The organism is Nonomuraea indica, from assembly GCF_002850745.1.
In the GTDB taxonomy this organism is placed as follows: Bacteria; Actinomycetota; Actinomycetes; order Streptosporangiales; family Streptosporangiaceae; genus Nonomuraea; species Nonomuraea indica.
The window spans coordinates 782,104-837,213 of the sequence record NZ_KZ559466.1; the positions used below are offsets into that span (position 1 = coordinate 782,104).

54 protein-coding genes and 3 pseudogenes (2 of these 57 cut by a window edge) are annotated in these 55,110 nt (G+C 73.0%); 23 read left to right on the forward strand and 34 right to left on the reverse strand.

From position 1 onward, the window contains the following. A protein-coding gene (gene ppdK / locus CXR44_RS03660) for a pyruvate, phosphate dikinase (protein ID WP_101783523.1) crosses the window boundary here: on the reverse strand, positions 1–1,045 show its 5' portion. The gene continues 1,649 nt to the left of window position 1, outside the view; only the first 1,045 of its 2,694 coding nucleotides appear in the window; it begins with the start codon at positions 1,043–1,045; its stop codon lies beyond the left edge, outside the window. A 343-nt stretch (positions 1,046–1,388) separates the two neighbouring features. Here ppdK and CXR44_RS03665 point away from each other — a divergent pair, with 343 nt between their 5' ends. Beyond that, positions 1,389–1,868, forward strand: coding sequence for a hypothetical protein (locus CXR44_RS03665; protein WP_144069846.1), 480 nt, complete (start codon positions 1,389–1,391; stop codon positions 1,866–1,868). 165 nt (positions 1,869–2,033) lie between these two features. Further along, positions 2,034–2,933 carry a dienelactone hydrolase family protein gene (locus CXR44_RS03670; protein ID WP_101783366.1) on the forward strand — a complete coding sequence of 300 codons (900 nt, stop codon included), beginning with the start codon at positions 2,034–2,036 and terminating at the stop codon, positions 2,931–2,933. A 103-nt stretch (positions 2,934–3,036) separates the two neighbouring features. Here the strand turns inward: CXR44_RS03670 and CXR44_RS03675 are convergent, their stop codons facing one another. Together CXR44_RS03675 and CXR44_RS03680 are read right to left on the reverse strand one after the other, a co-directional pair. Further along, positions 3,037–4,422 carry a glycine--tRNA ligase gene (locus tag CXR44_RS03675; RefSeq protein WP_101783367.1) on the reverse strand — a complete coding sequence of 462 codons (1,386 nt, stop codon included), beginning with the start codon at positions 4,420–4,422 and terminating at the stop codon, positions 3,037–3,039. Between the two features lie 97 nt (positions 4,423–4,519). Further along, positions 4,520–4,807: an antibiotic biosynthesis monooxygenase family protein gene (locus CXR44_RS03680; RefSeq protein WP_101783368.1), complete on the reverse strand. Its 288-nt coding sequence runs from the start codon at positions 4,805–4,807 to the stop codon at positions 4,520–4,522. Positions 4,808–4,877: 70 nt separating this feature from the next. Between CXR44_RS03680 and CXR44_RS03685 the strand changes: the two genes are divergently transcribed. Genes CXR44_RS03685 through CXR44_RS03705 form a run of 5 tightly spaced genes read left to right on the forward strand, consistent with a single transcriptional unit; the run spans position 4,878 to position 8,395 of the window. Further along, positions 4,878–5,270 (forward strand): DUF6703 family protein, encoded by a 393-nt coding sequence (locus tag CXR44_RS03685; protein ID WP_245898801.1) that lies wholly within the window; start codon positions 4,878–4,880, stop codon positions 5,268–5,270. A 57-nt stretch (positions 5,271–5,327) separates the two neighbouring features. Beyond that, complete coding sequence (locus CXR44_RS03690) at positions 5,328–6,320, forward strand: metal ABC transporter substrate-binding protein (protein WP_101783369.1); 993 nt, start codon at positions 5,328–5,330, stop codon at positions 6,318–6,320. A gap of 16 nt (positions 6,321–6,336) precedes the next feature. After that, entirely contained in the window at positions 6,337–7,140 is an 804-nt protein-coding gene (locus CXR44_RS03695) for a metal ABC transporter ATP-binding protein (protein ID WP_101783370.1), read from the forward strand. Beyond that, positions 7,140–8,009: a metal ABC transporter permease gene (locus CXR44_RS03700; RefSeq protein WP_101783525.1), complete on the forward strand. Its 870-nt coding sequence runs from the start codon at positions 7,140–7,142 to the stop codon at positions 8,007–8,009. The genes CXR44_RS03695 and CXR44_RS03700 overlap by 1 nt, the downstream gene beginning before the upstream one ends. Next, positions 8,006–8,395 (forward strand): Fur family transcriptional regulator, encoded by a 390-nt coding sequence (locus tag CXR44_RS03705; RefSeq protein WP_101783371.1) that lies wholly within the window; start codon positions 8,006–8,008, stop codon positions 8,393–8,395. The genes CXR44_RS03700 and CXR44_RS03705 overlap by 4 nt, the downstream gene beginning before the upstream one ends. Here the strand turns inward: CXR44_RS03705 and CXR44_RS03710 are convergent. Next, the gene (locus tag CXR44_RS03710) at positions 8,335–9,237 is read right to left on the reverse strand and encodes a DMT family transporter (RefSeq protein ID WP_245898803.1); all 903 of its coding nucleotides are present in this window, start codon (positions 9,235–9,237) and stop codon (positions 8,335–8,337) included. The two genes, CXR44_RS03705 and CXR44_RS03710, sit on opposite strands and share 61 nt — an antisense overlap. Positions 9,238–9,330: 93 nt before the next feature. Between CXR44_RS03710 and CXR44_RS03715 the strand changes: the two genes are divergently transcribed. Beyond that, positions 9,331–9,879 carry a CGNR zinc finger domain-containing protein gene (locus tag CXR44_RS03715; RefSeq protein ID WP_101783373.1) on the forward strand — a complete coding sequence of 183 codons (549 nt, stop codon included), beginning with the start codon at positions 9,331–9,333 and terminating at the stop codon, positions 9,877–9,879. A 66-nt stretch (positions 9,880–9,945) separates the two neighbouring features. Here CXR44_RS03715 and CXR44_RS03720 read toward each other — a convergent pair whose 3' ends face one another. The 3 genes from CXR44_RS03720 to CXR44_RS03735 all read right to left on the reverse strand — a co-directional run bounded on the left by CXR44_RS03720 (position 9,946) and on the right by CXR44_RS03735 (position 12,265). Beyond that, positions 9,946–10,824, reverse strand: coding sequence for a haloalkane dehalogenase (locus CXR44_RS03720; RefSeq protein WP_101783374.1), 879 nt, complete (start codon positions 10,822–10,824; stop codon positions 9,946–9,948). Between the two features lie 11 nt (positions 10,825–10,835). Then, positions 10,836–11,258, reverse strand: coding sequence for a pyridoxamine 5'-phosphate oxidase family protein (locus CXR44_RS03725; protein ID WP_101783375.1), 423 nt, complete (start codon positions 11,256–11,258; stop codon positions 10,836–10,838). A gap of 107 nt (positions 11,259–11,365) precedes the next feature. Further along, positions 11,366–12,265, reverse strand: a complete 900-nt coding sequence (locus tag CXR44_RS03735; protein ID WP_101783377.1) for an NAD(P)H-binding protein — start codon at positions 12,263–12,265, stop codon at positions 11,366–11,368. A gap of 173 nt (positions 12,266–12,438) precedes the next feature. Here CXR44_RS03735 and CXR44_RS03740 point away from each other — a divergent pair, with 173 nt between their 5' ends. Next, positions 12,439–14,769, forward strand: a complete 2,331-nt coding sequence (locus CXR44_RS03740; RefSeq protein WP_101783378.1) for a M28 family peptidase — start codon at positions 12,439–12,441, stop codon at positions 14,767–14,769. 75 nt (positions 14,770–14,844) lie between these two features. Here CXR44_RS03740 and tsaA read toward each other — a convergent pair whose 3' ends face one another. From tsaA to recO, 3 genes are read right to left on the reverse strand one after another with little or no spacing between them, the layout of a single operon-like run. Further along, positions 14,845–15,255, reverse strand: coding sequence for a tRNA (N6-threonylcarbamoyladenosine(37)-N6)-methyltransferase TrmO (tsaA, locus tag CXR44_RS03745; protein ID WP_101783379.1), 411 nt, complete (start codon positions 15,253–15,255; stop codon positions 14,845–14,847). Between the two features lie 2 nt (positions 15,256–15,257). Continuing rightward, positions 15,258–16,085, reverse strand: coding sequence for an isoprenyl transferase (locus CXR44_RS03750; RefSeq protein WP_219601650.1), 828 nt, complete (start codon positions 16,083–16,085; stop codon positions 15,258–15,260). Then, positions 16,028–16,762 carry a DNA repair protein RecO gene (recO, locus tag CXR44_RS03755; protein ID WP_101783381.1) on the reverse strand — a complete coding sequence of 245 codons (735 nt, stop codon included), beginning with the start codon at positions 16,760–16,762 and terminating at the stop codon, positions 16,028–16,030. Before recO ends, CXR44_RS03750 begins: the two co-directional genes overlap by 58 nt. Before the next feature lie 139 nt (positions 16,763–16,901). On the opposite strand from recO, the gene CXR44_RS41560 reads away from it, so the two are divergent. The 3 genes from CXR44_RS41560 to CXR44_RS03770 all read left to right on the forward strand — a co-directional run bounded on the left by CXR44_RS41560 (position 16,902) and on the right by CXR44_RS03770 (position 20,851). Then, the gene (locus CXR44_RS41560) at positions 16,902–18,419 is read left to right on the forward strand and encodes a CDP-alcohol phosphatidyltransferase family protein (protein WP_101783382.1); all 1,518 of its coding nucleotides are present in this window, start codon (positions 16,902–16,904) and stop codon (positions 18,417–18,419) included. Continuing rightward, on the forward strand, positions 18,416–19,135 hold the full coding sequence (locus CXR44_RS41565; protein WP_101783383.1) for a DUF5941 domain-containing protein: 720 nt from the start codon (positions 18,416–18,418) through the stop codon (positions 19,133–19,135). The genes CXR44_RS41560 and CXR44_RS41565 overlap by 4 nt, the downstream gene beginning before the upstream one ends. 303 nt (positions 19,136–19,438) lie before the next feature. Continuing rightward, positions 19,439–20,851, forward strand: coding sequence for a glycoside hydrolase family 16 protein (locus CXR44_RS03770; protein ID WP_101783384.1), 1,413 nt, complete (start codon positions 19,439–19,441; stop codon positions 20,849–20,851). A gap of 30 nt (positions 20,852–20,881) precedes the next feature. Here CXR44_RS03770 and CXR44_RS41915 read toward each other — a convergent pair whose 3' ends face one another. Next, entirely contained in the window at positions 20,882–23,236 is a 2,355-nt protein-coding gene (locus tag CXR44_RS41915; protein ID WP_101783385.1) for a GH1 family beta-glucosidase, read from the reverse strand. 81 nt (positions 23,237–23,317) lie between these two features. On the opposite strand from CXR44_RS41915, the gene CXR44_RS03780 reads away from it, so the two are divergent. The 3 genes from CXR44_RS03780 (at position 23,318) to rocD (ending at position 25,994) form a co-directional block, all read left to right on the forward strand. Next, complete coding sequence (locus CXR44_RS03780; protein ID WP_101783386.1) at positions 23,318–23,803, forward strand: Lrp/AsnC family transcriptional regulator; 486 nt, start codon at positions 23,318–23,320, stop codon at positions 23,801–23,803. A 181-nt stretch (positions 23,804–23,984) separates the two neighbouring features. Further along, complete coding sequence (gene ddaH / locus CXR44_RS03785) at positions 23,985–24,782, forward strand: dimethylargininase (protein ID WP_101783526.1); 798 nt, start codon at positions 23,985–23,987, stop codon at positions 24,780–24,782. Beyond that, positions 24,783–25,994: an ornithine--oxo-acid transaminase gene (gene rocD, locus CXR44_RS03790; RefSeq protein ID WP_101783387.1), complete on the forward strand. Its 1,212-nt coding sequence runs from the start codon at positions 24,783–24,785 to the stop codon at positions 25,992–25,994. Positions 25,995–26,243: 249 nt separating this feature from the next. Here the strand turns inward: rocD and CXR44_RS03795 are convergent, their stop codons facing one another. The 3 genes from CXR44_RS03795 to CXR44_RS03805 form a co-directional block, all read right to left on the reverse strand. After that, positions 26,244–27,572 carry a CU044_5270 family protein gene (locus CXR44_RS03795; protein ID WP_101783388.1) on the reverse strand — a complete coding sequence of 443 codons (1,329 nt, stop codon included), beginning with the start codon at positions 27,570–27,572 and terminating at the stop codon, positions 26,244–26,246. Further along, complete coding sequence (locus CXR44_RS03800; RefSeq protein WP_101783389.1) at positions 27,565–28,176, reverse strand: RNA polymerase sigma factor; 612 nt, start codon at positions 28,174–28,176, stop codon at positions 27,565–27,567. The genes CXR44_RS03795 and CXR44_RS03800 overlap by 8 nt, the downstream gene beginning before the upstream one ends. A 96-nt stretch (positions 28,177–28,272) precedes the next feature. After that, entirely contained in the window at positions 28,273–29,820 is a 1,548-nt protein-coding gene (locus tag CXR44_RS03805) for an alkaline phosphatase D family protein (RefSeq protein ID WP_101783390.1), read from the reverse strand. A gap of 234 nt (positions 29,821–30,054) precedes the next feature. On the opposite strand from CXR44_RS03805, the gene CXR44_RS03810 reads away from it, so the two are divergent. Continuing rightward, a complete protein-coding gene (locus CXR44_RS03810; RefSeq protein ID WP_101783391.1) occupies positions 30,055–31,332 on the forward strand; it encodes a Glu/Leu/Phe/Val family dehydrogenase in 1,278 nt (425 codons plus the stop codon). Between the two features lie 209 nt (positions 31,333–31,541). Next, complete coding sequence (locus CXR44_RS03815; RefSeq protein ID WP_101783392.1) at positions 31,542–32,366, forward strand: trypsin-like serine peptidase; 825 nt, start codon at positions 31,542–31,544, stop codon at positions 32,364–32,366. On the opposite strand, the gene CXR44_RS03820 is transcribed toward CXR44_RS03815, so the two are convergent. Continuing rightward, positions 32,355–33,251 carry a Gfo/Idh/MocA family protein gene (locus CXR44_RS03820; RefSeq protein WP_101783393.1) on the reverse strand — a complete coding sequence of 299 codons (897 nt, stop codon included), beginning with the start codon at positions 33,249–33,251 and terminating at the stop codon, positions 32,355–32,357. The two genes, CXR44_RS03815 and CXR44_RS03820, sit on opposite strands and share 12 nt — an antisense overlap. Next, complete coding sequence (locus tag CXR44_RS03825; protein WP_101783394.1) at positions 33,248–34,159, reverse strand: NAD-dependent epimerase/dehydratase family protein; 912 nt, start codon at positions 34,157–34,159, stop codon at positions 33,248–33,250. Before CXR44_RS03825 ends, CXR44_RS03820 begins: the two co-directional genes overlap by 4 nt. Before the next feature lie 144 nt (positions 34,160–34,303). On the opposite strand from CXR44_RS03825, the gene CXR44_RS03830 reads away from it, so the two are divergent. Further along, positions 34,304–35,002 (forward strand): TetR/AcrR family transcriptional regulator, encoded by a 699-nt coding sequence (locus tag CXR44_RS03830; RefSeq protein WP_101783527.1) that lies wholly within the window; start codon positions 34,304–34,306, stop codon positions 35,000–35,002. Here CXR44_RS03830 and CXR44_RS03835 read toward each other — a convergent pair. The 5 genes from CXR44_RS03835 to ddaH (CXR44_RS03855) all read right to left on the reverse strand — a co-directional run bounded on the left by CXR44_RS03835 (position 34,996) and on the right by ddaH (CXR44_RS03855) (position 42,507). Further along, positions 34,996–35,592 (reverse strand): TetR/AcrR family transcriptional regulator, encoded by a 597-nt coding sequence (locus CXR44_RS03835; protein ID WP_101783395.1) that lies wholly within the window; start codon positions 35,590–35,592, stop codon positions 34,996–34,998. The genes CXR44_RS03830 and CXR44_RS03835 overlap by 7 nt on opposite strands. 10 nt (positions 35,593–35,602) lie before the next feature. Further along, on the reverse strand, positions 35,603–38,074 hold the full coding sequence (locus CXR44_RS03840; RefSeq protein WP_101783396.1) for a PEP/pyruvate-binding domain-containing protein: 2,472 nt from the start codon (positions 38,072–38,074) through the stop codon (positions 35,603–35,605). Next, positions 38,071–39,465: an MFS transporter gene (locus CXR44_RS03845; protein ID WP_101783397.1), complete on the reverse strand. Its 1,395-nt coding sequence runs from the start codon at positions 39,463–39,465 to the stop codon at positions 38,071–38,073. Before CXR44_RS03845 ends, CXR44_RS03840 begins: the two co-directional genes overlap by 4 nt. Positions 39,466–39,895: 430 nt before the next feature. Then, entirely contained in the window at positions 39,896–41,602 is a 1,707-nt protein-coding gene (gene leuA / locus CXR44_RS03850; protein ID WP_101783528.1) for a 2-isopropylmalate synthase, read from the reverse strand. Positions 41,603–41,763: 161 nt separating this feature from the next. Beyond that, positions 41,764–42,507 (reverse strand): dimethylargininase, encoded by a 744-nt coding sequence (gene ddaH, locus CXR44_RS03855; protein WP_101783398.1) that lies wholly within the window; start codon positions 42,505–42,507, stop codon positions 41,764–41,766. Between the two features lie 38 nt (positions 42,508–42,545). On the opposite strand from ddaH (CXR44_RS03855), the gene CXR44_RS03860 reads away from it, so the two are divergent. From CXR44_RS03860 to CXR44_RS03870, 3 genes are all read left to right on the forward strand, one after another. Then, positions 42,546–42,791 (forward strand): DUF2630 family protein, encoded by a 246-nt coding sequence (locus CXR44_RS03860; RefSeq protein ID WP_101783399.1) that lies wholly within the window; start codon positions 42,546–42,548, stop codon positions 42,789–42,791. Between the two features lie 81 nt (positions 42,792–42,872). After that, on the forward strand, positions 42,873–43,601 hold the full coding sequence (locus CXR44_RS03865; protein WP_281260238.1) for a Mut7-C RNAse domain-containing protein: 729 nt from the start codon (positions 42,873–42,875) through the stop codon (positions 43,599–43,601). A 158-nt stretch (positions 43,602–43,759) separates the two neighbouring features. Continuing rightward, entirely contained in the window at positions 43,760–44,230 is a 471-nt protein-coding gene (locus tag CXR44_RS03870; protein WP_101783400.1) for a hypothetical protein, read from the forward strand. Positions 44,231–44,425: 195 nt separating this feature from the next. On the opposite strand, the gene era is transcribed toward CXR44_RS03870, so the two are convergent. The 10 genes and pseudogenes from era to CXR44_RS03910 all read right to left on the reverse strand — a co-directional run bounded on the left by era (position 44,426) and on the right by CXR44_RS03910 (position 51,517). Beyond that, positions 44,426–45,334 (reverse strand): GTPase Era, encoded by a 909-nt coding sequence (gene era / locus CXR44_RS03875; protein WP_245898805.1) that lies wholly within the window; start codon positions 45,332–45,334, stop codon positions 44,426–44,428. 17 nt (positions 45,335–45,351) lie between these two features. Beyond that, positions 45,352–45,822 (reverse strand): NUDIX domain-containing protein, encoded by a 471-nt coding sequence (locus tag CXR44_RS03880; RefSeq protein WP_245898835.1) that lies wholly within the window; start codon positions 45,820–45,822, stop codon positions 45,352–45,354. 9 nt (positions 45,823–45,831) lie between these two features. Continuing rightward, on the reverse strand, positions 45,832–46,149 hold the full coding sequence (locus CXR44_RS03885) for a cytidine/deoxycytidylate deaminase family protein (protein WP_101783531.1): 318 nt from the start codon (positions 46,147–46,149) through the stop codon (positions 45,832–45,834). 10 nt (positions 46,150–46,159) lie between these two features. Then, a complete protein-coding gene (locus CXR44_RS03890; RefSeq protein ID WP_144069847.1) occupies positions 46,160–46,825 on the reverse strand; it encodes a hypothetical protein in 666 nt (221 codons plus the stop codon). A gap of 319 nt (positions 46,826–47,144) precedes the next feature. Beyond that, complete coding sequence (locus CXR44_RS03895) at positions 47,145–48,440, reverse strand: hemolysin family protein (RefSeq protein WP_245898806.1); 1,296 nt, start codon at positions 48,438–48,440, stop codon at positions 47,145–47,147. Between the two features lie 2 nt (positions 48,441–48,442). After that, complete coding sequence (gene ybeY, locus CXR44_RS03900; protein ID WP_101783404.1) at positions 48,443–48,913, reverse strand: rRNA maturation RNase YbeY; 471 nt, start codon at positions 48,911–48,913, stop codon at positions 48,443–48,445. Then, a pseudogene (locus CXR44_RS40585) lies at positions 48,910–49,251 on the reverse strand (PhoH family protein); the annotation flags it as partial. The pseudogene CXR44_RS40585 and the gene ybeY, both read right to left, overlap by 4 nt. Positions 49,252–49,515: 264 nt before the next feature. Further along, positions 49,516–50,340, reverse strand: a pseudogene (locus tag CXR44_RS41920) (LAGLIDADG family homing endonuclease); the annotation flags it as partial. Continuing rightward, a pseudogene (locus CXR44_RS40595) lies at positions 50,326–50,952 on the reverse strand (PhoH family protein); the annotation flags it as partial. The pseudogenes CXR44_RS41920 and CXR44_RS40595, both read right to left, overlap by 15 nt. Positions 50,953–51,172: 220 nt before the next feature. Further along, a complete protein-coding gene (locus CXR44_RS03910) occupies positions 51,173–51,517 on the reverse strand; it encodes a histidine triad nucleotide-binding protein (RefSeq protein ID WP_101783406.1) in 345 nt (114 codons plus the stop codon). Between the two features lie 308 nt (positions 51,518–51,825). Here CXR44_RS03910 and CXR44_RS03915 point away from each other — a divergent pair, with 308 nt between their 5' ends. Together CXR44_RS03915 and CXR44_RS03920 are read left to right on the forward strand one after the other, a co-directional pair. Further along, positions 51,826–52,305, forward strand: coding sequence for a SigE family RNA polymerase sigma factor (locus CXR44_RS03915; RefSeq protein ID WP_101783532.1), 480 nt, complete (start codon positions 51,826–51,828; stop codon positions 52,303–52,305). Beyond that, positions 52,302–52,955: a hypothetical protein gene (locus CXR44_RS03920; protein ID WP_101783407.1), complete on the forward strand. Its 654-nt coding sequence runs from the start codon at positions 52,302–52,304 to the stop codon at positions 52,953–52,955. The genes CXR44_RS03915 and CXR44_RS03920 overlap by 4 nt, the downstream gene beginning before the upstream one ends. A 114-nt stretch (positions 52,956–53,069) precedes the next feature. On the opposite strand, the gene CXR44_RS03925 is transcribed toward CXR44_RS03920, so the two are convergent. The 3 genes in view from CXR44_RS03925 to hrcA are tightly spaced (at most 11 nt apart) and all read right to left on the reverse strand, a layout consistent with a single transcriptional unit that may run on beyond the window. After that, a complete protein-coding gene (locus tag CXR44_RS03925; protein ID WP_101783408.1) occupies positions 53,070–53,795 on the reverse strand; it encodes a 16S rRNA (uracil(1498)-N(3))-methyltransferase in 726 nt (241 codons plus the stop codon). Between the two features lie 10 nt (positions 53,796–53,805). Further along, on the reverse strand, positions 53,806–54,948 hold the full coding sequence (dnaJ, locus tag CXR44_RS03930; protein ID WP_101783409.1) for a molecular chaperone DnaJ: 1,143 nt from the start codon (positions 54,946–54,948) through the stop codon (positions 53,806–53,808). 11 nt (positions 54,949–54,959) lie between these two features. Beyond that, a protein-coding gene (gene hrcA / locus CXR44_RS03935) for a heat-inducible transcriptional repressor HrcA (protein ID WP_101783410.1) crosses the window boundary here: on the reverse strand, positions 54,960–55,110 show its end. 863 nt of this gene lie beyond the right edge of the window; 151 of the gene's 1,014 nt are visible here — the last part of the coding sequence; its start codon lies beyond the right edge, outside the window; its stop codon occupies positions 54,960–54,962.

Below are 55,110 nucleotides of genomic sequence, written 5' to 3' on the forward strand. Positions count from 1 at the left end.
GCTGCGTGGCGATGCGGAACGCGGCGGCGGCGGTGCGCTTGCCGACGCGGGTCTGCAGCATCCACAGCTTGCCCCGCTCGATGGTGAACTCAATGTCGCACAGGTCGCGGTAGTGGTTCTCGAGCGTCTCCATGATCTGCAGGAGCTCGTCGTAGCAGTGCTTGTCGAGGCGTTCAAGGTCCTGCAGCGGGACGGTGTTGCGGATGCCGGCGACGACGTCCTCGCCCTGGGCGTTCTGGAGGTAGTCGCCGTAGACGCCCTGCTGGCCGGAGCCGGGGTCGCGGGTGAAGGCGACGCCGGTACCGGAGTCGTTGCCGCAGTTGCCGAAGACCATGGCGACGATGTTGACGGCCGTGCCGAGGTCGGCGGGGATGCGCTCCTGGCGGCGGTAGAGGATGGCGCGCGGGGCGTTCCAGGAGTCGAAGACGGCCATGACGGCCAGGCGCATCTGCTCGCGCGGGTCCGCGGGGAACTCCTTGCCGGTCTGCTCGCGGACGATGCCCTTGTACGTCTCGACGAGGCTCTGCAGCTCGCCGGCGCCGAGGTCGGTGTCCTGCCGGTCGCCCTTGAGCTCGTCGAGCGCGTGCTCGAAGTGGTCGCCGTCGATGCCGAGCACCGTCTTGCCGAACATCTGGATGAGCCGCCGGTAGGAGTCCCAGGCGAAGCGCTCGTTGCCGCCGGACTGCTTGGCCAGGCCGTGCACGGACTCGTCGTTGAGCCCGATGTTGAGGACGGTCTCCATCATGCCGGGCATGGAGAACTTCGCGCCGGAGCGGACGCTGACGAGCAGCGGGTCGTCGGTCTGGCCGAGGGTGCGCCCCATCGTCGCCTCCAGGGCGCTCAGGTGCCGCGCGATCTCCTCGTCGAGCCCGGCGGGGAGCGTGCCTTCGGCCAGGTAGTGCCGGCACGCCTCCGTCGTGATCGTGAACCCCGGAGGAACGGGCAGCCCGAGGTTGGTCATTTCGGCGAGGTTCGCACCCTTGCCGCCGAGCAGGTCCTTGAGATTCCGGTTGCCCTCGGTGAAGTCGTAAACGTACTTGGCCACCACAGCTCCAATCAACGCCTCTGTCCCGGACTCTACCGGCGAGAATGATGAAGAAACTGCACCCAACGGTTAAGTCATCGTTTTCCCAGGTAAACCGCCCTGCAGCGGTCTAATCCAATTTGTTTTACGTTGACCATGAAATTGGTTTATACCAATTGGTATACACCAATTGTGGGGCGTTCGGAGGCGGTCTTGAATCGGGTTCGGCGGCCGGCTTTCCGGCTGCCGCGAGGCGGACCCGCCCCTTTCCGGACGCCCGCGGGCCCGGATCGCGGCGAGGCGTGACGGATCGGCCGCCCGTTTCGCAACCGCACGGTAATCGGCGGCTGTCACGCTCTGGTGCATGCCACCCCCCGTACGGCGGCGTCTGGCCGTGGCCGCCTGCCTGGCCTGGGCGGTCGCCGGCTGCTCCCCCGGCGCCACGTTCGTCTCGACCGGCGAGGGCACCGCGGTCACGCCCGAGGAGACCTCCACACCGGGGCTCTACCTGCAACGGCTGCACGCCACGTACTTACGGCCCGGCGACTGCCTGTGGGAGCTGCCCCACGACCTCGTCGCGACGCTCGTGTCCTGCGAGATGCCGCACGCGGCCGAGTACGCGTCCATCTACGTGCTGCCGGAGGGCCCGTGGCCGGGCGAGACCGCGGCGAGGCGCCGGGCCCTCGACTGGTGCGGCCCGCGGCTGCGGGTGAGGGAGTCACGGCGCGACGACGTCAAGGCCGGAGTGCTGCTGCCGCTGGAGCACGAGTGGCCGGCCCAGCGGACGGCGTACTGCCTCGCCGTGCCGCGCGAGGGCGAGTTGGTGGGACGGGTCCTGAAGTAGCCGTCGCCACAGCCCGCCGGGCGGGCGCCGCGAGCCGGACCTGGTGACACCTCCCGGGCGGGCTTCGCTAGCCGGAACCTGGCGCGTCCTCCGCCCGGCAGCCACCCGCCCCGAGCAACCCATCCTTTGCACCGTCTTTCGGTGGCAGCGGGTACATCCCTGGCCATGACGCCTTTCCAGCGCTACCTCGCGGAAGAGGTGGCGCTCGACCACGCCGACGGGCTCATCACGCGGCGCGAGGCGCTGCGCCGGCTCGGCCTGCTCGGTCTCGCCCTGCCCGCCGCGACCGCCCTGCTGTCGGCGTGCGGCGCGGCGCCCGAGGCGGCCACCTCCCCGACTCCGGCCCCGCCCACGGGCGCGGCCTCACCGGCGGGCCCGTCACCGCTGCCGGCGGAGGGGATCACCTTCGCCGGACCGGAAGGGGTGACGCTGCGGGGAGCCTGGGCGGCCGCCGCGCAGCCGCGAGGCGCGGTGCTGGTCGTCCACGAGAACCGGGGCCTGACCGACCACATCCGGTCCGTGGCGGGCCGGCTCGCGGCGAGCGGCTACTCGGCGCTGGCGCTCGACCTGCTCTCCCGTGAGGGCGGCACGGCGTCGTTCGCCGACTCCGCACAGGTCACGGCCAGACTCGGGGAGATCTCGCCGGACCGGTTCGTGGCCGACATGAAAGCGGCGGTGGGCGAGCTGGGCGAGCGGGCGTCCGGGGCGAAGCTGGGCATGGTGGGCTTCTGCTTCGGCGGCGGGATGACATGGCTGCTGCTGGCCTCGGGCGAGCCCCGGCTGGCCGCCGCCGCGCCGTTCTACGGGCCGCTGCCGGACGGCGCCGACTTCGCCGGCAGCCGGGCGGCGGTGCTCGCGGTGTACGCCGAGCGGGACGAGCGGGTGAACGCCTCCCGCCCGGCCGCCGAGGCCGCGCTGCGCAGGGCCGGGCTGACGTACGAGATCGTGACGTTCCCGGGGGTGCGGCACGCCTTCTTCAACGACACGGGGCAGCGCTACGACGCCGGGGCTGCGGCCCAGGCCTACGACCGGCTCATCGACTGGTACGACCGCCATCTGGCCTGACACCCGCCCCGCCGCCGAAGGCCGCGGGCGCGGAAGCGCGGGGCCGGACGGTCGGAGACGTGCCCCGGCTCGCCGCGGTGGGCGGGAGCCGGGGCGTGCGCCGTCAGTCGTTGAGGTGCTGGCGCAGGTAGGAGTCGACCTGGTCGAGCGCGATGCGCTCCTGGCGCATCGAGTCGCGCTCGCGGATCGTGACGGCCTGGTCGTCCAGGGTGTCGAAGTCGACCGTGACGCAGAACGGCGTGCCGATCTCGTCCTGGCGGCGGTAGCGGCGGCCGATGGCGCCGGCGTCGTCGAACTCGACGTTCCACCGGCGGCGCAGCTGCGCGGCCAGGTCGCGGGCCTTGGGCGACAGGTCGGCGTTGCGCGACAGCGGCAGCACGGCGACCTTGACCGGGGCGAGCCGGTGGTCGAGCCGCATGACGGTGCGCTTCTCCATGACGCCCTTGGCGTTGGGCGCCTCGTCCTCGCTGTAGGCGTCGAGCAGGAACGTCAGCGTCGCCCGGTCGACACCGGCCGCCGGCTCGATGACGTAGGGGACGTAGCGCTCCTGCGTGTCCTGCTCGAAGAAGCTGAGGTCGACGCCCGAGGCCTTGGAGTGGGCGGTCAGGTCGAAGTCGGTGCGGTTGGCGATGCCTTCGAGCTCACCCCACTCGCTGCCGGCGAAGTTGAAGCGGTACTCGATGTCGACGGTGCGCTTGGAGTAGTGGGACAGCTTCTCCTTGGGGTGCTCGTAGAGCCGGAGGTTGTCCTTGTTGATGCCGAGGTCGGAGTACCAGCGGTAGCGCTCGTCGATCCAGAACTGGTGCCACTCCTCGTCGGTGCCGGGCTTGACGAAGAACTCCATCTCCATCTGCTCGAACTCGCGGGTGCGGAAGATGAAGTTGCCCGGGGTGATCTCGTTGCGGAACGACTTGCCGATCTGGCCGATGCCGAACGGGATCTTCTTGCGCGCCGACTGCTGCACGTTGAGGTAGTTGATGAAGATGCCCTGCGCGGTCTCGGGCCGGAGGTAGGCCAGGCCCGACTCGTCCTCGACCGGGCCGAGGAAGGTCTTGAGCAGGCCGCTGAACTGCCGGGGCTCGGTGAAGGCGCCCTTGTTGCCGCAGTTGGGGCAGGTGATGTCGGCCAGGCCATGCTCGGGGGCGCGGCCGTTCTTCTCCTCGTACGCCTCGAGCAGGTGGTCGGCGCGGAAGCGCTTGTGGCAGGACTGGCACTCGGTCAGCGGGTCGGTGAACGTCTCGACGTGGCCGCTGGCCTGCCAGACCTCGCGGGCCAGGATGACGCAGGAGTCGAGGCCGACGACGTCGTCGCGCGCCTGGACCATCGACTGCCACCACTGGCGCTTGACGTTGTTCTTCAGCTCGACGCCCAGCGGGCCGTAGTCCCACGACGCCCGCAGACCCCCGTAGATCTCGCTCGACGGGTAGACGAGCCCGCGGCGCTTGGCGAGGCTGACGATGGTGTCCATGACGTCTGTACGGCGTGCCATGTGGTTGGGTCTCTTTCCGGCTGGAGGTCGGCGAGGGGAACGAACGAATGAACTCTCAGCTTAGGGGACGTGGGGCGGCCCTCGCGCGAGAGTATTGCTACGCCCCGTCCTGCGTGTAGACGTCCTCGAAAGCGCTGGGTTCGTTGACCATGAGAATCATGAGCGGATACATCGCCATCCGTGCGGCGGAGAGCGCTCTGCGGTAGAACCCGGCGCCCTCCCACTCGCTGACCAGGGCCCACAGGTTGGGCTCGTCGACCGACCGGGCCAGTCTGCCGCGCAGGTAGCCGGGCTGGAGGGCGAGCGTGTCGAGGATGGCGTGGCCTTGCTTGACGAAGTCCTGGGACTGGGCTTCGGGAACGGTGTAACGGATCACGGCGAGCACGCCTCCCAGGATGGCAGACGTTGTCGCACCGCTGCGCGATTCCGGCGGGCCCGAGGGCTAGGCTCGGGCCGTGGCCACCGACCGAGACCGCCGTGACGTCCGCCGCGAGCGGGCGCGCGGGCCCCGGGGCGCCCGGCGTCCCCTGCCCGAGGGCGAGCAGTTCTTCACGCCGGGCGCGACCGGCCTGCGCAAGTCCGTGGAGGCGCGCAGCGCGACGCCCATGACCTTCCTGTTCACCCAGGTGCCCCGGTGGGTGACGCCGGCCGTGCTGGTGGCGTTGCTGCTGGCGGGGTTCGCGGTGCCCGGCTGGCCGGGTGCGGTGGCGGTGCTGCCCGTGCTCGCGTTCGTGGGCTGGCTGGCCTACCTGTCGTGGCCGTCGCTGGGCGCGGGCGGGCGGGTGCTGCGCGTGGTGATGCTGGCGTTCCTGCTGGTGCTGGCGGCCGACCGGTTCGGGGCGTTCTAGGCGACAGCCGCCCCAATTTTGACAATCGTTTTCATTTTCCGCATACTTGATGGCGTGATGTCCAGAACGCCCCGAATGCTGGCCGGTCTCGTGACAGGGAGCGCGCTGCTCGCCACCGCCGCGTGCGGCTCCGGCTCAGGCTCCGCGCAGACCTCGTCGCAGTCCTCGTCGTCCGGCGCCGACGGCAGGCCCGCCGTGGTCGCCGCCATCTACCCCGTGCAGTGGCTCAGCGAGCAGGTGGGCGGCCCGGACGCCGCCGTGTCGGTGCTGACCGCGCCGGGCGTCGAGCCCCACGACCTGGAGCTGGGGCCGCAGCAGGTGGCCCAGTTGCAGGACGCCGCGCTGACCGTCTACGTCAGGGGCGTCCAGCCCGCCGTGGACGAGGCCGTCACCCCGGAGACGTCGTTCGACGCCGCCACCGCCGTGACGACGCTGCCCGCCGGCGAGGACGCCCACGCCCACGAGGAGGGCGAGGAGGCGCACGCCGGAGAGGGTGAGGAGGCGCACGCGGGCGAGGGCGAGGAGGCGCACGCCGGAGAGGCCGTCGATCCGCACATCTGGCTCGACCCGTCGCGCCTGGCCACGGTCGCGACCAAGCTGGGCGAGCGGCTGGCGGGCGCCGACCCGGCGCACGCGCAGGGCTACAAGGACCGCGCCGCCCGCACGGCGAGCACCCTGACCGCCCTGGACCAGGAGTTCGCCAAGGGCCTGGGCACCTGCGCGACCAGGACGATGGTGACGGCGCACGCGGCGTTCGGCTACCTCGCCGACCGCTACAAGCTCCAGCAGGTCGGCATCGCGCTCGACCCCGAGCAGGAGCCGTCGCCGGCCCGCCTCGCCGAGGTCGCCACGGCCGCCAAGAACGCCAAGGTCACCACGATCTTCACCGAGGCCCTGGTCAACCCCAAGGTGGCCGAGGTGCTGGCCGGCGAGGTGGGCGCCAAGACGGCGGTGCTCGACCCGCTGGAGAGCAAGCCGTCGGGCGATTACCTGTCGGCGATGAGGGACAATCTCAAAAGCCTGCAAACCGCCCTGGGATGCACGGCTTGACCAAGGGATAGAACGCATGAGCGAGACCGCCTTCGCGATGACCGGCGGCCGGGTCACCCTCGACCGGCGGCCGATCCTGCGGGGTGTCGACCTGACGGTGCGCCCGGGCGAGGTGGTCGCCCTGCTCGGCGCCAACGGCTCCGGCAAGTCGACGCTGGTCCGCGCCCTGCTCGGCCTCATCCCGCTGTCGGGCGGCCAGACCCTGGTGTACGGCAGCCCGCCCGCGAGGTTCCGCCAGTGGTGGCGCGTCGGCTACGTGCCCCAGCGCCTGCAGGTCGGCGGCGGCGTGCCCGCCACGGTCCGCGAGGTGGTGGCCTCCGGGCGCATCGCCCGGCAGAGCCGGCTGCGTCGCACGAGCGCCGCCGACCGGGCGGCGGTGGACGCCGCGCTGGAGTCCGTCGGGCTGGCCGGGCGCGCCGGAGACCCGGTGCAGGAGCTGTCCGGCGGCCAGCAGCAGCGGGTGCTGATCGCCCGCGCGCTGGCCGGGGAGCCCGACACGTACGTCATGGACGAGCCCACCGCGGGCGTCGACGCCGAGACCCAGCAGCTGCTCGCCGACACGCTGGCCACGCTGGTGCTGGAAGGAAAGACCATCGTGCTGGTCGCCCACGAGCTGGGCCCGCTGGAGCCGTTGGTCACCCGCGGCGTCGTGGTCCGCGACGGCCGCATCGCGCACGACGGGCCGCCGCCGCGCCCGGAGGGCGAGTGCGCGCGGCCGGGGCACGAGCACGTGCACCCGCACGCGCCGGCGGAGCCGGGCAGCCCGCTCGGCGGCGGGGCGTCGGTGGGGCCGCTGAGCGGCTGGCAGGGAGAGTCATGATCGTCGAATTGCTGGACAAGGAGTTCTTCCAGCTCGCGCTGGCCGCGGCGCTGCTGGTGGGGCTCTGCGCGCCCGCCGTCGGCACGTTCATCGTGCAGCGGCGGCTCGCGCTGCTCGGCGACGGCATCGGGCACGTGGCGCTGACCGGTGTCGCGCTCGGCTTCCTGACCGGCACCGCGCCGATCATCACGGCCGTCCTGGTGTCCGTCGCGGGCGCGGTGGCCATCGAGCTGGTCAGGGCACGCGGCCGCACCAGCGGCGACGTGGCCCTGGCGCTGATGTTCTACGGCGGCATCGCGGGCGGCGTCATGCTCATGGGCATCGCGCCGGGCGGCAGCAGCACCAAGCTCAACTCGTACCTGTTCGGCGCCATCGCGAGCGTGACCCGCGAGGACATCTGGATCATCGGCGGGCTGGCGGTCGCGGTGGTCGGCGTGGTCGCGGTGTTCGGCAGGGAGCTGTTCGTGCTCTGCCAGGACGAGGAGATGGCCAGGGCCAGCGGCCTGCCGGTGCGCTTCCTCAGCCTGCTGATCGCCGTGACGGCGGCGCTGACCGTGGTCATCGCCATGCGCGTGGTGGGCCTGCTGCTGGTCAGCGCGCTCATGGTGATCCCGGTCGCCACCAGCCAGCAGATCACCCGGGGCTTCCGCTCGACCATGGCGCTGGCCATGGTGCTCGGCGTGCTGGCCTCGGTGGGCGGCCTGCTCAGCTCCACCATGTCGGCCCGCGTGCCGCCGGGGGCGGCCATCGTGCTCCTCGCCCTCGCCGGCTTCGTCCTGGCGCTCGGTGTCGGTAGATTCGTACGCCGAGGCCGATCCCAGGAGTCCACGGTGAGCGAGCACCCCAACCGCGTCGAGGAGGCCGCATGACGACCAGGCGCGACGCCGTCCACGACACCCTGCGCCGGAGCGAGGGTTTCCGCAGTGCGCAGGACGTCTATGCCGAGATGCGCCAGCACGGCGCCAAGATCGGCCTGACCACGGTCTACCGCGCCCTGCAGGCGCTGGCCGACGGCGGCCAGGTCGACGTGCTGCGCACCGACGACGGCGAGTCGGTCTACCGCGCGTGCGCGAGCGGCGACCACCACCACCATCTGGTCTGCCGCCGCTGCGGCCACACGGTCGAGGTGGCCGGTCCGGCGGTCGAGCGCTGGGCCGAGATGATCGGCGGCGAGCACGGCTTCACCGAGATCACTCACACGGTCGAGGTCTTCGGCACCTGCTCGTCCTGCTCGGCGTCGGTCCGGGCGGGCTGAGCGCGAGCACGGCGCGAGCCGTACAGGACCCCGGCGACGATCACCAGGCACCCGGTGAGCTGCAGGAGTGACGGGTTCTCGTCCAGCAGCACCTTCGCCAGCGCCACGGTGGTCAGCGGCTGCACCAGCAGGAGCAGCGCCGTGAGCGCGGCGGGCTGCCTGGGCAGCGCGTAGGTGATCAGTGACCAGCCGAGCACCTGGGGGCCGAGGGCGAGCAGCAGCAGCCACCCGTGCGCCGGCCAGTCGGGCGTGAGGTCGGCGCCGCCGAACAGGGGGCTCAGCGCCGCGATCGACACCGCGGCGACCGCGGTGGCGTGCGCGAGCGGGCCGGCCGAGCGCCGCGCTCCCGCCTTCATGAGCAGCAGGAAGGCCGCGTACGCCACCGACGTGGCCACACCGGCGAGCACGCCGAGCATCGGGTCGGCACCGTAGGCGGCCTCGTCGAAGACGCCCGAGATGAGCACGGCGCCGGCGAACACCACCGGCGTCGCGATCATGAGCTGGTTGGACGGCCGCTCGCCGAAGACGGCCCAGGCGGCGAACGCGACGATGAACACCTGCAGGTTGCCGAGCACGGTCGCCAGGCCGGCGCCGACGTAGCCGATCGCGTGGTGCCAGAAGAGCAGGTCCAGCGCGAACAGCACGCCCGCCGCCCAGGCCAGGACCAGCGGCCTGCCGCGCAGCGGGCCGAGCCGGCGGCGTTCGGCCCAGGCCAGCACGATCATCGGCGGCACGGCGTACACGCAGCGGAACAGCGCCGAGGTGGCAGGCGAGACCTCGGCCAGCCGCACCAGGGGCCCGGAGGTGGAGATGATCAGCGCGCCGACCGTCGCGATCAGCACGATACGGCGATGCGCACTCACAGACCGACCCCCGAAACCGCTGACAAGAGATACGCTGCGACCACGTTAGAATCCGGTCTGACAGGAGTCAATATGCCGTTTGGCCATGACACGGTCTACTCGCTGGCCACCGTCGTCGAGCTGGTCAACACGTCTCCTTCGACCGGCGGCGACGACGATCTGACCGGCCTGGCCGACCTGCAGGCTTTCGTGCAGGCGCGGGAGGTCAGCGGCATCAGCACGCTGACGGCGCGCGACCTCGGCCAGGTGCGGCTGGTGCGTGAGGCGTTCCACCGGGTGTTCACCGCGCCCGACCAGCCGACCGCCGTACGACTGCTCAACACGTTGCTCGCCGAGACGCGCATCACGCCCCGGCTGGCCGAGCACGACGGGCATCCGCTGCACATGCACTACTTCGCGCCCGACGCCACCCTGGCCGAGCACCTGGCGGCCGACTGCGGGGTGGCGCTGGCCCACCTGCTGGTGGAGGGCGAGTGGGAGCGCCTGCGCACCTGCGCGGCTCCCGACTGCGACCGGGTGTTCGTGGACGAGTCGCGCAACCGGTCCCGCGTCTACTGCGACAGCCGCACGTGCGGCAACCGCATGCACGTCGCCGCCTACCGGGCCCGCCGCCGCGCCTGAGCCCGGCCCGGCGCCGCCCGCCGCACCCGAGGCCGGGGCCCGGCGGGATCGTCAGGTGCGGCCGGCTCAACGTCCGGAAGGCCCGCGCAGGCCATGGCGGTCGGTCCACGCCGCGACCGCCCTGGCGATCGCGTGGGGCTGGTCCTCGGGCGTGTGATGACCGGCGACGGCGTCGTGCCGGGCGATCTCGAGCGCCGCCATGTTCGCCGCGCACCAGGCGTACGTCTCCGGGCCCATCATCGCGCCGGGGCCCGGCTCGAAGGCGATGAGCAGCTTGGGCACGTCCGGGCTGGCCGCCAGCCACCTCCCGTACGCCTCCATCCTCGCCACCACGTCGGCCGGCTCGCCGTCCAGCGGCATGGAGCGCGGCCAGCGCAGCAGCGGCAGCCGGCTCTCGGGAGTCGGGTACGGCTCCCGGTAGGCGGCGAGGTCGTCCGGGCCGAGCGGGACGGCGACGGTGGCGGGCAGCACCTGCTCGATGAAGGCGTTGTCGTCCAGGATCATGGTCTCGCCGACGCCCTCCGTCCTGATCGCCCGGAACAGCGACCGGCCGCCTTCGGGGAACTCCTCCCACGACATGGGCTTGACGATGGTCTCGGTGAACGCGACGCCGCGCACCCGGTCCGGGTGGCGGGCGGCCCAGTCGAAGGCGAGCGCGCCGCCCCAGTCGTGGCCGACCAGCACCACGTCGTCGAGGCCGAGGGCGTCGAACCAGGCGTCCAGGTAGCGGGCGTGGTCGGCGAAGGTGTAGTCGACGGCCGGCTTGCCGGAGGCGCCCATGCCGATCAGGTCGGGCGCCAGGAGCCGGCCGGGGTCGCCGACGGCCGGCATCACGTGCCGCCACAGGTGGGAGGAGGTGGGGTTGCCGTGCAGGAAGACGATCGGCGTCCCGGCCCCCCGCTCCTGGTAGAAGACGGTCGAGTCGAGTACGTGCTGAACGGGCATGTCGGGTCCTGTCAGGTGTTGAGGTGCATGATGCGGTCCACCGCGATCTCGATCACGACCCGGCCGGGCGGGGCGGGAGGCGGGGACCCGTAACGTTCGGCGTAGCGGCGCGCGGCCTCGGCGACGCGCCCCTGGTCGGCGCGCACGGCGGCCGTGCCCTCGAAGGTGATCCAGCGAGGTCCGGCCACCTGGCACAGCGCCACCCGGCCGCCGTCCGGCGCGGCGGTCAGGTTGCGCGCCTTGCGCGAGGCGGCGACGGTGAGCACGCGGACCAGGCCCGCGTCGCCGTCCCAGGTGAAGCGCACCGGCGCCACGTGCGGCGAGCCGTCGGGACGCAGGGTCGTCAGGGTGGCGACGTGCGGCTCGGCGAGGAACGTCTCGGCCGCCCCTGCCGGCGGCCCGCCCCTGGAAGGGGTACGACCGAAGGCTGTCATGGGCAGGGGTAAGCCGGGCAGGGGTGGGCCGGGCAGGGGTGGCCCGGGCACAGGCGGGCCCGGCGCAGGCGGGCCGGGTAGGGGTCGGTCCGGCAGGGGTGGGCGGGTCACCGGAAGGCGGCCAGGTTGCGGGTGGCCCAGTCGGCGAAGGATCGGGGCTCGCGGCCCAGGAGGCGGGCGACGTCCGGGCTGACCGCGCGCTCGGCCTCGGACGGCTCGCCGAGAATGGCGAGGGTGGCCTCCACCACCGGCTCGGGCATGAACGTGAGCATCTGCGCCCGCGCCTCCTCCCTCGTCTGCTCGGTGAACGCGACCGGCTCCCCCAGCGCCTCGCCGATCAGCGCCGCCCGATCCCGGGGGGTGACCGCCTCGGGTCCGGTGAGCTCGTAGACGCGGCCCCCGTGTCCGGCCTGGCGCAGCACGGCGGCGGCGACCTCGGCGATGTCCGACGGGTCGATGACCGGCAGCCCCACGTCGCCGAAGGGCGCGGCGACCGCCCGCCGGGTCCGGACGCCCTCGGCCCAGGCGTAGGCGTTGGAGGCGAACCCGCCGGGACGCAGGATCGTCCAGTCCAGGCCGGACCCGCGCACGGCCGCCTCGAACGCCGCCGGGTGGGGGTAGGCCCGCGGCCTGGTGCCGGCGCCCTGGGAGGAGAGCAGCACGACCTTCTCGACGCCGGCGGCCTCGGCCTGGCCGAGGATGCCCTGCGGGTCGTCGCCCGCGACGAGCAGGAACAGCGCCTTCGCCCCGTCCAGCGCCTCGCCCAGGCCGGCCGGCTCGGCAAGGTCGCCCCGCCGGCGGATCACACCGGGCTCGGAACCCCCGGCCCCTGGATACGTCCCCTCCCCGGAAGACCCGCTGTCCCCGGGAGACGCGGCATCCTCGGCAGACGCCCTCTCGGGTGAGGTCGGCCGACGGGAGATCGCCGTCACCCGTTCGCCCGCCGACACCAGCATCCGCACGAGCTCCCCACCGACGTTCCCCGTGGCTCCGGTCACTGCGATCACGACATGCCTCCTTCTTGAGTTAGTTGGCTGACTAACAACGACCCTAGCGGACTCCGCTTCCCGATGTCCACAGTCAGTCGGCTGACTTGGAGCGGAACTGTGGAAAACCGCAGGTTGCTCCGGGTGCGCGCACCATTCCGGGTCGCGGGTGCCCGGACCTAGCGTTCCGCACCATGACAGCAAAGCTCTTCGACGTCCGCCACCGGCTGCGGGCCGGGGTGTGCGCGCTGCTCGCGGTGATGGCCGCGATCATGCTGACGGCCATGGCGGACAGCACGGCGCAGCCGCTTCCCGAGTCCGCGCCGGCCCGCGAGTTCAGCGCCGGACGGGCCCTACGCCACCTGGAGCGGTTCGCCACCGAACCGCGGCCCCTGGGCAGCCCCGCGGGCGACCGCGCCCGCGACTACCTCGCCGGCCGGCTGCGGGAGGCGGGGCTGCGGGTGGAGATCCAGCGCGCGACCGGCGCCCGCGCCTCCACCGGGCTGGCGACGTTCGGGCAGGTCGAGAACGTGGTGGCGACGCTGCCCGGCACCGATCCGACGGGCACGGTGCTCGTCGCCGCGCACTACGACTCGGCCGCGATGGGGCCGGGCGTCTCCGACGACGGCGCCGCCGTGGCCTCGATGCTGGAGACCGTACGGGCGCTGCGTACCGGTGCCGGGCTGCGCAACGACCTGGTGCTGCTGATCACCGACGGCGAGGAGGACGGCGTGCTCGGCGCGGAGGCGTTCGTGCGCGAGCACCCCCTGGCCCGCCGGGGCGGGGTGCTGCTCAACTGGGAGGCGCGCGGTGTCAGCGGCCCGTCCCTGCTGTTCGAGACCTCCCGCGACAACGCCGGGCTGGTCGGCGTGTACGCCGGCGCGGCGCCGCGGCCGCGGGGCGACTCGACGATGGCCGCGCTGTACCGGCTGCTGCCGAACAACACCGACTTCACCCCGCTGACCCAGGCCGGCTTCGCCGGCCTGAACTTCGCCTACATCCAGCGCTCCTCCCGCTACCACACCGCCGACGACTCCCTCGCCCACCTCGACCGCGGCAGCCTCCAGCACCACGGTGAGACCATGCTGGCGCTGGCCCGCGCGCTCGGCGGCGCCGATCTGCCGGGCCTGCGCGCCGGCCACGACGCCACCTACTTCCGCCTCTTCGGCGTCCTGATCACCTACCCCGACCCCCTGGTGTGGCCGCTGGCGCTGCTCGCCGTCGCCGCCGTTGCGGCGCTCGCGCTGCTGGCGCGCGCCCGGGGGCTGCTCAGCGGGCCGGGCGTCGCCGTCGCCGCGGCGACGGCTGTCGTGCCCCTCCTGCTCGCGGTGGTGCTGGCGCAGGGCCTGTGGGAGGTGCTCGTGTCCGTCCGGCCCGGCTACGACCTGATGGGCGGGCTGCTGCACCGCCCGTCGGCCTTCCGGGCCGCCGTCGCCGCGCAGGTCGTCTTCGCGCTGCTGGTGTGGTACCTGCCGCTGCGCCGCCGCCTCGGCCCGGCCGCGCTCGCCGTGGGCGCGCTGGTCTGGCCGGCCGCGCTGGGGGTGCTCTGCGCGCAGGTGGCGCCGGGGGCGTCGTTCGTGTTCGCGCTGCCGGCGCTGTGCTGCGGGCTGGGCGGGCTGGCCGCCCTGACGGCCCGCGGCACGGCGTGGCGGGTGGCCGCGCTCGCGGCGGGGCCCGTCATGGCGGCGGCGCTGCTGCCCGCCCTGGCGGGCAACGTCTTCGACGGGATGGGGCTCGCGCTGGGCGGGGCGAGCGCGCTGGTGCTGGCCCTGTTCGGGCTGACCGCGCTGCCTGTGGCGGAGCTGCTGCTGCCCGAACCGGCCGGCCGGTCCCGGCAGCAGCGGGAACCGGCCCGGCGGCTGGGCCCCGCCCTGCCGCTGGTCGCCGCCGCGCTGTCGGTGACGCTGGCGGGCGCCGGGCTGTGGACGGACCGGTTCGACGGCGCCAACCCGGCGCGTACCCACCTGGCGTACGTGATGGACGCGGACACCCGGACGGCCCGGTGGGTCAGCGCGGACGCCGATCCGCCCGCCTGGACCAGGCGCTACGTGTCCGGCCGGGACACCGCGACGCTGCCGCCCGGCTACGCGCGCGGCGCGCTGACGACCGGGCCCGCGCCGGCCGTCGCCGCCGCCGGGCCGCGGCTGACCGTGCTCGCCCGCGACGGGGACCGCGTCACGCTGCGGGTGAGCGCCGGCCCCGGCGCCCGTTCGGTGACGCTGCGCGTCGAACGGCCGGTCACCGAGGCGACGGCGCGGGTGGCGGGCTCGGCCCCGGTGACCGTCGCCGTCACCGGGGTGCGCGCGGGAACCTGGCCGGGCGAGGTCCGTTTCCGCGGCATCCCGGCGCGGGGCGCGCGGATCACGCTGCGCGTGCCGGGCGCGGACCGGGTGCGCGTCACCGCGATCGGCGAGACGGACGGACTGCGGGCGGTGCCCGGCTTCGTCCCGAGGCCGCCGGAGCTGGTGGCCGCGACGCGCGAGGACGGCGACCTCGTCGCCGTCACCCGCACCTACACCCTCTGAACACACCCGCGGGCCCCGGACCGGGAGCGCCGCGGTCGCGCCTCCGGCCGCCGGGCGCCTTCCCGGCGGGCTCCCCTAGCGTTCGGTGTCGCGGTCGAGAACCGGCTTGACGTCCACGATCGGGGTGCCGTCCAGCGCCTCCAGGTCGCTGACCCGCACCCGCGTGCCGTCGACGGACAGGACGCGCACGCGGTGCAGGCCCACCGGGTTGGGCCGGTCGGGTGAGCGGGTGCTGAACACGCCCGTGAGCGGCCGGGCGCGGTCGTCGCGCGGGTGGACCGCGAGGACGTCGCGCCGCGCCCGGTCGAGCCAGGTGAGCACGATGACGTCGTCGCCGGGGCGCAGGTCGCGCAGGCCCTCACGGACCTGCTCGGCGAACACCAGCCATGCGGCCGGACCGCCCTCGTCGCCCTGCCGGGGCGCCTGGGCGAGGTCGCTCAGCGGCGACTCGACCCGGCCGATGGGCCGCACCAGGAAGCTGTCCACGCCTACACCTCGTTGGGGACGGCGCCGCCGTAGCGGCGGTCGCGTTTGGCGTAGATGTCGCACGCCTCCCACAGGTCACGGCGGTCGAAGTCGGGCCAGAGCCGGTCGAGGAAGACCATCTCGGCGTAGGCCGACTGCCACAGCAGGAAGTTGGAGAAGCGCTGCTCCCCCGACGACCGGACGAACAGGTCGACCTCGGGGATGTCGGGCTCGTCGAGGTAGCGGGCGAACACCTTCTCGTCCACCTTCGACGGCTTGACGCGGCCGGCCGCGATGTCGCCGGCCAGCTTGACCGCGGCGTCGGCGATCTCCGCCCGGCCGCCGTAGTTGACGCAGAACTGCAGGGTCAGCGTGCGGTTGCCGACGGTCATCTCCTCGGCCGTGCGCAGTTCGTCGATGACGCTCTTCCACAGCCGGCCCGGCCGGCCCGCCCAGCGCACCCGTACGCCCATGGCGTTGAGCTCGTCGCGGCGGCGGCGGATGACGTCGCGGTTGAAGCCCATGAGGAAGCGCACCTCGTCGGGCGAGCGCTTCCAGTTCTCCGTGGAGAAGGCGTAGGCGCTCAGGTAGGGGATGCCCAGCTCCAGCGCGCCCTCGATGACGTCGAACAGGGAGGCCTCGCCGGCTTTGTGCCCCTCGGTGCGGGGCAGGCCCCGCGCCTTGGCCCAGCGGCCGTTGCCGTCCATGACGATGGCCACGTGACGCGGCACCAGAGCCCGCGGGAGGGGCGGCGGGGTCGCACCGGACGGGTGCGGCGACGGCGGTCGGACGTTCAAACTGGCTCCCTCTCTACGTGTCGAAGAGAGCGTATTCCGTGTTCGAGGTGCCATTGCAGGTATGCGGCGACCAGGCCGCTGCACTCGCTGCGATGGCGTTGCTCGGAGGCGTCGGCCACCGCCCAGTCGCCGCGCAGCAGCGCGGTCATCAGCCCGATCGTCTCGGCGGCCGGCACGGCCGCGCCCGCCGGCTTGCAGGCGCCGCACACCACGCCGCCCGCCACGATGGCGAACGCCCTGACCGCCGGCGCCTGGCACTTGGCGCACGCCTCCAGCGCCGGCGCGTAGCCGGCCACGGCCAGCGAGCGCAGGAAGTAGGCGTCGAGGACCAGCCGGGCCTCGTGGCTGCCGTCGGCCAGTGTGCGCAGCCCGCCCACCAGCAGCAGGAACTGCCGCAGCGCGGGCTCCTTCTCGCCGTGGGTGAGCCGGTCGGCGGTCTCCAGCATCGCGCTGCCCGCCGTGTAGCGCGGGTAGTCGGCCGCCAGCGCCTCGCCGTAGGGTCTGATGGTCTCCGCCTGCGTGACGACGTCGAGCGTGCGGCCGGTGTGGAACTGCACGTCGACGTGGGTGAACGGCTCCAGCCGTGCGCCGAAGCGCGAGGTGGTGCGGCGCACGCCCTTGGCCACGGCCCGGACCTTGCCGGTGCGCCGGGCCAGGACGGTGACGATGCGGTCGGCCTCGCCGAGCTTCTGCGTGCGCAGAACCACGCCTTCGTCACGGTAGAGACTCACTCGCCCATCTTAGGGCCGCGCAGCCGTTGTGTTACGGAGTTGCTTCGGTGACGCGACTCTGTGCAACTCTCACTAGACTCAGACGCCTGTCCCGCATTGTCTGTTGTTCAACCCCCCGCAACCGCCTCGAAAGGGAGTCATGACCCGCGTGGTCCTGCTGGGCTCTTCGCCCGGCCCTGACACCGCCCCGACCGGCCTGAGGCTCGCCGCCCTGCCCGGCGCCCCCACGGTGGCCGAGCGGCTGCGCAGCCAGATCCTCTCCCTGGATCCGCGGCCCGCCACCATCGCGTCCGGCGACGTGGCCGCGGCCCTGCGCAACCTCGCCGACGTCGCGGAGTCCGCGACGGAGAACCTCTTCCTCATCCCCGCCGACTCCGTGATCCACGACGAGCTGATCTACCAGATCACCAAGTCGAAGCGCGGCGTGATGGCGCTCATCGCCAAGGAGCCCCGCCCGGAGCTCACCGAGGAGGAGGCCGAGCGGGAGGAGCAAGTCCCGATCGACGAGGCCGAGCCGGAGATCAGCCACCGCAGGCACGAGGGACTGCCCGTGCGCGCCCGCCGCGGCAAGTCCAGGATCGTCTCGGTCGGCACCGCCCACCACGCCGTCACCAGGCCCAACGCGGTCATCCTGGGCCCGCTGCACGTCACCGTGCGCAACGCCCCCGTGCTGGCCGAGACGTGCCGGGAGCTGGCCGACATCGCCGACACGTTCGGGCCCGACGACGACCTCATGCAGCTCATCGTGTTCGGCCTGGTGCGCAAGGGCGTGTCGGTCGGCAGCCGCGGCCGCCGCGACCTCTACTACCGCCGGATCACCTCCCAGGAGGACCTCGACGAGGCGGTCGCCGTGATGAGCGGCATCGACGAGGACCGCGCCCGGCTGGACAACGCGGTCAAGGGCGCCGACGGTTTCTTCACCACCTACTTCGTCTCCACCTACTCCCGCTTCATCGCCCGGTGGGCGGCGCGCCGCGGCCTGACGCCCAACCAGGTGACGCTGATCTCGATCACGCTGGGCGTGCTCGCCGCCGCCTGCTTCGCGACGGGCGACCGGCCGTGGATGGTGCTCGGCGGCGCGCTGATCTACTTCGCGTTCGTGTTCGACTGCGTCGACGGGCAGGTCGCCCGCTACGCCCGCAAGTTCGGCGTGCTGGGCGCGTGGCTGGACGCGACGTTCGACCGGTTCAAGGAGTACGTCGTCTTCGCCGGCCTGGCGGTCGGCTGGGTGGTGTCGGGCAACGGCGACGACATCTGGATCCTCGCGCTGGCGGCGATCGGCCTGCAGTCGGTGCGTCACCTGCTCGACTTCTCCTTCGGCATCGCCAACCGCCGCAGCAAGCCGCCGGCCCAGCTGCCCACGCTGCCGCTGACCGCGCCCGACGACCGCGACCTGCGCAAGGCCCTGGAGCGCCGCAAGGTCGAGCGCAGCCAGGGCATCCGCGGCCTGCTGAAGATGTGGAGCAAGGCCGGCCGGTACCGAGCGGTCCACTGGGCGCGTAAGATGATCGTCTTCCCCATCGGCGAGCGGTTCGCGGCCATCGCGATCACCGCCGCCCTCTTCGACGCCCGCATCACCTTCCTCACGCTGGTGGTCTGGGGCACCGTCGCCGCCCTCTACACCCTCACCGGACGCCTCATGAGGTCGCTCGCATGATCACCCACCCGCAGGCCGCCGCCACCCCCACGCCGGACCCCGACGAGGAACGCCGCCGCATCCAGACCGCCCGCCTGCTCGCCTACCGCGACGACGGCCCGCTCGTCCACGCGCTGGCCGGCCGGCTCGGCAAGGGTCTGCCGCCCGTCCCGGCGACGCTGGCCGCCCTGGTCGCCGTCGTCGCCGTGACCGCCTCGGGCCTGCTGGAGCCGGGGCCGATCCTGCTCCTTCCGGTGCTCATCACGGTCGTGCTCGTCCTGCCGACCGCGCCCCGCGACCATCTGGGCCGCCTCGACTGGCTGACGCCGCCGCTGCTGCGGGGCACCGAGTTCCTCGCGATCATCGCGGTGGGGCTGGCGGCCGACGCGCCCAAGTGGCTGCTGTTCGTGCTCGTCTACGTGGTCGGCTACCACACCTACGACACGGTCTACCGGACGCGGCAGAGCATCTGGCCGCCCACCTGGGTGTTCCACGCGGGGCTCGGCTGGGAGGTGCGGCTGCTCATCATCGGCGTGGGCGCGGCCCTCGGCTGGCTGACGGTCGTGCTCGCGGTGCTGACGGCGTACCTGTTCGTGCTCTTCGCGGTGGAGAGCGTGACGAGCTGGGTGCGCCTGGACAAGGCGTCGGCGCAGGCCGGCGCGGACGCCGAGCAGGACCTGGAGGCGTCCCCCGAGGACGCGCTGGAGCAGGCCACCGGCGAGGCCGAGAAGGGCTGACGCCCGCTTCGCCCGACGAGAGGCGCCCACCCCACACGGGGCTGGGCGCCTCTCGCGTCTCCGCCCGTCCCCACAGGGCTGGGCGCCTTTCAGGCGTCCGCCCGTCCGCACGGGGCTGGGCGACTCCCACGACCACACCCGTCCCGCACCCGGGCTGGGCGCCTGCCGAGGCTCCGCCCGTCGTCCCGCCGTGCCCGGCGGGGAGCTGCACAGGACTGCTTGACACAGAGTCGGCGACTGTGTTTACGTCCGCGAGAGAGCGCTCTCTCAGATGTTCGCCTCCGCACCCCCCAGGAGCCAGCGATGACATCCCGCCCCTCCCCCTCCCGCAGGCGCCTCGCGGCCCTGGCCGTGGCGCTGGCCACGGCCCTGGCCACGACGACCGCCCTCCTCACGCACGCCGCCGGGAGCGCCTCCGCGGCCGTGCCGCCCACCCCCTCCGGCTGGTCGCTCGTCTGGTCCGACGACTTCGACGGTCCCGCCGGATCTCCGCCCTCCTCCGCGAACTGGATCGTCGACACCGGCCACAGCTACCCGGGCGGGCCCGCCAACTGGGGCACGGGGGAGATCCAGAACTACACGGCCGACCCCGCCAACCTCGCCCTCGACGGCGCCGGCAACCTGCGCATCACCCCGCAGCGCAGCGCCTCCGGCGCGTGGACCTCCGCCCGGATCGAGACCAGGCGGGGCGACTTCAAGCCCGCCGACGGCCGCGTCCTGCGCATCGAGGGCCGCGTCCGGATGCCCGACGTGACCGGCCAGGCCGCGCTCGGCTACTGGCCGGCGTTCTGGGCGCTCGGCTCGCCGTACCGGGGAAACTACTGGAACTGGCCGGGCATCGGCGAGTTCGACGTCATGGAGAACGTCAACGGTCTCGACACCGTCTGGGGTGTGCTCCACTGCGGCGTCAACCCCGGCGGGCCGTGCAACGAGACCAACGGCCTCGGGGCCTCCCGCGCCTGCCCCGGCTCCCCCTGCCAGTCGGCCTTCCACACCTACCGCTTCGAGTGGGACCGCGGCGTCGCCCCCAACCAGCTGCGCTGGTACGTGGACGGCCAGCAGTTCCACAGCGTGAGCCAGGCGCAGTTCGACGCCGCGACCTGGAACGGCATGACCGGCCACGCCGGCTACTTCCTGCTGCTCAACGTGGCCATGGGCGGGGCCTTCCCCAACGGCGTGGCCGGCTTCGGCACGCCCACCGCCGCCACCGTGCCGGGCCGGCCCATGACGGTGGACTACGTCGCGGTGTGGCAGAGCGGCGGCCCCGGCCCGACGCCCACGGTCACGCCCACCGGTCCGGGCGGGGTGGACGCCCGCTCCACCATCCAGGCCGAACACCACCAGGCGCAGTCGGGGACCATCCTGGAGACCACCACCGACGCTGGAGGCGGCCAGAACGTCGGGGCGATCGGCAACGGCGACTGGCTCCGCTTCGACGGGGTCGACTTCGGCAGCCGGCCCGCCGGGCAGTTCCGGGCCCGGGTGGCGTCCGGGGCCGCAGGCGGGGTGAGCGGGCTCGTCCAGGTGCGGCTCGACAGCCCGACGGCCCCGCCGGTCGGCGACTTCGCGGTGGCCGGCACCGGCGGCTGGCAGAGCTGGCGGACGGTCCCGGCCAACATCTCGCCGGTGACCGGCAGGCACACGGTCTACCTGACCTTCGCCAGCGGGCAACCGGCCGACTTCGTCAACGTCAACTGGTTCACCTTCGCCGACTAGCGGCGCGGCCGCGCCGTGACGAGCGGGCGCCTACGAGGAGTCGCGGACGACGAGCCGGGCCGGCAGGACCACCGGGGAGGCGTGCCGGCCGTCCAGGCGGGACAGCAGGAGACGGGCCAGGGCGAGCGCCTGGTCCGTCACCGGCACCCGGACCGTGGTGAGCGGCGGCGTGGTGCACGACGCCGCGTCGATGTCGTCGAAGCCCACGACCGCCAGGTCGTCCGGCACCCGGCGGCCCGCCTCGCGCGCCGCTCGCAGGGCTCCGATCGCCAGGTCGTCGGAGGTGGCGAAGACGGCGTCCAGCCCCGGATGGTCGGCGAGGAGCCGCCGGGCGGCCTGCTCGCCGGAGGCGCGGTCGTGCCCGGCCGGCTCCAGCAGGGGCCGCAGCCCCGCCTCCTGCAGGGCGGCACGGTGGCCGGTGAGACGGTCCTGGACGCCGGGGAGGTCCATCGGCCCGCAGATCACGCCGATGCGGCGGCGCCCCCGCTCCAGCAGGTGCGCCGTGGCCGCCGCGGCGCCGCCGGCGTGGTCGGCGTCCACGTACGGCACGAGCGAGGCGATGGCGGGCTTGCCGAGGAGCACGACGGGCACGCCGGTGCGGGCCAGCCGCTCCGCGAGCGGGCCGTGGCCGTCGGGCGGCAGCAGCACGACCCCGTCCACCTGCCTCGCCTCGACGTGCCGCACGACGCGCCGCTGGCCGTCGGCCGTGTCGGCGAGCATGAGCGTGATCTGCTTGCCGGCCCCTTCGAGCACGCTGGTGACGTAGCGGACGACGGCGGCGACCAGCGCGTCGCCGCGGTGCGCGGCCGTGGACAGCACCAGCGCGACCGCGTCGGTGCGGCGGGTGACGAGGCTGCGGGCGGCGGCGTTGGGGACGTAGCCGAGCTCCTGCACGGCCCGCAGCACCGCGGCGCGGACCTCGGGGCTGACCGACGCCTCGCCGTTGACGACGCGGGAGACGGTGGCGCGGGAGACGTTCGCGCGGGCCGCGACGGTCTCCAGCGTGGGCCGTTTCGGCCGGTCGCCGCCGAGCCCGCCCCGGCGGACGACGTCGCGGTACCACAGGGCGCTGTCCTTGAGCCGCCGCTGCTGGGTGTCGAAGTCGACGTGCACGATGCCGAACTTGCGCCGGTAGCCGTCGGCCCACTCGACGCAGTCGAGCAGTGACCACAGCAGGTAGCCGCGCACGGGGACGCCCTCGTCGAGGGAGGCGCGCAGGGCGCGCAGGTGCTCCTCGACGAAGCCGATCCGGTCGACGTCGTGGATGCCGTCGGCGGTGACGACGTCCTCGAAGTCGGCGCCGTTCTCGGTGATCATCAGCTCGGTGCCGGGGTAGTCGGCGGCAAGCCGCCGCAGCACCAGGGACAGGCCGCTCGGCACGATGGGCCAGCCCATGGCGGTCACCGCGGTCGGCACGCTGCAGAACAGCACGCCCTCGCTGCCCGGGAAGTCGGGCTGGGCCGGGGCGCCGGGCTGGGCCTGCACCGCGATGGGCGTGTAGTAGTTGACGCCGAGCAGGTCTATGGGATTGCCGATGACGTCGAGGTCGCCGTCGTGGATGTGGTCCAGCCCGGCGGTGCGCGCCACGAGCGGCAGCAGGTCGTCGGGGTAGCGGCCGCGCAGGACGGGCTCCAGGAACTGCCGGTTGTGCAGGGCGTCGATCCTCGCCACCGCCTCGGCGTCCTCCTCGGCCGGGCGCGCGGAGAAGTCGGCGAGCTGGGCGGGGGTGAGCACGGGCGACAGGTTGAGCACGATGCCGGCCCTGGCGGCGCCCCGCGCGCGCAGCTCCGCCAGCGCGAGCCCGTGGGCGAGCAGCATGTGGTGGGCGGCGACGAAGGCGTCGGCCGGTGAGGTGCGGCCGGGGGCGTGCACGCCGGAGGCGTGGCCGACGAAGGCCGCCACCCACGGCTCGTTGAGGGTGAACCAGGTGTCGACGCGGTCGCCGAGCCGGTCGTGCACGGCCCCCGCGTAGTCGGCGAAGTGCCTCGCCGTGTCGCGCGAGGTCCAGCCGCCGAGCTCCTCCAGGGCCTGCGGGAGGTCCCAGTGGTAGAGGGTGGCGTACGGCGCGATGCCGGCGGCGAGCAGCTCGTCCACCAGCCTGTCGTAGAAGTCGAGCCCCTTGCCGTTGAGCCGGCCGCGGCCCTCGGGCAGCACCCGCGGCCAGCTCACCGAGAACCGGTAGGCCGACAGGCCCAGGTCCTTCATCAGCCGGACGTCCTCGGCGTGGCGCCGGTAGTGGTCGCAGGCCGGGTCGCCGTCGCGTCCGCCGGTGAAGGCGTCCCAGATGGACGGCCCGCGGCCGTCCTCGGTGGTGGCTCCCTCGATCTGGTAGGCGGAGGTGGACACTCCCCACACGAACCCCTCGGGGAACGGTGCCGTGCTCATGTGTGACAACCCTTCGGCGACTGTGGCGGCGCCCAGTCTGCCGCGTCGCGTGGTGACGCGGCTAGGCGATATACAGGGCGCGTGGAACTGGACCAGCTCGATCGTGACATCATCGCGGCACTCGTCGAGGACGCCCGCGCGACCTACGCGGAGATCGGCCATCAGGTGGGGCTGAGCGCGTCGGCCGTCAAGCGCCGCGTCGACCGCCTGCGCGAGTCGGGGGCGATCACCGGCTTCAGCGCCCGGGTGGCGCCGCGAGCGCTGGGCTGGACCACCGAGGCGTACGTCGAGCTGTTCTGCCAGGGCAAGACCAAGCCGTCCGACATCGCCATGGCGGTGGCGAAGTTCCCGGAGGTGGTGGCGGCGGCGACGATCACGGGCGAGGCCGACGCGTTGCTGCACATCCGGGCGACGGACGTGCGTCACGTGGAGCGGGTGATCGAGCGGATCGCGGCCGAGGCGTTCGTGGTGCGGACGAAGAGCTCCATCGTGCTGTCGCGGCTGGTGGACCTGCCGCCGGGCGCGGCCCTGACCGACCCCCGTACGGGGTCGCCGGCGCCCCGCTGAGCACGGGGGCGACGGTCCGCCGGAGGGCGCGCAACGGATCGCGCCCCGCTGCGCCGAATGCGCAACGGACCTGCGCCAAGACGCAATGTCAACCGCTGGCCTGCGGAAACATGCATTCCTAGGCTGTGTCCGTCACCCTCCGTGTGAACCCCACCCCTGAACGACGATGACGGAGTTCCGCATGCCCAAACACTTCCTCATGTGCCGCCCGGAGCACTTCGCGGTCGAGTACGCGATCAACCCGTGGATGGATCCGGCGGCGGGCGCCGACCGCGACGTGGCGATCCGGCAGTGGGAGGGCCTGAAGGCGGCCTACGAGGAGCTCGGGCACCGCGTCAGCCTGATCGATCCGGTCGACGGGCTGCCCGACATGGTCTTCGCCGCCAACGGAGCGCTGGTGGTGGACCGGCGCGTGTACGGCGCGCGGTTCGCCTTCCCGCAGCGCGGCCCGGAGGGCCCGGCCTACCTGCGGTGGTTCGCCGAGCGGGGCTTCGACGTGATGGAGCCCGAGCACGTCAACGAGGGCGAGGGCGACTTCCTGACGCTGGACGAGGTCGTGCTGGCCGGCACGGGCTTCCGCACGGACGTGGCGGCGCACCTGGAGGCCCAGGAGTTCGTCAACCGGCCGGTGGTGTCGCTCAAGCTGGTGGACCCGCGCTTCTACCACCTCGACACGGCCCTGTTCCCGCTGGACGGCCGCAACGTCTGCTACTACCCGGGCGCGTTCTCGGAGGGCAGCCAGGCGCTGCTGCGCCGGATGTTCCCCGACGCGGTGCTCGCCGGGGCACGTGACGCCGAGGTGCTCGGCCTCAACGCGGTCAGCGACGGCACCCACGTGGTGATCAACGCCGAGGCCTCCGACCTGCAGCTGGAGCTGAAGCGGCACGGTTACGAGCCGATCCCGGTCGACCTGTCGGAGCTGCGCAAGGCCGGTGGCGGCCCCAAGTGCTGCACACTGGAAATCAGGGGGGAAGAGTAGATGACCACCAGCGCAGAGCTGATCGACGTAATCGAGCGCCGCAGCGCGCACAACTACCATCCGCTGCCCGTGGTGATCCGCGAGGCGGACGGCGCCTGGGTGACCGACGTGGAGGGGCGGCGGTTCCTCGACTGCCTGTCCGGCTACTCGTCGCTGAACTTCGGCCACGGCAACCCGAAGATCATCCAGGCGGCCCAGCAGCAGCTGCAGAATCTCACGCTGACCAGCCGAGCGTTCTACCATGACCAGTTCGCGGCGTTCTGTGGCGGTCTGGGCGACCTCACCGGCAAGGACATGATCCTGCCGATGAACACCGGCGCCGAGGCCGTGGAGACCGCGATCAAGGTGGCCCGCAAGTGGGGCTACGAGGTCAAGGGGGTCGAGCCGGAGCAGGCCACCATCATCGTGATGGAGGACAACTTCCACGGCCGGACGACCACGATCGTCAGCTTCTCCACCGATCCCGACGCGCACGACGGCTTCGGCCCGTACACGCCCGGGTTCAAGATCGTGAAGTACGGGTCGATCGAGGCGATCCGCGAGGCGATCGACGCCAACACCGTCGCCGTGCTGCTGGAGCCCATCCAGGGCGAGGCCGGGGTGCTGGTGCCGCCGGACGGCTACCTCACGCAGGTGCGCGAGCTGTGCACGGCCGAGGGCATCCTCATGATCGCTGACGAGATCCAGTCGGGGCTGGGCCGCACGGGCCGGACGTTCGCGTGCGAGCACGAGGGCGTGGTGCCCGACATGTACGTCCTGGGCAAGGCGCTGGGCGGCGGCGTCGTCCCGGTGTCGGCCGTCGCCGCCGACGCCGACGTGCTGGGCGTGATCAAGCCGGGCCAGCACGGGTCCACGTTCGGCGGCAACCCGCTGGCCTGCGCCGTGGGCAACGCCGTCATCGAGATCCTCAACACCGGCGAGTACCAGGAGCGGGCCGCCCGGCTCGGCGAGGTGCTGCACGGGCGGCTGCGCGAGATGGTCGGCGACGGCGTGGTCACCGTGCGCGGGCGCGGCCTGTGGGCGGGCGTCGACATCGACCCGTCCCTGGCCACCGGCCGGGAGGTGTCGGAGGCGCTGATGGAGCGCGGAGTGCTGGCCAAGGACACGCACGGCTCCACGATCCGGCTCGCACCGCCGATCGTGATCTCCGAGGAGGATCTCCTCTGGGCGGTGGACCGGCTCGCCGAGGCCATCGCGTCCTTCCGCCGCTGAGCGGCTCAGCCGCTCAGCCGCCGAGCCGCCGAGCACAGGCGGACCGTCGCCGGTTGACGCCGCGCACCGGGCCCGCCGGGGCCACCGGGGCCGCCGGGGCCACTTGGGCCACCTGGGCCGCCGGGGCCGCTGACCGGACGGCCCGCGCCACCGACCTGCCGGGGGCGCGGGCCGTCCCGCTGTGCGGGTCCGGCCTCATCGCGGAACGTCCCCCGTGAGACGGCCCGCGCACGGCGACGCGGCACCCCGTCAGGAGACCGGGGCACCCGGCGGCGCGGCGCCCGGAGCCGGGCCGTCCGTGACATCCGCGGACGGAGCGCTCGGCGCCGGGCTGCCGGATGCCTGCGCGGAACCTCCCGCGGGCCCTTCCGCGGGCCCTTCCACGGGCTCTTCCACGGGGGCGTCCGCGGGCCCTTCCGCGGGGGCGTCCGTCGGGCGAGGGGCGTCCGGCGCGTCCGACAGCGGCGTGCTGGGCCGGGCGGAGGCCGGCGCCTCCGACGGCGGGGCTGTTGCCTGCGCGTCCGACGGCGGGGCGGTGGGTGGCGGCGTCGGGGACTCGGTCGGCGCCGGCATGCAGTCGCTGCGCGCGGTCCCGGCGGGAGCCTCGGGCAGCTCGTCCACGACCGACACCTTCAGCTGGGCCGTGTGGGCCACGACGGCGCCCACCGGCGCCTTGGCGGTCCTGCCGTCCGCGACCGTCGCCCGTTCGCCCAGCATCATGCGCGTCTCAGGATCGAAGATGATCTCCTCGTGGAGCCCTGTCTGCGCCCACGTCCGCCCGAGAGCAACACCGCGCCGCCCGGCGGAGTCCGCGACTCCCGGCGTCTCGACCACCCCGTCGATCGACTTGATCGCCTCGTACAGGGCGGCACGCTGCGCCTTGGGCAGGTAACCCTCGCGCAGGATCTCGACGGCGTCCTGGAAGGCCCTCACGTCGGCGTCCCCCTTCGGGGACGGCCCCGGGTCCCCCTGGTAGAGGTGGCCGCGCATCGCGGCGGGCTCGGTGGGCAACGTGCTCAGGTAGGCGAAGTCGTCCCTATACGGCCCCTTGGGCTGCGAGCAGGAGTTCAGCAGGGTCCAGCTGGACCCCCGCCAGTTCGCGGCGTCCTGCGGCAGGTCCTTCTCGCCCGGATAGGGCTTCGGCTCGCGGCCCTCGATCAGCAGGAGGCCGTCGGCGCTCCCGTCCACCGACTGCCAGATCTTGCGGTGCGTCCGGTAGAGGTGACGGGTCTCGCCGCCCTCGCGGATCGCGTGCGACCCGTACATGGTGTCCGACTCCACCAGGATGAACTGGCCCGGCTTGGGGTCCAGTTCGGGGAAGGAGACGCCGGCCTGCGACACGGACGTGGCCGCGTCGGGGCCCTGCCTGTCGCCCGTCAGGGCCACGGCCACGCCCCCGACCAGCGTGACCGTGATCCCGAACGCGGCCGCGGCCTGCCAGCCCAGGCGCGGCCGGCGCAGGCCTCCGTGCCCGCGCGCCTCCCGCAGCAGCCGGTCGCGGGCCCGCGCGCGGGCATCCTGCGAGTACGGCGGAGCGGCGGGCCGGCCGTCCGCGAAGGCGCGGATCTCGTCATCCATGCTGGGACTCCTCTGCGAAGGGGTTGGCGCCGCCGAGGGCTCTGCGCAGCTTCACGCGGAGCCGGTGCAGCCGGGACCGGACCGTACCGACGGGCACGCGCAGCGCTACGGCCGCCTCCTCGTAGGTGAGGTCGGCCCAGGCGACGAGCAGCAGCAGGTCGCGTTCGGCCGCGCTCAGCCGGGTCAGCGCCCTGGCCAGCCTCGGCTGCAGTTGCTCGGCCGTGACCCGGTCGGCGCTGCGCTCGTCGAACGTGCCGGGCCGTTCGGCGCTCACCCTGGACAGCGCGTGGTTGCGCCGCCGTTCGGCCCGGCGGTGCTGGGCGACGACCTTGGTGGCGATGCCGTACAGCCAGGGCCGGGCATCCGGCCAGGTGCGGTCGTAGCGCGCCCGGCCCCGGAAGGCCGCCAGGAACACCTCCCCCGTCACGTCGTCGGCCAGCTCGGGCCCGAGGCGCCGGGCGGCGTACCGGTGGATCTCCTCGGCGTGCCGGTCGAACAGCGACGCGAAGCTCTCCGGGTCGCTCAGCGAACGCTCGATCAGCTCCGAGTCGTCCAGCTTGTCGGGTAATGCCCGAACACTCACCACGTGCCGGTCCTCTCTCATGCGGTCACCCTGTTGTTGGCCGCACGGGCAGGACCGGTTCCGCCTATTTCGCCGGGCGTCCCCGCGCGATCGGCTCGGTGACCGGCCGGGGGCGCGTCAGGTCAGCCGGACCGTGTCGATCTCCTGGAACTCCCCGTTCTTCGACTCGTACCAGGTGGCGCCGTCGGGGAAGGTGAGCGTCGCCACGGCGTTCTGGAACCACGGCCCGTGCGTCACCCGCCAGCGGAACGGCGGCCTGGGCAGGCGGGCCACCCGGGCGAGCAGTCCGCCGACGAGGGGGGCCACGCCGAACTGGGTGAGGACGTTGGCCCAGCGCAGCAGCGGACTGAGCGGGTTGCGGATGGGCGAGCAGACCACCTGCCAGATCTGGCGGCCACGCGCCTTGGCCACATAGGAGTAGTGGACGTCGCCCGACAGCAGCACCACCGGCTTGCCGAGCCCGGCGAGCAGCCGGGCCAGGTCGTCGAACGAGCGGCGGAAGGCCGCCCAGTGCTCCAGGTCGACGGCCTGCCTGAACGCCTCCGACAGCCGCTGCACGAGCCTGCCCCAGGCGCCGTCGCACAGGGCCTCGTTCCAGTTCTGGACGTAGTGGACGCCTTCGGGCAGCATGAACGGGATCGACGAGCCGATGACGAGCCGTTCGGCCGGCCTGGAGACCTCCTCGACCAGCCACTCCCACTCCCCCGCGTCCAGCATCCGCCGGTCGCCGGGGGTCAGCTGCCGGGCGCAGCGGGTGTCGACCACGATGAGGCGGGTGTGGCCGAGGTCGCGGGAGTAGCTCCACCGGTTGGAGCTCGGGTCGGCGTCGGCCTTCTCGGCGAAGCCGTCGAGCGCGTCGGCGCCGCCGCCCTCCATCAGCGTGCGCAGCAGCGCGTCGTCGGCGCGCTCGGCCGGCGACAGGTTGCCCAGGTGCTGGTAGACCCAGTACGCGCCGAGCCCGGAGATCACCCGGCGACGCCACCAGCTCGTCGCGGCCATCTGCTCGCGCCAGCTGTGGGAGGTGTTCCAGTCGTCGCGCAGGTCGTGGTCGTCGAAGATCATCGCCGTGGGCACGGTGGACAGCAGCCACCTGATCTCGGGGTCGGTCCACGCCCGGCGGTAGAGCTCGGCGTACTCCTCGTAGTCGGCGATCTCGTCCTGCGGCTCGGTGTCGCGGCGCCCGCGGATGAACTCCAGCATCTCGGGGGACGGGCTGTCGGCGTACACCTGGTCGCCGAGCAGGAGCAGCAGGTCTGGCCACTCCTCGTCCGGGGCCGTCATGAGGTGGGCGCCGTAGGTGCGCAGGACGTCCTCGCCGTGGGTCAGCACGTGGGCCGTGTCATGGGGCACGCTGGTCCGGCAGGAGCCGAACGTCATCGTCCGGGGACCGTCGGCGGGCAGCAACCGGATGCGGCTCGGCGGGCGTCCCTCCAGCGGCCACACCTGCTCGCCGTCCAGCTCCACGGCGTAGCCCGCGACGTCCTGCGTGAGGCCGGTCAGGTCCACCATGGCGTAGTGGTGGCCGTGCACGGTGAACGTGCGCGACTCGTACCTGCGCCCGTCGGCCACCACGGCCACGACGCCCGGCTCGCCGGTCTCCACCCAGACGGAGGCGCTCGACGTGTCCACATAACGCAGCATCGGCCCGATCACCAGTGCGGACATCCGCACCTCCTGATTCGACAGTTCGGCACACTCCGGACCTCAAGACTGCCAGAGTGGCACGTAGCCAAACGCATCGGTCACCGGGTTGGATGCGGTGGCAGCAGATCCTTTTCACGAAATCTATCGGCGCCATAAAACGCCTCGTAATAGGATCATCGCGACAAGACGCCCAAAGGGGTAGGCAATGGCGCCTATCTCGTTTGCCGGGCGTCCAGCACAGGAGGAACTCCTTCCATGACCGTCATGGTGCCGTCAAGGACGCCGGCCCTGATCACCCCGGGCCGCCAGGCCCTCGACTCCGCACTGCACCAGCTCCACCAGGCCGCCGAACACCTCGGGCTCGACGACGGGCTGCGCGCGATGCTCGCCACGCCGCGCCGGTCGCTGACCGTGTCGGTGCCCGTCCGCCGCGAGGACGGCCGGCTCGACGTCGTCCAGGGCTTCCGCGTGCAGCACAACATCTCGCGCGGCCCCGCCAAGGGCGGCATCCGCTTCCACCCCAGCACCGACCTGGACGAGGTCACCGCGCTCGCGATGTGGATGACGTGGAAGTGCGCGCTGGTCGGCATCCCGTACGGCGGCGCCAAGGGCGGCGTCGCCGTGGACCCGGCCACGCTGACCACCCGCGAGCTGGAACGGCTGACCCGCCGCTACGTCAACGAGATCCTGCCGCTGATCGGCCCGGAGAAGGACATCCCGGCCCCCGACGTCGGCACCGACGAGCAGACCATGGCCTGGATCATGGACACCTACAGCGTCAACGCCGGCTACTCGGTGCCCGGTGTGGTCACCGGCAAGCCGATGACGCTGGGCGGCTCGCTCGGCCGGGCGGGCGCCACCTCGCGCGGTGTGCAGATCGCGGCGCTGGCCGCCCTCGGTCGCTCGCCCGAGGGCGTGACCGTCGCGGTGCAGGGCTTCGGCAAGGTGGGCGCGCTCGCCGCCCAGTACCTCGCCGACGCCGGCTGCACGGTGGTCGCCGTCTCCGACGCCACCGGCGCGGTGCACGCCTCCGGCGGGCTCGACGTCGTCGCGCTGCGCGCGTGGGTCGCCGAGTCGGGCGGCGTGCACGGCTATCGCGGCGCCGACGCGATGGAGCGTGACGAGCTGGTCGAGCTGGACGTCGACCTGCTGGTCCCGGCCGCCCTGGAGAACGTGATCACCGAGGAGAACGCGCCCCGGGTGCGGGCCCGGTTGATCGTGGAGGGCGCCAACGGCCCCACCACGCCGGAGGCGGACGAGATCCTGGCCGGCAACGGCGCGACGGTGGTGCCGGACATCCTGGCCAACGCCGGCGGGGTGATCGTGTCCTACCTGGAGTGGGTGCAGAACATGCAGGCCTACTCCTGGAGCGCCAAGGAGGTCGAGCTGAAGCTGCGCGACCTCATGGAGAGCGCCTACGACGAGGTACGGACGCTCGCGACGGACCGCGGCCTCACGCTGCGGCAGGCCGCCCACGCCATCGGCGTCGGCCGCGTGGCGGACGCGCACCGGATGCGCGGCCTCTACCCCTGACCGGCCGCCGCCGGCGGGCGTACCCCCTCCGGATCGGGTACGCCCGCCGGCGGCGCGACCACGACTCGGGAAGCGGTGCCCCGGCCCGCTCCGGCGCGTCGCCGGCAGCCGGGCGAACGCCGGGCCGGTCCCGGTCCCGCCGCGCACAAGTTGGGTAAACCACGGTGTCGCAGGTCAGGGCGGTGATCATGGGGATCTAGAGTGGCAGCGTGCTCAGGTTGGTGCTGTCCCTCACCCTGCTCTCCCCGTCCGGCCTCACCGGGGCGGCCGAGCGCTCCGTACCCGAGCAGCGGGTGCTGACGCCCGGCGGCGACCGGCTCGGATACGCGCCGGTCACCCGCCCGCACACCGACCAGCAGCGGCTGACCGGGGTGCTGATGGCCCACGATCCGGTCAGCGGCGACGTGGTGATGTGCGGCGGCACGGTGATCGGGTCGCGCAGCCGGAGCCTGGTGCTGACAGCGGCCCACTGCCTGCACGACAAGGGCAGGCCGCTGCGGCAGGTGGTGTTCCTGCCGGGGTTCGACCGGGGACGGACGCCGCTCGGGGTCTGGCCGGCCGTGCGCACCTGGGTGCCCCCGCGCTGGCGCAACCAGCCGTACTCCACCGACCTGCTCCCGTACGACATCGGCCTGGTGGGGGTGGCCCCGCGCGGGGAGCCGCTGGAGGCCGTGACCGGTCCGGGGCTGCGACCGCTGCGCACCGCCCGCGGCACCTCGCTGCGCGGGCTGGAGCTCCTCGGATATCCGGCCGGCAAGCGCTATCCGGGGACCCGGCTCTACCGCTGCCTCGGCGACGCGGCCGAGGCGGTCGGCCGGGGGCCAGGCCTGCTGGTCACCCGCAACTGCCACGCCCCGGCCGGCGGCAGCGGCGGGCCCGCCCTGCACGACGGGGCGGTGGCCGGGGTGGTGTCCTCGTCGAGCCCGCTGGGCGACCGGCGGGGTTTCACCGTGCTGACGCGGCTCGGCGGGCGGGTGTTCGGCCGGATGCTGGCCGAGTCGGACCGCTGGATGCGGCTCCGCTCACCCGCCTGACCCCGCCTGGGCGACGATGTCCTCACAGATCGCGTGGGTGACCAGGGCGTCGTCCGCGCTGAGCAGCCGGTCCTCGCGGACGGCGTCGAGGAACTCCAGGCAGATCTGCTCGATGCCGCGCTGCCGGGCGACCGGGACCCAGTCGGGGCGCCGGGTGAACGTCTCCCCGCCCGCGTAGTCGATGACGTCGCCGAGGTTGACCACGCGGCGCTTGACGCCGTCGCCCATGGCCTCGCAGCTCTCCTCGCTCGCGCCGCTCACCCGGTTCATCACGCCGATCGCGGTGAAGCCGTCGCCCGACAGCTCCAGCACGACGTGCTCCAGCAGCCCGTCACGGACCCGGGTGCGGAAGCGGACGCCGGCGACCTCGCCGGGGACGAGGAAGCGCAGCGTGTCGACCACGTGGATGAAGTCGTCGAACACCACCCGGCGGGGCGTCTCGGCGTGGTCGGCGCGGTTCTTCTCCATGATCATCAGGTGGCGGGGCATCGCCGCCAGGCCCACGTAGCCGGGGGCGTAACGGCGGTTGAACCCCACCATGAGCGACCTGCGCTCGGCGTGGGCGAGCCGGACGAGGTGCTCGCAGTCGGCCAGGTTGTCGGCGATCGGCTTGTCGACGTAGACGTGCACGCCCGCCCTGAGCAGCGGCTCGACCAGGTCGCGGTGGGCGGGGGTGGCGGCGTGCACGAACGCCGCGTCGACCCCGGCCTTGACGACCTCCTCCACCGAGGTGGACCGGCCGGCCACCCGGTGGGCGTCGGCGAGCCGGTCCAGCCTCGCCCGATCGCGGGTGCACAGGTGCAGTTCGAGCCCCGGCTGGGCGGCGAGCACGGGAAGGTAGGCCTTCTCTGCGATGTCGCCCAGGCCGATCACGGCGATCCTCATGAGGCGAGCGTAGCCTTCAGCGCCTCGTCCAGGGGCGTCGGCCGGACCCCGAACGTCTCCTGGAACGCCGAGGAGTCGAGCTCGTACGGCGCGACGAACTGGTAGCGGACGTGCCGCAGCTCTCCCACCATCGGCGAGAACAGCCCCAGCGTGCGCACCAGCGGCCACGGGAGCTGCGTCATGCGGGGCGCCGGCCTGCCGAGGATGGCGGCCATCCGCTCGCCGAGCTGCCGGAAGCTCACCGGGTCGGTGGTGGGCACGTGCCACGGCCGTCCCCAGGCGCGCTCGTCGGAGCCGGCGACGATGAGCGCGTCGGCGACGTCCGGCAGGTAGCTCCAGCTGTGCGGCATGTCGGCCGGCCACAGGAGCCTGATCGTCCGGCCGGCGCGCAGCGGCACGAGGAAGCGGTCACCGAGGTAGGACTGGTCGCTGGCGCCGGGGCCGAAGTAGTCGGAGGGGCGCACCTCCGTCACCCTGACCCGGCCGGCCTCGTGCGCGGCCAGGGCGTCGGCCCACAGCCTGGCGCGGACCTGGGCCTTCGGGCTGGTGGAGGCGAGCGGCAGGTCCTCGGTCATCGGGCCGGTGACCGGCCCGTACGGGTAGAGGTTGCCCAGGATGACCAGCACGGCTCCGGTCGCCTCGGCGGTGGCCAGGAACGACTCGGCCATCGGCGGCCAGTCGGTGAGCCAGCGGTGGTACTGGGGGTTGACGCAGTTGTAGAGGACGTCGGCGCCCGCGGTGACCTCGGTCAGCCGGCGCCGGTCGGCGACGTCGGCCGCCACCCGGGTGGCCCCGGCCGGGCCGCTGCCGGACCGGGTCACGACGGTGACCTCGTGGCCCTGGGCGAGGAGCTTGGTGGCCAGGTGCGTGCCGACCTGGCCGGAACCCACGACGACGTGCTTACCCATGATCAGACCTGCTTCCGGGAGACGCGGAGGACCGCGTGTCTGGTTACTGCCGCTCACTTACGAGAGCAATGCTCTCTCATGAGAGCGGCAATCGTCAAGAGCAGTGCTCTCGATTTCTGACACTGCTCTGGTAGCGTGCTGGGCATGACAGCGAGCCGTACCGCGAGAGAACGAGTCAGAGCCGAGCTGACCAGGGAGATCGCCGACATCGCCCGCCGGCAGCTCGCGACGGAGGGCGCCGGCGGCCTGTCGCTGCGGGCCGTCGCGCGGGAGATGGGCATGGTCTCCTCGGCCGTCTACCGCTACTTCCCGAGCCGTGACGACCTGCTCACCACACTGATCATCGACGGCTACAACGCGCTCGGCGAGGCCGTCGAGCGCGCCGACGCCGCCTGCGCCCGCGACGACTTCCCGGGCAGGTGGGCGGCCGTCTGTCACGCGGTGCGCGACTGGGCGCTGGCGCGCCCGCACGAGTACACGTTGCTGTACGGCTCGCCGGTGCCCGGCTACCAGGCGCCGCAGGACACGGTGGCGGCCCGGATCCGCGACGTGACGGTGTTCGGCCGCCTGGTGTCCGACGCCTTCCACGCCGGCGCGCTCACCCCGCCCGAGGTGGCCCCGCCGCCCTCACCGGCCGCTGCGGCCGAGGCGGCACGACTGGCCGACCTCATGCCCGGCGTGCCCGAGGACCTGGTGCTGCGCGGGCTCACCGCGTGGACCTGGCTGTACGGGTGGGTCAGCTTCGAGGTGTTCGGCCAGTTCGCGAACACGATCGACGACACGCGGGCGGCCTTCGAGCACTCCATGCGCGTGCTGGGAGGCCTGCTCGGCCTGGCTCAGTGAGCCGCGGTCCGGAACAGCGGAACGACGACCTCGTCCACGATCTCGACCAGCAACTCGTCGGGGACGGGCGGGCCCGAGAACAGGAAGTGCTGCCTGAGCAGCGCCTGGCCGGCATCCAGGCGGCGCGGGGTCACGGCGCCCGCCTCGATCTCGCCGCGCTCGACCGCGCGGCGGGTGATCTCCTCCATCGTCCTGCGGCCCAGCCCGTGTGAACGCTGCCGGAACGTGGCCGCCCGCGCCTCGTCGGCCAGCGCCTCGCTGAGCAGCCCGCGCAGCGCCTCACCCGCCGGACCGGCGAGCAGCCGGGCCGTCTCCCGCAGCACGGCGAGGACGTCACCGCGCAGCGTGCCCGTGTCGGGCGCCGACGACGGGGCCGGGAGCACGTGGTAGACGGCGTCCATGACGAGCTCTGCGCGGGTGGGCCAGCGCCGGTAGAGGGACGCCTTGCCGGCCCGGGCCCGCTCCGCCACCCGTTCCATGGTGAGCCGGGCGTATCCGGCCTCGGCCAGCTCGTCGAGCGTCGCCCGGAAGATCGCGGCGTTGAGCGCGTCGCCCCGGCGACGTGGCAGCTTGCGGTGGTCGGTGACCATGCCAGGCATCCTACGGAGCCCGCTCCCCCGCGGCGCGTCCATGGTGGGCGTCCTCGGACGCGGCGAACACGTGACCCGTGTCGCCGTCCACGGTCACCACCCGGCCGTCCGTCAGGATCGAGGTGCCGCCGCCGGTGCCCATGACGGCGGGGATGCCGTACTCCCTGGCCACGATGGCGGCGTGCGAGGCGCTGCCGCCCGTGTCCACCACCACGGCGGCGGCCCGCTGGAACAGCGGCGTCCACGAGGGGTTGGTGTAGGGGCAGACGAGCACGTCGCCCCGCGAGAGATCGGCGAACCGGGCCGGGTCGCGGATGACCTTCACCGGGCCGGTGGCCCGCCCGCCGCTCGCGGGAGTCCCGGAGACCACCGCCCCCTCGGCCGGCCGCGGCGGGAACAGGGCCGCCGGGTCGATGAGCCGCACGCCCGTGAGCTGCTCCCGCTCGGCCGCCCGGGCCAGCGCGACCGCCCGCAACCGGCCGAGCCGCTCCCGGCCGGCCGTGGCCAGGTCGCCGATCGCCTCCAGCTCCTCCAGCCGGAGGTGGAAGACGTCCTCGGGTTCGTCGAGCACGGCCGCGTCACGCAGCCTGCGCCCGAGCTCCAGCAGCGACCTGCGCAGGACGGGCAGCGGCATGGTGAAGAAGAAGTGGCTGTCCTCCCGGAAGGCGACCCCGGCGCGGGCCGCCTCGACCCTGCGGGTCATCCTGGCCCGCCGGGCGCGCGAACGGCGCAGCCGGGGGTGCGCGAGCAGCCGGTCGAGCGCGCCGGCGGCGCCGGGATCCGCCTCGGCGTGGTGACCGGCCGCCAGCATCCTGATCGTGCCGAGCACCGCTTCCGGGGCGTCGGCCCAGGTGGGCGGGGTGACCAGGAGCGGGCTCACGGTCTCGCGGTGACCGTACTCGGCGAGGAACGCGCGCAGCCGCGCGGCGAAGGCGGCAGGCAGCGCATCGACGCCGGGAGCACCGGGCGGCGGAGCGGTGTCGAGGACGCCGGTCCGCCGCGCCTCCTGCGCCAGCTCCTCCAGCGCCCTGTTCGCGTCGCCGGTGCGGGTGCGCGCGCCGGCGATCAGCTCGCCGAACATCGGCGCGGCGCCGAGCAGGCCGAGCGCCAGCCGCAGCCGCAGCAGCGCGACACCGGCGCCGGGCAGGTAGTCGGCACGCAGCCCGGCCACGGGCCGCACCACGTCGAGCGCCCGCCTGGGCATGCGGACCAGCTCGGGCCACGACATGGCGCGCAGGTCGCGCCCGGCCAGCTCCCGCGTGCCCGCCGTGACCTGCCGGAAGCGGGGATCGTCCGTCCACCGGGCCGGGTCGTACCTCCTGACCCGGGTGGCGATCCGGTACGGCGCGGCGAGCAGCCCGGCCGTGGGACGCGGGCGCGGCGGCACCAGCGCGTGGACGACGCCGTCCTCCTCCACCAGGAAGCCCTCGAAGGCGTCGCGGATGCCGAAGGTCGCCATCACCTGGGCCATCAGCCCGGCCGGGCCGTACGGCAGCCAGGTGGAGGCGTCGATCGGGTACGGCCGCACGGGCACGTACTCGCTCAGGACGGCGCCGAGACGGCGCCGCAGCGGCCCCAGCCGGCCGAGCGGCGGTGGCGGCAGGGCGGTCATGGGGCGGGCCTGCAGCAGCCACACCCGGCCGCCCGCGTACGCCCACTCGATGTCCTGAGGACGGCCGAAGTGGGCGGCGACCTCCGCGCCCAGCCGGGCCAGCTCACGCAGCGCCGCGTCCGGCAGGACCGTCCCGCCGTCCCGCGCCGTCGAGCCGGCCCCCGCAGTGGCCGGCCCGCTCTCGTGGACGACGCCGCCGCCCGCGGCGGAGCGGACGACCACCTCGCGGCGGCCCGTGGTGCGGGAGACGACCCGGCCCGCGGCGTCGAGCACGTAGTGGTCGGGGGTGACCAGACCCGAGACGACCGCCTCGCCGAGCCCGGCGCTCGCGTCGATCACGGTCCGCGAGCGGTCGCCGCTGACCGGGTCGGCGGTGAACATCACGCCGGCCGTCTCGGCCTCCACCATGCTCTGCACCACCACCGCGATGCTGACGTCGTCGTCGGCGACGCGCAGCCTGCGCCGGTAGGCGACCGCGCGCTCGTTGCCCAGCGACGCCCAGCAGCGGCGTACGGCGTCGGCCAGCGCCTCCTCCCCCACGACGTTGAGGTAGGTGTCCTGCTGCCCGGCGAACGCGGCGCCGGGCAGGTCCTCGGCGGTGGCGCTGGAGCGCACGGCGACCGGGCCGCCGCCGAGCTCGGCGTAGGCGGCGGCGACGGCGGCGCGCAGCTCCTCCGGCAGCGACGCCCGCGCCAGGCCGTCGCGGCCGCCGTGCTCGGCGACGGCCAGTTCGAAGGCGGCGGTGGTGACGACGAAGCCGCCGGGGACGGGGAAGCCGTTGCGGACGAGCTCGCCCAGGTTGGCGGCCTTGCCGCCGGCCTCGGCGAGATCGTCCCGGCCGAATGCGCGCAGCGGGGCGACGAGTGTCATGCGTTCTCCTCGACGTGGGAGGTGGTGCGGAGGGGGCGCGCCGGCAGGGCCAGCGCGAGGACGAAGGCCACGGCCATCAGCGGCGCCATGGCACCGAGGACGGGCGGGACGGCCTCGGCGAAGGCGGCCCGCGCCGCGTCGGACAGCTCCGGGGACGCGGATGGCGGGACGTCGCCCGCCATCCGCCAGGTGATCAGCGCGCCGGCGAGCGCCACTCCGGCGGAGGCGCCGACCTGCCGCAGGAACGTCACCGCCGACGTCGCGGCGCCCAGGTCGGCCCGGCCGACGGCGTTCTGCGCGACCGTGACCATGACCTGCATGACCAGCCCCACCCCGAGGCCGGTCAGCAGCAGCACGCCCGCGACAGCCGCCGGCCCGGCGCCGCCGGTCAGGCCCAGCAGCGCCAGACCGGCCGTGGCGAGCGCGGTGCCCGCGACCGGATAGGCCTTGTAGCGCCCGGTGCGGGTGATCAGCCGGCCGGAGACGACCGTGGTGACCAGCACGCCCGCCATGAGCGCGGTCACCGGCAGTCCCGCCTGCGTCGCGGACGAGCGCAGCGCGAGCTGCAGGTAGGCGGGCAGGTACGTGAGGGTGCCGAACAGGGCGAACCCGATGAGCAGGCTGATCGCCACCGGCACGGCGAAGGCCCGGTCGCGGAAGAGCCGCAGCGGCAGGATCGGGTCGGCCGCGCGGCGCGCGCTCACCAGCCAGGCCGCCGCGCCGGCGGCCGCCACGAGGAGGAAGACCGGCTCCCGCGTCTGCCCCAGCAGCACGACCCCCACCACGGCCGCGCCCAGCGCGAACGCTCCGGCGTAGTCGATCGGCGCACCGCCGTGCTCCCGGCTCGGCGCGGGCAGGCGCAGGGTGACCGTCAGCAGCGCCAACGCCACCAGCCCGAGCGGCGGGTAGCCGGCGAAGATCCACCGCCAGTCGAGCCGGTCGACGGCGAGCCCGCCCAGCAGCGGGCCTCCGACGGCGGCGACGACGTACGCGGCGCCGATGAGGCCCAGGTAGCGGCCCCGCTCCCGGGGGCTCACCAGTTCACCGATGATCGCCTGGGCCCCGATCACCAGCCCGCCTCCACCGACGCCCTGCACGGCGCGGAACACCACGAACTGTGTCATGGTCCCGGCCAGCGCGCAGAGCACGGCACCGGCCACGAAGATCAGGATCGCCGCCTGCATCATCGGCTTGCGGCCGTACCGGTCACCGAGCTTGCCGTACACCGGCATCACGACGGTGGCCGCCACCAGGTAGGCGGTGACGACGGCGGGCATCTGGTCGAGCCCGCCCAGATCACCGGCCACGGCGGGCAGCGCGGGCGCCATCACCGTCTGGTCGAGCGCCCCCAGGAGCATCGCCAGCAGCAACCCCGGCAGGACCGCCTTCATCCTCGCCTCCTGTAAAGAACGGCTCGTTCTCTAATGAGAGTACGCGCCACCTTTAGGAAACGCAATGTTCACTACTTGGCCACGCCGTGGTGGAGCGCATCCGGTGGGACCAGTGCCGACGCCCGACGATCGGCCACGCGTTCACCCCTGCCCGCGGAAACGACTCGACCGCGCCGTCGCGGGGTCGCGAGGCGCGGTCGGGTGGTGGCGTGCGGGTCTGGTGGGCGCGTGCCGGGCGGCCGGAGCCCGGCAGATCGTGCCGGGTGGCCGGAACCTCAGGTCATGCCGGGTGGCCGGAACCTCAGGTCATGCCGGGTGGCCGGAGCCTCAGGTCATGCCGGGTGGCCGGAGCCTCAGGTCATGCCGGGTGGCCGGAGCCCGGCAGGTCGTGCCGGGGCGGCGAGCGGCCGGGCGGTCAGCGGCCGGGCGGTCAGCGGGAGGCGCGGTTGACCGCTGAGATGACGGCCTTGAGCGAGGCCGTCGTGGTGTTGGCGTCGACGCCGACACCCCACAGGACCCGCCCGTCGATCTCGCACTCCAGGTAGGAGGCGGCGCGGGCGTCGGTGCCCGTGCTCAGGGCGTGCTCCACGTAGTCGAGCACGCGGACCTGGAACCCGAGCCGGGAGATCGCGTCGATGAACGCGGAGATCGGGCCGTTGCCGGTGCCGGCGATCTCGCGGATCTCGCCGTCGACGCGGACGTCGGCGCTGATGCGGTCCTGGTCGTCGGCCGCGGACTCGTGGCGGTGCGCCATGAGGCCCAGGCGGCCCCAGCGGTTGGCCGGGTTGGGGAGGTACTCGTCACGGAAGATCTCGAACATCTGCGCCGGGCTGATCTCGCCGCCCTCGGCGTCGGTGCGGGCCTGGACGACCTTGGAGAACTCGATCTGCAGCCGGCGCGGCAGGTCGAGCTGGTGGTCGGCCTTCATGATGTAGGCGACACCGCCCTTGCCCGACTGGCTGTTGACCCGGATGACGGCCTCGTAGCTGCGGCCGATGTCCTTGGGGTCGATGGGCAGGTAGGGCACCGCCCAGCGGAAGTCGTCCACCGGCACGCCCGCCTCGGCGGCGTCGCGCTCCATGTGCTCGAAGCCCTTCTTGATGGCGTCCTGGTGGGAGCCGGAGAAGGCGGTGTAGACCAGCTCGCCGCCCCACGGGTGGCGCGGGTGCACGGGCAGCTGGTTGCAGTATTCGGTGACGCGGCGGATCTCGTCGATGTCGCTGAGGTCGAGCTCGGGGTCGACGCCCTGGGAGAACAGGTTCATGCCCAGGGTGACCAGGCAGACGTTGCCGGTGCGCTCGCCGTTGCCGAACAGACAGCCCTCGATGCGGTCGGCTCCCGCCATGTAGCCCAGCTCGGCGGCCGCCACGGCGCTGCCCCGGTCGTTGTGCGGGTGCAGCGACAGGATGATCGAGTCGCGGTGCCGCAGGTTGCGGTGCATCCACTCGATCTGGTCGGCGTAGACGTTGGGCGTGGCCATCTCGACGGTGGCCGGCAGGTTGATGATGACCTTGCGGTCGGGGGTGGGCTGCCACACCTCGTTGACGGCGTCGCACACCTCGACGGCGTACTCCAGCTCGGTGCCGGTGAACGACTCCGGGGAGTACTGGAAGCGGATGTCCACATCGGTGGCGTCGGCGAGCTTCTTGACCAGCTTCGCGCCCTCGACGGCGATCGCCGTGACGCCCTCCCTGTCCTGGCCGAACACGACGCGCCGCTGCAGGGTGGAGGTGGAGTTGTAGAGGTGGACGATGGCCTGCTTCGCGCCCGCCAGCGACTCGAAGGTGCGCTCGATCAGCTCGGGCCGCGCCTGGGTCAGCACCTGGATGACCACGTCGCCGGGGATGCGGTCCTCTTCGATGATCTGACGGACGAAGTCGAAGTCGGTCTGGCTGGCCGCCGGGAAGCCGACCTCGATCTCCTTGAAGCCCATCCGCACCAGCAGGTCGAACATCTGCAGCTTGCGGTGGGAGTCCATCGGGTCGATCAGCGCCTGGTTGCCGTCACGCAGGTCCACGGCGCACCAGCGCGGCGCCTTGGTGATGACCTGGTCGGGCCAGGTGCGGTCGGTCAGCCGGATGGGCTCGAACGGCTGGTAACGATGGACGGGCATCGAACTGGGCTGCTGTGCGGTCATGATCTGCGACTCCTCGTCGGTCGAAGGAAAGCGGCCGACGCGCATGACTCGCCCCGCGGCGAGGGAGCCGGCCTTACAGGCCCCCGCCGCGGCGGCTAAGAAGGAGTCCGCGCAGCATGCTTGCACGTTACCAGACGTCTCGCCGTGCCCCGTTCCCGATCTCACATGATGAGAACCGACAGGCAGGTGACGCAGCCTTCCAGCTTCTCGAACTCCGAGATGTCCACCGCGACCACGTCGAGCCCGCGCTCGCGGAGCATCGCGGCGGTCGCGGGGGCGGAGGCCGCCATCAGCACGCGGTCGCCGCCGAGCGGCACGACGTGCGCCCCGGCCTCCTCGGTGGGCGCCAGCAGACCGGGCAGGTCCACCCGGGACGGGTCGCCGATGAACGTGCCGTCGGGCAGGGCTGTGACCGCGGATTTCAGGTGCAGCACCCCGTCGAGGCCGACGGGGACGACCTCCCGTTCGGGCAGCAGCGCGGCGAGCTGGGCGATGCCCTCGTCGTTGGTCCGCGACGAGCGTCCCACGTACACGGTGGCGCCCGTCTGCAGCACGTCCCCGCCGTCGAGCGTGCCCGGCTCGGCGATGCGCACCGAAGTCAGGCCGAGCTCCCGCACGACCCGTTCCACCGAGGCCACCTCGGGCCGCCGTTCCGGCGCTCCCGGCCTGGTCAGTACGGCCAGCCGGCCGCACACCACGACCGTGTCCTCGACGAACGGCGCGTCGGGCAGGTCGTCGGCCGGGTCCGCGTACACCGGCCGCCAGCCTGCCGCGTCGAGCGCGGACACGTACGCCTCGTGCTGACGCAGCGCCAGCTCGGGATCGACCGGGTCACGGCGCACGTACGTGACGAGCCCGTCGGCGATCCGGGGCCCAGGCTTCCTTACCAGCGCAATACCAGACATAGCGCGTGTTCTATCACGTGCTCAGTAGAGTCTCCGGCATGCGGGACAACGAGATACTCAGCAGGATCAGCGCCCTCGTCGCCGAGGAGCACGAGCTGCGCGGCAGGCTGTCGGCCGGCGAGGTCACCTCCGAGGAGGAGAACGAGCGGGTCAAGGAGCTGGAGGAGGCGCTCGACCAGTGCTGGGACCTGCTGCGCCAGCGGCGGGCCCGGCGCAGCGTGGGCGAGAACCCCGACGACGCCGCCGCCCGCCCCGCCTCCGAGGTGGAGGATTACGAGCAGTAGACGTGCCTCGGGTGGAGGGGTGCGAGCAGGAGGCGTCGCGGGCGGCGCGGCGCGGCGGCCGCGATCGCGCAGAATGGGAGCGTGACGGAACGGGACGCGCGTCTTCGCATCGCCGCCGAGCTGAGGATGTTCCTGCCGGTGAGCCGCCGGCAGGAATGGCAGCGGGTGAGCCCTGACGGCTCCTCGACGCTCGGGCACCACATCGAGTCGGCCGGCATCCCGCTGCCGGAGGTCGGGCCGCTGACCGTCGGCGGCCGCGGCGTGGGGCCGTCCTACCACCTCGCGCCCGGCGACGTCGTCGAGGTGGGGGCCGTGCCCCGGCCGCAGCCGTTGCCGCACGAGCCGCGGTTCCTGCTGGACGTGCACCTGGGCACGCTGTCGCGGCGGCTGCGGCTGCTCGGCATCGACGCCGCCTACCACAACGACATGGACGACCCGGAGCTGGTCGAGCAGGCCAACGCCGAGCGCCGGGTGCTGCTGACGCAGGACCGGGGGCTGCTGCGCCGCCGGGCGCTGTGGCTGGGCGCGTACGTGCGCGGCTCGCGCCCGCAGGACCAGCTCCGCGACCTGCTCGACCGGTTCGCGCCGCAGCTGCGCCCGTGGACGCGGTGCACCGCGTGCAACGGGGAGCTGGTCCCGGCCGCCAAGCGGGAGGTGGCGCCGCTGCTGGAGGCGGGCACGCGGCGCAGCTACGACGCCTACGGCCAGTGCCGCGACTGCGGCCAGGTCTACTGGCACGGGGCGCACAGCGGCCACCTGGAGGAGATCGTCAGGTCGGCCCGGGAGTGGGCCGGCGGCCTGCGAGCCTGACCGCGCCACCCCGGCCCCTGAGCGTCCTGGTGGCCTGACACCGCCGGGACGGATGGGTGCGGGTGGCCTGGCCGGGACGGATAGGTGCGGGTGGCCTGACCTGACGGATGGGTGCGGGTGGTCTGGCCGGGGCGGCGCAGCACGCCTATGGTGATCGTGTGGCCGACTCTCACACGCGCGGCCCCGCCAGGCGCGGGACACGGCGGGCCTACGCGCTGGCCGTGGCCGCCGCCGGGGCGCTGCTGGTGGTCAGCGCGATCCTGCCGTGGGCGGGCCTGGAGGCCCGCAGCGACCTGCTCGGCGCGGGTGTCTCCCATGAGGTGCGCGGGGTGGACGACGGCCGTGGCGTCCTCATCCTGGTCGCCGGGCTGGCCGCGCTGGCACTCGGGACGGCCGGGCTGCTGGCCCGCCCGTGGATCGCCGCCCTTGCCGCGCTGCCGGGCGGGCTGGCGGCCGGGCTGCTGGTGATCTTCGTGACCGACCCGGGCGGCGCCGGCGACCGGCTCTCGGTCGACCTGGGCGGTGTCCTGTCGGTGGAGCCGGTGATCCGCTACGGCTGGTTCGCCGCGCTGGCGGCCGCCGTCGCGGTGGTGCTCAGCGCGGTCCTCACGCTGGGCCGAAGCCGCTGACCACCCCCGCCGCACGCCGCCACTGACCACCCCCGCCGCTGACCACCCCGCCGCACACCGCCACTGATCACGCCGTCGCCTACCACGGCCGCCGCTCACCATCCCGCCGCCCACCACCGTCCACCACCGCCGCCGCCGCACACCGCCGCCGCGCAGCCGTCGAGCGTCGCCCGTAGCGGCGTGGACGGGGCGCGGTCAGTCGTAGAAGCCGAGGCGGCGCAGCTGCTTGGGGTCGCGCTGCCAGTCCTTGGCGACACTGATCCGCAGGTCGAGGTAGACCCGGGTGCCGAGCAGGGCCTCGATCTGCTTGCGCGCCCTGGTGCCGACGTCGCGCAGCCGCTCGCCCTTGTGCCCGATCACGATGGCCTTCTGCGAGGGACGTTCGACGAACATGTGCGCGTAGATGTCGAGCAGGTCGTCGCGTCCCTCGCGCGGCAGCATCTCGTCCACCACGACGGCGATCGAGTGCGGCAGCTCGTCGCGGACCCCCTCCAGGGCCGCCTCCCTGATCAGCTCGCCCACCAGCACCTGCTCGGGCTCGTCGGTGAGCTGACCACCCTCGTACAGCGGCGGCGACTCGGGCAGGTGCTCGATCAGCACGCCGGCCAGCACGTCGAGCTGGTCGCCGGCCTCCGCCGACACCGGCACGATCGCGGCGAACTCGGCGATCTGCGAGACGGCCAGCAGCTGCGCCGCGATCTGCTCCTTGCTCGCCAGGTCGCACTTGGTGACGACCGCGACGACGGGTGTCTTCTTCACCGCGGCGAGCTTGTCGGCGATGAAGCGGTCGCCCTTGCCGATCGGCTCGTTGGCGGGCACGCAGAAGCCGATCACGTCCACCTCGGTCAGCGTGGACAGCACGAGGCTGTCGAGCCGCTCCCCGAGCAGCGTGCGGGGCCGGTGCAGGCCCGGCGTGTCGACGATGACGATCTGGGCGTCCGGCCGGTGCACGATGCCCCTGATGACGCGCCGGGTGGTCTGCGGCTTGGAGGAGGTGATCGCCACCTTCGTGCCGACCAGGGCGTTCATCAGGGTCGACTTGCCGACGTTCGGCCTCCCGACGAAGCAGGCGAATCCGGCGCGATGGGTGTCTGGCGAAGTCACCTGTGCATTGTCGCTCATCACGGCCGCCGCCCGCGCCACCAGGTGAACACCTCGGGCAGCACCCGGGGCGACCACGGCGTCATCCGCAGCTCGGGCAGCTCCGCCTCGGTCACCCAGCGGACGTCGGTGATCTCGTCGCCATCGGGGACGGGCGACCCCGAGGCGGGCACGCACCCGTACACCGCGATCATGTAGATGCACTCGTGGCCGTTGGTGTAGACGGCGTGGAACTCCGGCCCGCTGTAGACGCCGATCAGGCCGCGTACGGCGACGTCGACGCCGATCTCCTCGCGCAGCTCCCTGACCACCGCCTCCTCGGGCCGTTCGCCCGGGTCGAGGGCGCCGCCGGGCGCCGCCCACACTCCCCCGTCGCTGTGCCGGGCCACCAGCAGCCGCCCGTCCGCGTCGAACACGCACCCGCACACCGACGGCAGCATGAGCAGGTCGGAGCCCACCTTGGCGCGCAGCCCGGCGAGATAGGAGGACATCGGCACGGGTCAGCTCCGGAGCGTGCCGTCGGGGCCGGCCACGAGCAGCGCCCCGGCGCCCAGCTCGCGGGTCACCTCCTCGTCGGCCGCGCTCGGGTCGCCCTCGCTGACCAGCGCGGCGGCCTCCAGGGAGCGCGCGCCGCTGGAGACGGCCGTCGCCACGGCGACCTGCACGGCTGACAGCGTCAGCGAGGTGAGCGTGACGTCGGTGGCGGAGTAGGTGCGTCCGGTCTCGTCGCGTACGGCGGCGCCCTCGGCGGAGCCGTTGCGGGCCCGTGCGGCCCGGGCCAGGGTGATGAGCTTGCTGTCTTCAGGATCGAGAGTCACGGGCACTAGGTTAGGCGCTGGCCATCCGCAGCACCGCGCCGAGGAGCTGCCCGGTGCGTTCGGCGTCGACTCCGGCCAGGCCGCTGTGCACGAGCGACACCAGGGTGTCGCCGGAGCGGACCAGCACCACGTCCATCGCGTACGGATAGCCCTTCAGCCGGCCGCGCAGCTCGGCGCCGACCACTTCGTCGGCCACCTCGTCGCCCACCGCGCGCAGCGGGGCGGGCAGCGGCCGGGCCCTGAGCCGGGTGCCGCCCGGCGAGCGCATCGACCGGCAGCCGGCCATGGCCTCGGCGAGGTCGCCGAGGTGGCCTTCGGCCTCCGAGCCGGCGTAGCGGGCCAGTCCCACCGCCACCTGCTCCCCCAGCTCGTCGCCCCGGTAGCTGACCGCCGCCTGCGCGGTCAGCGCCCGCTCGGGCGCCCGTCCGGCGGCGGGTTCCAGCACGGTCAGGCAGTCGATGTTCCGTGGCGTGAACGGCGCCCGCCAGGGCCGTTCCGCCCGGGGTGAGAAGCCGTCGGGCAGCCGTGGCCGGTCGTTCAGGACCTCCTGCAGCCGGGCAGTCGCGCGGGCGTCGGGGCGGGCCTGGTCGTGGGCTCCGCCGCCGCAGCCCGCCAGGCTCGCGGCCAGAAGGCCGCCGGTGGCGACCGAGCCGAGCATCCGCAGTCCGCGTTTCATGATTTTCCCCCCGAACGCGGATCTCCCCGGGCACCGAGGTGGACAATCCACCAGAGTTGCCAATAAAGGATCAAACACTAAAAGGGTGTTCTCGCCCGGCTTACCGGACGAGAACACCCTTTTACGCCAAGCAACGCCGCGATCGGCTAGCAGACCGTGACGTTGCCGCCCCCCGGAAGCGCCCCTCCGCCGCGAACCCCATCCGGCGGATCGGGCGCCTCCCGTTGCGGCGCCCTCCGCACTGGGCGCCACGACCAAGACTGGAGGACGGCACTTGCAGACGGCTTGGAGAACACTTGCCGCCCCGCCAGGGGGCCGGTCAGTCCTGCTCCGCGGCGGCCGGCACCACGTCGGGCGGCGCGGGCTCGACCCGGCGGACCACCACCGTGCTGATGCGGTTGCGCCGCCCGGCCAGGCTCTCGGCGGTGAGCCGGAGACCGGCGACCTCGGCCTGCGAGCCGGCGATCGGCACCCGGCCGAGGGCGTGGGCCAGCAGGCCGCCGACCGTCTCGACGTCGTCGACCTCGATCTCGGTGTCGAACAGCTCGCCCAGCTCGTCGACCGGCATCCGGGCGGTCACCCGCAGCCCGCCGTCGGGCATGGGCTCGACCCGCGGGGCCTCCTGGTCGTACTCGTCGGTGATCTCGCCGACGATCTCCTCCAGCACGTCCTCGATGGTGACCAGCCCGGCGGTGCCGCCGTACTCGTCGATGACGATGGCCAGATGGATCTGCCGCGCCTGCATCTCGCGCAGCAACTGGTCGATGGGCTTGCTCTCGGGCACGTACGTGGCCGTGCGCATGATGGAGTCGACGCGTTCGCCGCCGCCGTCCTGCCCCGCCTCGTGCACCCGGCGGATGATGTCCTTCAGGTAGGCGATGCCGATGACGTCGTCCTCGTTCTCGCCGACGACGGGGATGCGCGAGAAGCCGCTGCGCAGCGCCAGCGACAGCGCCTGGCTGAGCGTCTTGGTGCGCTCGATGAAGACCATGTCGGTGCGCGGCACCATGACCTCGCGCACGAGCGTGTCACCCAGCTCGAACACCGAGTGGATCATCTCGCGCTCGTCCGGCTCGATCACCCGGCGCTCCTCGGCCAGGTCGACCAGGTCGCGCAGCTCGGCCTCGGAGGTGAACGGGCCCTCGCGGAAGCCCTTTCCGGGGGTCAGCGCGTTGCCGAGCAGGATCAGCAGCTTGGGCAGCGGGCCGAAGATGCGGGTCAGGCCGTAGACGACGGGCGCGCCGGCCAGCGCGATGGGCTCGGCGTGCTGGCGGCCGAGCGTCCGCGGCGAGACGCCGACGATCACGTAGCTGACGAGGATCATGATGACGGCCGCCGTCACGTACGCCCAGCCCTGGTCGCCCAGGTGGTCGATGGACAGCAGCGTCACGATGACCGTCGCCACCAGCTCGCAGCTCAGCCGGAGCAGCAGCAGGAGGTTGAGGTAGCGCGGCGGGTCGGTGACGATGGCCTGCAGACGCGGCGCTCCGCGCCGGCCCTCGCGGACGAACTCCTCCGCGCGCACCCGGGAGATCCGCGTCAGTGCCGTCTCCGCACTGGCGATCAGGCCACCGATCACCACGAGGGTGATGGCCAGGGGCAACCAGGCGTCCACCGCTAGCCGCGCACCTCCTGCCACGACTCCAGGAGCCGGGCCTGCAGGCCGAACATCTCCTTGTGCTCCTCGGGCTCGGCGTGGTCGTAGCCGAGGAGGTGGAGGATGCCGTGCGTGCACAGCAGCTCCAGCTCGTCGCGCGTGCTGTGGCCCGCCTCGGCCGCCTGCCGGGCGGCCACCTGCGGGCAGAGCACCACGTCGCCGAGGAGCGCCGGGTCGGCGGGGGCGTCGCCGTCGCCGCGGGCGCCGCCGCCGGGCCGCAACTCGTCCATGGGGAAGGCGAGCACGTCGGTGGGGCCCGGCTCCCCCATCCACTTCTCGTGCAGCTCCGCCATGGCGTTCTCGTCGATGATCATGATCGACATCTCGGCGAGCGGGTTGACGCCCATCTCGCCGAGGACGTGACCGGCCAGGCGGACGATGCTCTCCTCGTCGACCTGGACGCCCGACTCGTTGTTGATCTCGATGCTCATCGGCGTCTGCTCCGCTGCTGGATCGGCTTGGCCGCGCCGGCGGCGGCCGGAGCCTGCTGGGCGTCGTAGCGCCCGTAGGCGTCGACGATCTCGCTGACGAGCTTGTGGCGGACCACGTCGGAGCTGGTCAGCCGGGAGAAGTGGATGTCGGGGATGCCGTCGAGGATCTCCTGCACGACGCGCAGGCCGCTGGTCGTGCCCGAGGGCAGGTCGACCTGCGTGACGTCACCCGTCACCACGATCTTGGAGTTGAAGCCGAGCCGCGTCAGGAACATCTTCATCTGCTCGGCCGAGGAGTTCTGGGCCTCGTCGAGGATGATGAAGGCGTCGTTCAGCGTGTTGTGCGTCAGGAGGAAGTCCTCGGTGACGTAGAGAGAGTCCTCAGCCGCCACCTGGATGCACACGCACTCGGCAGTGCCTCGCGGCTCGATGCGATCCACGAACCGCATGGGGCGGCCACCGCCGAACCCTCTGTAGATCTCCGCCTTCCGCGACAACCGGAAGGGCTCGACGCCCTCAGGAAGCCGGATGTCGAGGACGTACGCGTCGTGACGGTGGCGGACCGGCCGTCCGCTCGCCATTCCCGGCTTGCGTCCCTTGGCCGGGCGGGTGCGCCAGTAGACCACGCCACCGAGGGACTGCACCAGGAAGACCACGTCGTCACGGAGCCGTGGCGACACGGTGGTGTACTGGATCCTGCACGAGCGCCCCTGCTGGGCGACGGGACCCCCGTCAGCGTCGAGCAGACCCTGAAGAACGGCGAGCCTGACCTCCGGCGTGTTCCGGAGATAGAGCTCGGGCACGAACTTCGTGGCAGAGCCACAGCCGGCCAGCCCGAGCCGCCGCATGACATCGGTGATCGGATTGGCGAGCGTCACGCGGTCTCCGGGCTGCCTCACCCGGTTGAGCACGTAGTCCGGCCCACCCTTCAGCCTTGCTCGCACGCCGGGGAGGGCGTGCTCGATGGCCTCGACCAGTTCCGGATCGTTCGACGCGAAACTCGGAGTGGTCTTCCCGGTGACGCACCCGTCGCCTATGAGCAGGCCCAGCGCGTAGGGGTCCATGGGGACGTCGCGCTCTGGGAAGCAGACCGGCGCGCTCAGCAACGGGAGCTCCCACTTGCGATAGTGGGCTGTCCTGAGGTCGCCGATCATCTCCTTGGTCTGCAGGACCCGCCACGGCTTTCCCCGACCGCCGTCGTCACGGGTGCGGACAGTCCAAAGATGGTCCTCCGAGGCGAGCACCGAGGCGCCGTCCTGGCTGTAGAGCCGATAGATCTTCTGCTCCCCCTGCGGGTACACCCCGATCACGGGCGTCGGCTCGCCGTTGGAGCCGATGACGAGGTCACCGACTTCCAACTCCCCGATGGGGCGCCACCCGTCCGGAGTGAGGACGCCGGTGCCCACCGGTTGGCTGCGGCCGCGCATGTAGGCGAGCGGCGCGACCTCGATCGTGCCCGCCGCCATCAGCTTGGGGATGGAGTCGGGGTCGACCATGTCGTGCAGCGCGTCGTACAGCGGGCGCAGGTAGGGGTCGATCTTCTCGTAGAGCGTGCCGGGCAGGAAGCCCAGCCGCTCGCCGGCCTCGACGGCGGGCCGGGTGAGGATGATCCGGTTGACCCGCTTCTCCTGCAGCGCGCGCACGGCCTTGGCCATCGCCAGATAGGTCTTGCCGGTGCCGGCCGGGCCGATGCCGAACACGATCGTGTGCTGGTCGATCGCGTCGACGTAGCGCTTCTGGTTGACCGTCTTCGGCCTGATCGTGCGGCCACGGGAGGAGAGGATGTCGAGGGAGAGCACCTCGGCGGGGCGGTCGGAGGTCATGCGCAGCATGGCGATGCTGCGCTCGACCGCGTCGGGCGTGAGCTCGCCGCCGTTGTTGAGCACTTCCACCAGCTCCTCGAAGAGCCGCACCACGGTGCCGCTCTCGTCGGGGCTGCCGGTGACGGTGATCTCGTTGCCTCGCACGTGGATGTCGGCCTTGAAGGCACCCTCGATGACGCGCAGCAGCTCGTCGCGGGAGCCCAGGAGGCTGACCATCGAGTATTCGTCCGGAATCAGCACCTTGGCTTGTGTGCGCGTCGGAGGTGCGGACCGTCGTGATTCGTGTAGTTCGGACATGGGCAGGCCAGCGGCCTGATGCCTCCCGGTCTCTTCTGGATGTGCTTCTCCGCCCATGGTAGCCGGGCATGGGCCGGCGCTTCTCGCCAATATCGGTCAGGCCGCCACCTCGGCCGGCGGCGGCCTCCGGGAGGACCGGTCAGCCGGGCGGCCAGGTCAGACCGCGCCCGCCCAGGACGTGGGCGTGCACGTGGAAGACGGTCTGCCCCGCGCCGGGCCCGGTGTTGAAGACGACCCGGTAGCCGGCCTCGGCCACGCCCTCCTGGACGGCGACCGCGTGGGCGGCCTTCAGCACGTCGTCGGCGAGCCCGTCGTCGGCCTCGGCGAGCGCGGCCGCGTCGGCATGGTGCTGCTTCGGGATGACGAGCACGTGGGTGGGGGCCTGCGGGTTGATGTCGCGGAACGCCAGCGCCCTGTCGGTCTCGAGGACGACCTCGGCCGGGATCTCCTTGGCGACGATCTTGCAGAAGAGGCAGTCGGTCACACGGGCAGCCTATCGAGGGGCGCCGCCGATGATACGCTCCGACTTCCCCCACCCTGTTGCGAATCGGTGACCGGCCGCGTCGTGCACGGAAAGATCCTCGCGGTTAGGGTGGTGAGCGACACTGCAGCACGTCGACATCATTCAGGGCCGGGTAGGCCACCTGGCGAGGACACGACTGGGTAATGCCCCCTAAGGAACCGCAAGAGCGTAAACCCTCCGGGAAGGCCGCGCGTCCTCATGAGGTGACCACCGAAACCCTGCTGGCCGACAGGTCGTTAGGGGCGGTGCCGGTCGGGTGGGACGCCGACATGGCCGTGACCGCGCTCTACAGCGCGCACTTCCGGTCCTTGGTGCGTCTCGCTGTGTTGCTGGTACGTGACATAGCCACCGCCGAGGAGGTCGTGCAGGACGCGTTCGTCGCCATCCACGGTGCCTGGCGTAGACTGCGCGACCCCGACAAGGCACTCGCCTACCTGCGCCAATCCGTCGTCAACCGGTCCCGTTCGGTGCTGCGGCACCGGGCGGTCGTCGAGAAGTATGCTCCCAAGGGTCTGCCCGACGCCCCGAGCGCCGAGAACGGCGCGATCGGGGAGCTGGAACGCTCCGCCGTGATCGAGGCGCTGCGGGCCCTGCCGACACGTCAGAGAGAGGCACTCGTCCTTCGTTACTACGGTGATCTGTCCGAGGCTGAGATCGCCCACGCCATGGGCATCAGCAAGGGCGCGGTCAAGAGCCACACCGCACGTGGCATGGCCGCCTTGCGATCCGTCCTGGAGAAGATGTCATGACCCAGCCCCCCGACGAGTACGGCGACGTACTGCGCCGTGTGCTGCGCGCGGAGGCGGACACGGTCGTGCCCTCGCCGGAAGGACTGGAGATCATCCGCGCCCGCATCGAGCGGCGCGGCGCGCGCAACCTGTTCTGGTGGCGGGCGGGCGCGGCCGCCGCCAGCGCCGTGCTGGTGGCGGGCACGGTCGTGATGGTCGTCCCCGAACTGCGCCACACGGTCCTGCGGGAGACCGTGCAGGACATCAAGAGCACCTCCACTCCCCCGGCCGCCGACTCGACCAACCGGGCCGTCTCGCCCGAGCCGCCCGTCCGCAGTCAGCCGACCGAGGTGGTGATCCTGCCCGACCCGTCGACCCGGCCGCCGAGGCAGCAGCCGTCGGAGACGGCGAAGTCGACCAGCAAGCCGACGCCCGAGCAGAGCCCCACCCCGTGCCCGACGGCCGCCAAGGACGACAGGACACCGCGCGACGGGTGCCCCACGGCCACTCCGACCCCCTCGCCGACCCCGACCGCGACTCCGACGTCCTCCCCGCCGGACCCGGTGACGGCGACGTGCCCGGCCCACGAGTGCCCGCCACCCGATCCCGAGCCCACTCCGAGCGGGGGCTCGACGCCGCTGGTCGACGGCACCCCGTACGCGACCCCGTGAGCCCGCGCCGCCCGTGACGGCCACGCGCGTGGGCGCCCCGGCCTGTCGCGCCCATCGCGCTCACCCCGGCCACCGCGACGTCCGCTCAGCTCGCGACTCCTCGGCGGTCCGGCCTCACCAGCGGCCGGTACGCGACAGCAGGACGGCCGCCGCCGCCACCCCCGCCGTGGACGTGCGCAGCACCGTGGACCCCAGCAGCACCGGCACCGCCTTCGCCGCCCGGAACCGGCTCAGCTCCTCGTCGGAGACCCCGCCCTCGGGGCCCACCACGACGACGATGTCGCCGCCCGCCGGCAGACCCACTCCGGACAGCGGCTCGGCCGCCTCCTCGTGCAGCACCAGCCCCAGCGCCGCACCGGCGAGCAGCGACTCGACCCGCGCCGTGGACGCCGGCTCCGTCACCTCCGGCAGGTGGAACCTGCGGGCCTGCTTGCCCGCCTCGCGCGCCGTGGAGCGCCACCGGCCGAGCGCCTTGCCCGCCCGTTCGCCCTTCCACTGGGTGATGCTGCGCGAGGCCGCCCAGGGAACGATCACGTCGACGCCGGCCTCGGTCATCATCTCGACCGCCAGCTCGCCCCGGTCGCCCTTCGGCAGCCCCTGGACGACCACGATCCGCGGCTGTGGCGCCGCCACCGCGTAGCGGCCCGTCACCTCCAGCCGGAGCGCGTCCTTGAGCGCCTCGACCACCACGCACTCGGCGACCGCGCCGGCCCCGTCGGTCAGGTCGACCCGCTCGCCGGCGCGCAGCCGGCGCACGGCCGCCGCGTGCCGCCCCTCGGCGCCGCCGAGCACCAGCTCGGGCCCGTCGAGAACGTCGGACAGGAAGACGGGGACGGTCACGGCAGCAGGCTCATCTGCCGTTGAACGCGTCGCGCAGCCGCGAGAAGAACCCCTGCTGGCCCGGCGCGAACTTGCCCGGCGGCCGCTCCTCGCCCCGCTGCCTGGCCAGCTCGCGCAGCAGCTCCTCCTGCGCCGGGTCGAGCCGCATCGGGGTCTCCACGTTGACGTGGATGAGCAGGTCGCCGCGGCCCGTCTCGTTGAGCCGCTGGACGCCCCTGCCGTACATGGTGATGACCTGCCCCGACTGGGTGCCCGGCCGGACGTCGATCTCCTCCGCGCCGTCGAGGGTCTCCACGGTCAGCACGGTGCCGAGCGCGGCGGCCGTCATCGGGATCTGCACCGTGCAGTGCAGGTCGTCGCCGCGCCGCTCGAAGATCTCGTGGGGGCGTTCGACGATCTCCAGGAACAGGTCTCCGGGCGGGCCGCCGCCGGGGCCGATCTCGCCCTCGCCCGCGAGCTGGATGTGGGTGCCGTCCTCGACGCCCGCGGGGATGCGGACCTTGATGGTCCGGCGGGTGCGCACCCGGCCGTCGCCGGAGCACTCCTGGCACGGGTGGCGGATGATCGAGCCGAAGCCGCCGCACTGCGGGCACGGCCGCGAGGTCATGACCTGACCCAGGAACGACCGTGTCACCTGGGAGATCTCACCGCGCCCGTTGCACATGTCGCAGGTGTCGGGGTGGGTGCCGGGCGCGGCTCCGGCGCCCTGGCACACCTCGCACAGCACCGCCGTGTCGACGACCAGCTCGCGGGTGGTGCCGAACGCGGTCTCCCGCAGGTCGAGCTCGACCCGGATCGTGGCGTTGCGCCCCCGGCGGGCCCGCGAGCGCGGCCCGCGCGCGCCGCCCGCCGTGCCGAAGAAGGCGTCCATGATGTCGCTGAACGGGAACCCGGCGCCGAAACCGCCGGCGCCCGCGCCCGCGCCCGCACCGCCGCCGAACGGGTCCGCGCCCAGGTCGTACATCTGGCGCTTGTTGGGATCGGACAGGACCTCGTAGGCCTGCGTGATCTCCTTGAACCGCTCCTGGGTCTCAGGGTCGGGGTTCACATCGGGGTGCAGCTCCCGGGCCAGTCTCCGGTACGCCTTCTTGATCTCGTCCTGACTGGCGTCACGGCGCACCCCGAGGGTGGCGTAGTAGTCGCTGTTTGCCACTTATCGACCTCTTATGATGCAGCCAGGATCTGGCTGACGTAGCGTGCCACCGCGCGCACGGCGCCCATCGTCACGGGGTAGTCCATCCTCGTGGGACCCAGCACGCCGAGCCGGGCCAGTTGGTTGTCGCCAGAACCGTATCCGGTGGCGACGACGGACGTG

Excerpts from the sequence above, each read along its gene's own strand:
- CXR44_RS41915 (WP_101783385.1), bottom strand. The coding sequence starts at position 23,236 with ATGAGCACGGCACCGTTCCCCGAGGGGTTCGTGTGGGGAGTGTCCACC.
- CXR44_RS41565 (WP_101783383.1), top strand. The coding sequence starts at position 18,416 with ATGATCACCCACCCGCAGGCCGCCGCCACCCCCACGCCGGACCCCGAC.
- CXR44_RS03845 (WP_101783397.1), bottom strand. The coding sequence starts at position 39,465 with ATGAAGGCGGTCCTGCCGGGGTTGCTGCTGGCGATGCTCCTGGGGGCG.
- CXR44_RS03820 (WP_101783393.1), bottom strand. The coding sequence starts at position 33,251 with ATGAGGATCGCCGTGATCGGCCTGGGCGACATCGCAGAGAAGGCCTAC.
- CXR44_RS03725 (WP_101783375.1), bottom strand. The coding sequence starts at position 11,258 with ATGACAGCCTTCGGTCGTACCCCTTCCAGGGGCGGGCCGCCGGCAGGG.
- ddaH (WP_101783526.1), top strand. The coding sequence starts at position 23,985 with ATGCCCAAACACTTCCTCATGTGCCGCCCGGAGCACTTCGCGGTCGAG.
- CXR44_RS03805 (WP_101783390.1), bottom strand. The coding sequence starts at position 29,820 with ATGTCCGCACTGGTGATCGGGCCGATGCTGCGTTATGTGGACACGTCG.
- CXR44_RS03770 (WP_101783384.1), top strand. The coding sequence starts at position 19,439 with ATGACATCCCGCCCCTCCCCCTCCCGCAGGCGCCTCGCGGCCCTGGCC.
- CXR44_RS03830 (WP_101783527.1), top strand. The coding sequence starts at position 34,304 with ATGACAGCGAGCCGTACCGCGAGAGAACGAGTCAGAGCCGAGCTGACC.
- CXR44_RS03670 (WP_101783366.1), top strand. The coding sequence starts at position 2,034 with ATGACGCCTTTCCAGCGCTACCTCGCGGAAGAGGTGGCGCTCGACCAC.
- CXR44_RS41560 (WP_101783382.1), top strand. The coding sequence starts at position 16,902 with ATGACCCGCGTGGTCCTGCTGGGCTCTTCGCCCGGCCCTGACACCGCC.
- CXR44_RS03715 (WP_101783373.1), top strand. The coding sequence starts at position 9,331 with ATGCCGTTTGGCCATGACACGGTCTACTCGCTGGCCACCGTCGTCGAG.
- CXR44_RS03840 (WP_101783396.1), bottom strand. The coding sequence starts at position 38,074 with ATGACACTCGTCGCCCCGCTGCGCGCATTCGGCCGGGACGATCTCGCC.
- CXR44_RS03740 (WP_101783378.1), top strand. The coding sequence starts at position 12,439 with ATGACAGCAAAGCTCTTCGACGTCCGCCACCGGCTGCGGGCCGGGGTG.
- CXR44_RS03860 (WP_101783399.1), top strand. The coding sequence starts at position 42,546 with ATGCGGGACAACGAGATACTCAGCAGGATCAGCGCCCTCGTCGCCGAG.
- CXR44_RS03695 (WP_101783370.1), top strand. The coding sequence starts at position 6,337 with ATGAGCGAGACCGCCTTCGCGATGACCGGCGGCCGGGTCACCCTCGAC.
- ybeY (WP_101783404.1), bottom strand. The coding sequence starts at position 48,913 with ATGAGCATCGAGATCAACAACGAGTCGGGCGTCCAGGTCGACGAGGAG.
- CXR44_RS03675 (WP_101783367.1), bottom strand. The coding sequence starts at position 4,422 with ATGGCACGCCGTACAGACGTCATGGACACCATCGTCAGCCTCGCCAAG.
- CXR44_RS03825 (WP_101783394.1), bottom strand. The coding sequence starts at position 34,159 with ATGGGTAAGCACGTCGTCGTGGGTTCCGGCCAGGTCGGCACGCACCTG.
- CXR44_RS03705 (WP_101783371.1), top strand. The coding sequence starts at position 8,006 with ATGACGACCAGGCGCGACGCCGTCCACGACACCCTGCGCCGGAGCGAG.
- CXR44_RS03880 (WP_245898835.1), bottom strand. The coding sequence starts at position 45,822 with ATGTCCTCCTATCTCGCCGGGCTGCGCGCCAAGGTGGGCTCCGACCTG.
- ddaH (WP_101783398.1), bottom strand. The coding sequence starts at position 42,507 with ATGTCTGGTATTGCGCTGGTAAGGAAGCCTGGGCCCCGGATCGCCGAC.
- leuA (WP_101783528.1), bottom strand. The coding sequence starts at position 41,602 with ATGACCGCACAGCAGCCCAGTTCGATGCCCGTCCATCGTTACCAGCCG.
- CXR44_RS03800 (WP_101783389.1), bottom strand. The coding sequence starts at position 28,176 with ATGAGAGAGGACCGGCACGTGGTGAGTGTTCGGGCATTACCCGACAAG.
- CXR44_RS03720 (WP_101783374.1), bottom strand. The coding sequence starts at position 10,824 with ATGCCCGTTCAGCACGTACTCGACTCGACCGTCTTCTACCAGGAGCGG.
- CXR44_RS03835 (WP_101783395.1), bottom strand. The coding sequence starts at position 35,592 with ATGGTCACCGACCACCGCAAGCTGCCACGTCGCCGGGGCGACGCGCTC.
- CXR44_RS03890 (WP_144069847.1), bottom strand. The coding sequence starts at position 46,825 with ATGAAACGCGGACTGCGGATGCTCGGCTCGGTCGCCACCGGCGGCCTT.
- CXR44_RS03795 (WP_101783388.1), bottom strand. The coding sequence starts at position 27,572 with ATGGATGACGAGATCCGCGCCTTCGCGGACGGCCGGCCCGCCGCTCCG.
- CXR44_RS03690 (WP_101783369.1), top strand. The coding sequence starts at position 5,328 with ATGTCCAGAACGCCCCGAATGCTGGCCGGTCTCGTGACAGGGAGCGCG.
- CXR44_RS03810 (WP_101783391.1), top strand. The coding sequence starts at position 30,055 with ATGACCGTCATGGTGCCGTCAAGGACGCCGGCCCTGATCACCCCGGGC.
- rocD (WP_101783387.1), top strand. The coding sequence starts at position 24,783 with ATGACCACCAGCGCAGAGCTGATCGACGTAATCGAGCGCCGCAGCGCG.
- CXR44_RS03665 (WP_144069846.1), top strand. The coding sequence starts at position 1,389 with ATGCCACCCCCCGTACGGCGGCGTCTGGCCGTGGCCGCCTGCCTGGCC.
- CXR44_RS03750 (WP_219601650.1), bottom strand. The coding sequence starts at position 16,085 with ATGGCACCTCGAACACGGAATACGCTCTCTTCGACACGTAGAGAGGGA.
- CXR44_RS03920 (WP_101783407.1), top strand. The coding sequence starts at position 52,302 with ATGACCCAGCCCCCCGACGAGTACGGCGACGTACTGCGCCGTGTGCTG.
- CXR44_RS03915 (WP_101783532.1), top strand. The coding sequence starts at position 51,826 with ATGGCCGTGACCGCGCTCTACAGCGCGCACTTCCGGTCCTTGGTGCGT.